Annotated in this window: 59 protein-coding genes (2 of these 59 cut by a window edge); 48 read left to right on the forward strand and 11 right to left on the reverse strand. The window is 72.5% G+C overall.

Annotated features, from left to right (window positions below):
* The 3 genes in view from folP to JT1_RS00295 are tightly spaced (each overlapping or abutting the next) and all read left to right on the forward strand, a layout consistent with a single transcriptional unit that may run on beyond the window.
* Positions 1–253: the 3' end of a dihydropteroate synthase gene (folP, locus tag JT1_RS00285; RefSeq protein WP_255218214.1), read on the forward strand. 602 nt of this gene lie to the left of the window's left edge; the window shows 253 of its 855 coding nt (coding positions 603–855); the start codon falls outside the window, past its left edge; it ends in the stop codon at positions 251–253.
* A complete protein-coding gene (folK, locus tag JT1_RS00290; RefSeq protein WP_068321232.1) occupies positions 250–1,110 on the forward strand; it encodes a 2-amino-4-hydroxy-6-hydroxymethyldihydropteridine diphosphokinase in 861 nt (286 codons plus the stop codon). The genes folP and folK overlap by 4 nt, the downstream gene beginning before the upstream one ends.
* On the forward strand, positions 1,104–1,586 hold the full coding sequence (locus JT1_RS00295; RefSeq protein ID WP_068321235.1) for a DUF3180 domain-containing protein: 483 nt from the start codon (positions 1,104–1,106) through the stop codon (positions 1,584–1,586). Before folK ends, JT1_RS00295 begins: the two co-directional genes overlap by 7 nt.
* Here JT1_RS00295 and JT1_RS00300 read toward each other — a convergent pair.
* The 3 genes from JT1_RS00300 to JT1_RS00310 all read right to left on the reverse strand — a co-directional run bounded on the left by JT1_RS00300 (position 1,579) and on the right by JT1_RS00310 (position 5,003).
* Complete coding sequence (locus JT1_RS00300; RefSeq protein ID WP_068321238.1) at positions 1,579–2,370, reverse strand: class F sortase; 792 nt, start codon at positions 2,368–2,370, stop codon at positions 1,579–1,581. The two genes, JT1_RS00295 and JT1_RS00300, sit on opposite strands and share 8 nt — an antisense overlap.
* 151 nt (positions 2,371–2,521) lie before the next feature.
* Positions 2,522–3,700, reverse strand: a complete 1,179-nt coding sequence (locus tag JT1_RS00305; RefSeq protein WP_068321243.1) for a DUF6801 domain-containing protein — start codon at positions 3,698–3,700, stop codon at positions 2,522–2,524.
* A 130-nt stretch (positions 3,701–3,830) separates the two neighbouring features.
* On the reverse strand, positions 3,831–5,003 hold the full coding sequence (locus JT1_RS00310) for an NADH-quinone oxidoreductase subunit D (protein WP_068321246.1): 1,173 nt from the start codon (positions 5,001–5,003) through the stop codon (positions 3,831–3,833).
* Between the two features lie 55 nt (positions 5,004–5,058).
* On the opposite strand from JT1_RS00310, the gene JT1_RS00315 reads away from it, so the two are divergent.
* Positions 5,059–6,303, forward strand: coding sequence for an SGNH/GDSL hydrolase family protein (locus JT1_RS00315; protein WP_169701778.1), 1,245 nt, complete (start codon positions 5,059–5,061; stop codon positions 6,301–6,303).
* On the opposite strand, the gene JT1_RS00320 is transcribed toward JT1_RS00315, so the two are convergent.
* Positions 6,248–7,225, reverse strand: coding sequence for an SAM-dependent methyltransferase (locus JT1_RS00320; RefSeq protein ID WP_068321252.1), 978 nt, complete (start codon positions 7,223–7,225; stop codon positions 6,248–6,250). The two genes, JT1_RS00315 and JT1_RS00320, sit on opposite strands and share 56 nt — an antisense overlap.
* Before the next feature lie 57 nt (positions 7,226–7,282).
* Here JT1_RS00320 and JT1_RS00325 point away from each other — a divergent pair, with 57 nt between their 5' ends.
* The 4 genes from JT1_RS00325 (at position 7,283) to JT1_RS00340 (ending at position 11,328) form a co-directional block, all read left to right on the forward strand.
* Positions 7,283–8,185, forward strand: a complete 903-nt coding sequence (locus tag JT1_RS00325; protein WP_068321255.1) for a Rossmann-like and DUF2520 domain-containing protein — start codon at positions 7,283–7,285, stop codon at positions 8,183–8,185.
* Positions 8,182–9,066 (forward strand): pantoate--beta-alanine ligase, encoded by an 885-nt coding sequence (panC, locus tag JT1_RS00330; RefSeq protein ID WP_068321259.1) that lies wholly within the window; start codon positions 8,182–8,184, stop codon positions 9,064–9,066. The genes JT1_RS00325 and panC overlap by 4 nt, the downstream gene beginning before the upstream one ends.
* An 83-nt stretch (positions 9,067–9,149) precedes the next feature.
* A complete protein-coding gene (gene panD / locus JT1_RS00335; protein ID WP_068321262.1) occupies positions 9,150–9,596 on the forward strand; it encodes an aspartate 1-decarboxylase in 447 nt (148 codons plus the stop codon).
* Positions 9,589–11,328 (forward strand): L-aspartate oxidase, encoded by a 1,740-nt coding sequence (locus JT1_RS00340; RefSeq protein WP_218005541.1) that lies wholly within the window; start codon positions 9,589–9,591, stop codon positions 11,326–11,328. The genes panD and JT1_RS00340 overlap by 8 nt, the downstream gene beginning before the upstream one ends.
* A 3-nt stretch (positions 11,329–11,331) precedes the next feature.
* Here the strand turns inward: JT1_RS00340 and JT1_RS00345 are convergent, their stop codons facing one another.
* Positions 11,332–12,837, reverse strand: coding sequence for a CYTH and CHAD domain-containing protein (locus tag JT1_RS00345; RefSeq protein WP_068321265.1), 1,506 nt, complete (start codon positions 12,835–12,837; stop codon positions 11,332–11,334).
* Positions 12,838–12,908: 71 nt separating this feature from the next.
* Between JT1_RS00345 and nadC the strand changes: the two genes are divergently transcribed.
* From nadC to JT1_RS00400, 11 genes are all read left to right on the forward strand, one after another.
* Positions 12,909–13,814, forward strand: a complete 906-nt coding sequence (nadC, locus tag JT1_RS00350; protein ID WP_068321267.1) for a carboxylating nicotinate-nucleotide diphosphorylase — start codon at positions 12,909–12,911, stop codon at positions 13,812–13,814.
* The gene (locus JT1_RS00355) at positions 13,814–14,437 is read left to right on the forward strand and encodes an ABC transporter ATP-binding protein (protein ID WP_068321270.1); all 624 of its coding nucleotides are present in this window, start codon (positions 13,814–13,816) and stop codon (positions 14,435–14,437) included. The genes nadC and JT1_RS00355 overlap by 1 nt, the downstream gene beginning before the upstream one ends.
* Entirely contained in the window at positions 14,430–15,764 is a 1,335-nt protein-coding gene (locus tag JT1_RS00360) for a DUF6297 family protein (RefSeq protein ID WP_169701779.1), read from the forward strand. Before JT1_RS00355 ends, JT1_RS00360 begins: the two co-directional genes overlap by 8 nt.
* 96 nt (positions 15,765–15,860) lie before the next feature.
* Positions 15,861–17,315 (forward strand): lysine--tRNA ligase, encoded by a 1,455-nt coding sequence (gene lysS / locus JT1_RS00365; RefSeq protein ID WP_082807410.1) that lies wholly within the window; start codon positions 15,861–15,863, stop codon positions 17,313–17,315.
* A 2-nt stretch (positions 17,316–17,317) separates the two neighbouring features.
* Positions 17,318–17,524, forward strand: coding sequence for a hypothetical protein (locus tag JT1_RS00370; RefSeq protein WP_068321279.1), 207 nt, complete (start codon positions 17,318–17,320; stop codon positions 17,522–17,524).
* A gap of 51 nt (positions 17,525–17,575) precedes the next feature.
* Positions 17,576–17,905, forward strand: coding sequence for a histone-like nucleoid-structuring protein Lsr2 (locus JT1_RS00375; protein WP_068321282.1), 330 nt, complete (start codon positions 17,576–17,578; stop codon positions 17,903–17,905).
* Positions 17,818–18,537 (forward strand): hypothetical protein, encoded by a 720-nt coding sequence (locus tag JT1_RS00380; protein WP_068321285.1) that lies wholly within the window; start codon positions 17,818–17,820, stop codon positions 18,535–18,537. Before JT1_RS00375 ends, JT1_RS00380 begins: the two co-directional genes overlap by 88 nt.
* Positions 18,538–18,737: 200 nt before the next feature.
* Positions 18,738–19,601: an NAD(P)-binding domain-containing protein gene (locus tag JT1_RS00385; RefSeq protein ID WP_068321288.1), complete on the forward strand. Its 864-nt coding sequence runs from the start codon at positions 18,738–18,740 to the stop codon at positions 19,599–19,601.
* A 1-nt stretch (position 19,602) separates the two neighbouring features.
* Positions 19,603–20,388 (forward strand): SDR family oxidoreductase, encoded by a 786-nt coding sequence (locus tag JT1_RS00390; RefSeq protein WP_068321291.1) that lies wholly within the window; start codon positions 19,603–19,605, stop codon positions 20,386–20,388.
* A gap of 25 nt (positions 20,389–20,413) precedes the next feature.
* Positions 20,414–21,340, forward strand: a complete 927-nt coding sequence (locus JT1_RS00395) for a dihydrodipicolinate synthase family protein (protein WP_068321294.1) — start codon at positions 20,414–20,416, stop codon at positions 21,338–21,340.
* Positions 21,341–21,344: 4 nt separating this feature from the next.
* Positions 21,345–21,992, forward strand: a complete 648-nt coding sequence (locus tag JT1_RS00400) for a GntR family transcriptional regulator (protein ID WP_068321298.1) — start codon at positions 21,345–21,347, stop codon at positions 21,990–21,992.
* A gap of 43 nt (positions 21,993–22,035) precedes the next feature.
* Here the strand turns inward: JT1_RS00400 and ligD (JT1_RS00405) are convergent, their stop codons facing one another.
* Positions 22,036–22,914: a non-homologous end-joining DNA ligase gene (gene ligD / locus JT1_RS00405; RefSeq protein ID WP_068321301.1), complete on the reverse strand. Its 879-nt coding sequence runs from the start codon at positions 22,912–22,914 to the stop codon at positions 22,036–22,038.
* Positions 22,907–23,842 carry a non-homologous end-joining DNA ligase gene (gene ligD / locus JT1_RS00410; RefSeq protein WP_068321304.1) on the reverse strand — a complete coding sequence of 312 codons (936 nt, stop codon included), beginning with the start codon at positions 23,840–23,842 and terminating at the stop codon, positions 22,907–22,909. Before ligD (JT1_RS00410) ends, ligD (JT1_RS00405) begins: the two co-directional genes overlap by 8 nt.
* 54 nt (positions 23,843–23,896) lie before the next feature.
* Between ligD (JT1_RS00410) and JT1_RS00415 the strand changes: the two genes are divergently transcribed.
* Positions 23,897–24,862 (forward strand): TAXI family TRAP transporter solute-binding subunit, encoded by a 966-nt coding sequence (locus JT1_RS00415; RefSeq protein WP_169701780.1) that lies wholly within the window; start codon positions 23,897–23,899, stop codon positions 24,860–24,862.
* Here the strand turns inward: JT1_RS00415 and JT1_RS00420 are convergent.
* Positions 24,859–26,217 (reverse strand): sensor histidine kinase, encoded by a 1,359-nt coding sequence (locus JT1_RS00420; protein ID WP_169701781.1) that lies wholly within the window; start codon positions 26,215–26,217, stop codon positions 24,859–24,861. The genes JT1_RS00415 and JT1_RS00420 overlap by 4 nt on opposite strands.
* A 3-nt stretch (positions 26,218–26,220) precedes the next feature.
* Positions 26,221–26,880, reverse strand: a complete 660-nt coding sequence (locus JT1_RS00425; protein ID WP_068321313.1) for a response regulator transcription factor — start codon at positions 26,878–26,880, stop codon at positions 26,221–26,223.
* A 101-nt stretch (positions 26,881–26,981) separates the two neighbouring features.
* On the opposite strand from JT1_RS00425, the gene JT1_RS00430 reads away from it, so the two are divergent.
* The 5 genes from JT1_RS00430 (at position 26,982) to lhgD (ending at position 33,713) form a co-directional block, all read left to right on the forward strand.
* Positions 26,982–29,147 (forward strand): TRAP transporter permease, encoded by a 2,166-nt coding sequence (locus JT1_RS00430; RefSeq protein ID WP_068321316.1) that lies wholly within the window; start codon positions 26,982–26,984, stop codon positions 29,145–29,147.
* Between the two features lie 71 nt (positions 29,148–29,218).
* Complete coding sequence (locus tag JT1_RS00435) at positions 29,219–30,211, forward strand: TAXI family TRAP transporter solute-binding subunit (RefSeq protein WP_068321320.1); 993 nt, start codon at positions 29,219–29,221, stop codon at positions 30,209–30,211.
* Positions 30,208–31,368, forward strand: coding sequence for an acyl-CoA dehydrogenase family protein (locus JT1_RS00440; RefSeq protein WP_068321323.1), 1,161 nt, complete (start codon positions 30,208–30,210; stop codon positions 31,366–31,368). Before JT1_RS00435 ends, JT1_RS00440 begins: the two co-directional genes overlap by 4 nt.
* Entirely contained in the window at positions 31,365–32,486 is a 1,122-nt protein-coding gene (locus JT1_RS00445; RefSeq protein WP_255218215.1) for a CaiB/BaiF CoA transferase family protein, read from the forward strand. Before JT1_RS00440 ends, JT1_RS00445 begins: the two co-directional genes overlap by 4 nt.
* Before the next feature lie 12 nt (positions 32,487–32,498).
* Positions 32,499–33,713, forward strand: a complete 1,215-nt coding sequence (gene lhgD / locus JT1_RS00450) for an L-2-hydroxyglutarate dehydrogenase (RefSeq protein ID WP_068321327.1) — start codon at positions 32,499–32,501, stop codon at positions 33,711–33,713.
* Positions 33,714–33,719: 6 nt separating this feature from the next.
* Here lhgD and JT1_RS00455 read toward each other — a convergent pair whose 3' ends face one another.
* Positions 33,720–34,568, reverse strand: a complete 849-nt coding sequence (locus tag JT1_RS00455; RefSeq protein WP_068321330.1) for a hypothetical protein — start codon at positions 34,566–34,568, stop codon at positions 33,720–33,722.
* Between the two features lie 130 nt (positions 34,569–34,698).
* On the opposite strand from JT1_RS00455, the gene ku reads away from it, so the two are divergent.
* The 23 genes from ku (at position 34,699) to JT1_RS00570 (ending at position 55,446) form a co-directional block, all read left to right on the forward strand.
* Entirely contained in the window at positions 34,699–35,640 is a 942-nt protein-coding gene (gene ku, locus JT1_RS00460; protein WP_068321333.1) for a non-homologous end joining protein Ku, read from the forward strand.
* Positions 35,641–35,652: 12 nt separating this feature from the next.
* Entirely contained in the window at positions 35,653–36,477 is an 825-nt protein-coding gene (locus JT1_RS00465; protein ID WP_068321336.1) for an Fpg/Nei family DNA glycosylase, read from the forward strand.
* Between the two features lie 150 nt (positions 36,478–36,627).
* Complete coding sequence (locus JT1_RS00470) at positions 36,628–37,755, forward strand: FAD-dependent oxidoreductase (RefSeq protein WP_068321339.1); 1,128 nt, start codon at positions 36,628–36,630, stop codon at positions 37,753–37,755.
* A gap of 41 nt (positions 37,756–37,796) precedes the next feature.
* Positions 37,797–38,321: an aromatic-ring-hydroxylating dioxygenase subunit beta gene (locus JT1_RS00475; protein ID WP_068321342.1), complete on the forward strand. Its 525-nt coding sequence runs from the start codon at positions 37,797–37,799 to the stop codon at positions 38,319–38,321.
* 31 nt (positions 38,322–38,352) lie between these two features.
* Entirely contained in the window at positions 38,353–39,756 is a 1,404-nt protein-coding gene (locus tag JT1_RS00480) for an aromatic ring-hydroxylating oxygenase subunit alpha (RefSeq protein ID WP_068321345.1), read from the forward strand.
* A 5-nt stretch (positions 39,757–39,761) separates the two neighbouring features.
* Positions 39,762–40,406, forward strand: a complete 645-nt coding sequence (locus tag JT1_RS00485) for an isochorismatase family protein (RefSeq protein ID WP_068322422.1) — start codon at positions 39,762–39,764, stop codon at positions 40,404–40,406.
* Positions 40,403–41,707 carry an NADH-ubiquinone oxidoreductase-F iron-sulfur binding region domain-containing protein gene (locus JT1_RS00490; protein WP_068321348.1) on the forward strand — a complete coding sequence of 435 codons (1,305 nt, stop codon included), beginning with the start codon at positions 40,403–40,405 and terminating at the stop codon, positions 41,705–41,707. Before JT1_RS00485 ends, JT1_RS00490 begins: the two co-directional genes overlap by 4 nt.
* The gene (locus JT1_RS00495; RefSeq protein ID WP_068321351.1) at positions 41,704–41,898 is read left to right on the forward strand and encodes a ferredoxin; all 195 of its coding nucleotides are present in this window, start codon (positions 41,704–41,706) and stop codon (positions 41,896–41,898) included. Before JT1_RS00490 ends, JT1_RS00495 begins: the two co-directional genes overlap by 4 nt.
* A 76-nt stretch (positions 41,899–41,974) precedes the next feature.
* Positions 41,975–42,748, forward strand: coding sequence for an SDR family oxidoreductase (locus JT1_RS00500; protein ID WP_068321354.1), 774 nt, complete (start codon positions 41,975–41,977; stop codon positions 42,746–42,748).
* Between the two features lie 25 nt (positions 42,749–42,773).
* Positions 42,774–43,778: a 2,5-dihydroxypyridine 5,6-dioxygenase NicX family protein gene (locus tag JT1_RS00505; RefSeq protein ID WP_068321357.1), complete on the forward strand. Its 1,005-nt coding sequence runs from the start codon at positions 42,774–42,776 to the stop codon at positions 43,776–43,778.
* Between the two features lies 1 nt (position 43,779).
* Entirely contained in the window at positions 43,780–44,880 is a 1,101-nt protein-coding gene (locus JT1_RS00510) for a DODA-type extradiol aromatic ring-opening family dioxygenase (protein WP_068321360.1), read from the forward strand.
* On the forward strand, positions 44,877–45,746 hold the full coding sequence (locus JT1_RS00515) for a nitrilase-related carbon-nitrogen hydrolase (RefSeq protein WP_068321363.1): 870 nt from the start codon (positions 44,877–44,879) through the stop codon (positions 45,744–45,746). The genes JT1_RS00510 and JT1_RS00515 overlap by 4 nt, the downstream gene beginning before the upstream one ends.
* Entirely contained in the window at positions 45,743–46,057 is a 315-nt protein-coding gene (locus tag JT1_RS00520) for a hypothetical protein (protein ID WP_068321366.1), read from the forward strand. The genes JT1_RS00515 and JT1_RS00520 overlap by 4 nt, the downstream gene beginning before the upstream one ends.
* Positions 46,050–46,871: a GntR family transcriptional regulator gene (locus JT1_RS00525; RefSeq protein WP_068321369.1), complete on the forward strand. Its 822-nt coding sequence runs from the start codon at positions 46,050–46,052 to the stop codon at positions 46,869–46,871. The genes JT1_RS00520 and JT1_RS00525 overlap by 8 nt, the downstream gene beginning before the upstream one ends.
* 33 nt (positions 46,872–46,904) lie before the next feature.
* Positions 46,905–47,690, forward strand: coding sequence for a maleate cis-trans isomerase family protein (locus JT1_RS00530; RefSeq protein ID WP_068321372.1), 786 nt, complete (start codon positions 46,905–46,907; stop codon positions 47,688–47,690).
* Entirely contained in the window at positions 47,687–48,523 is an 837-nt protein-coding gene (locus JT1_RS00535) for a VOC family protein (RefSeq protein ID WP_068321374.1), read from the forward strand. The genes JT1_RS00530 and JT1_RS00535 overlap by 4 nt, the downstream gene beginning before the upstream one ends.
* Before the next feature lie 16 nt (positions 48,524–48,539).
* Complete coding sequence (locus JT1_RS00540; protein WP_068321377.1) at positions 48,540–49,349, forward strand: SDR family oxidoreductase; 810 nt, start codon at positions 48,540–48,542, stop codon at positions 49,347–49,349.
* Positions 49,346–50,077, forward strand: coding sequence for an SDR family NAD(P)-dependent oxidoreductase (locus JT1_RS00545; protein WP_068321380.1), 732 nt, complete (start codon positions 49,346–49,348; stop codon positions 50,075–50,077). The genes JT1_RS00540 and JT1_RS00545 overlap by 4 nt, the downstream gene beginning before the upstream one ends.
* A gap of 40 nt (positions 50,078–50,117) precedes the next feature.
* A complete protein-coding gene (locus JT1_RS00550) occupies positions 50,118–50,936 on the forward strand; it encodes an SDR family oxidoreductase (RefSeq protein WP_068321384.1) in 819 nt (272 codons plus the stop codon).
* 91 nt (positions 50,937–51,027) lie between these two features.
* A complete protein-coding gene (locus tag JT1_RS00555; protein ID WP_068321387.1) occupies positions 51,028–51,888 on the forward strand; it encodes an FAD binding domain-containing protein in 861 nt (286 codons plus the stop codon).
* Positions 51,885–52,361, forward strand: a complete 477-nt coding sequence (locus tag JT1_RS00560) for a (2Fe-2S)-binding protein (RefSeq protein ID WP_068321390.1) — start codon at positions 51,885–51,887, stop codon at positions 52,359–52,361. The genes JT1_RS00555 and JT1_RS00560 overlap by 4 nt, the downstream gene beginning before the upstream one ends.
* Positions 52,358–54,736: a xanthine dehydrogenase family protein molybdopterin-binding subunit gene (locus JT1_RS00565; protein WP_068321393.1), complete on the forward strand. Its 2,379-nt coding sequence runs from the start codon at positions 52,358–52,360 to the stop codon at positions 54,734–54,736. Before JT1_RS00560 ends, JT1_RS00565 begins: the two co-directional genes overlap by 4 nt.
* Positions 54,737–54,765: 29 nt before the next feature.
* A complete protein-coding gene (locus JT1_RS00570) occupies positions 54,766–55,446 on the forward strand; it encodes an SRPBCC family protein (RefSeq protein ID WP_068321398.1) in 681 nt (226 codons plus the stop codon).
* Positions 55,447–55,540: 94 nt separating this feature from the next.
* On the opposite strand, the gene JT1_RS00575 is transcribed toward JT1_RS00570, so the two are convergent.
* Positions 55,541–55,904, reverse strand: partial view of an ISL3-like element ISTesp2 family transposase gene (locus JT1_RS00575; RefSeq protein ID WP_032491516.1) — the 3' end only. 899 nt of this gene lie beyond the right edge of the window; only the last 364 of its 1,263 coding nucleotides appear in the window; its start codon lies off the right edge, out of view; its stop codon occupies positions 55,541–55,543.

Genomic DNA, 55,904 nt, shown 5'->3' on the forward strand with positions numbered 1-55,904 from the left:
GCAGCTGCTCGCGGGCCTCGAGCGGGTCGTCGACCTCGGCCACCCCGTGCTGCTCGGCACCTCCCGCAAGGGCTTCCTCGGCTCCGTCGGGCGCGCGCCGGGCGATGCGCGTCCCCTCGACGCCCGGGACGTCGTCACCGCCGCCACGAGCGCCCGCGCCGCCCGCGCCGGCGTCTGGTGCGTGCGCGTCCACGACGTCGCGGCCACCGTCGACGCCATCGACGTCGTGACCGCCCTGGGCGAGCTCGCGTGAGCGACCGGATCAGCCTGCTCGGCGTGCGCGCCCGCGGGTTCCACGGCGTGCTCGCCGACGAGAAGCGCGACGGGCAGGAGTTCGTCGTCGACGTCGTGCTCCACGTCGACCTCGCCCCCGCAGGCCGCACCGACGACCTCGCGCTGACGATCAACTACGCGGAGGTCGGCGCCGACGTCGTCGCCCGCATCGAGGGCCCCTCGCTCGACCTCATCGAGAGCCTCGCCGAGCAGATCGCCGGCGACGCCCTCGCCCGCCCCGGCGTCCGCTCCGTGGAGGTCACCGTGCACAAGCCGTCGGCGCCGGTCGGCGTGCCCTTCGGCGACGTCGCGGTGAGCGTGACCCGCACCCGAGCGGTGCCCGTGGTCATCGCCCTCGGCGCCAACCTCGGGGACGCGGCGGCCACGCTGCAGGCCGCGGTCGACGACCTCGGCGACGCCGTGCGCACGGTGCGTCGGGCCCCCTTCGTCACGACGGACCCGGTCGGCGGACCCGACCAGCCGCGCTACACCAACACCGTGCTCGTCGGCACGACGGCGCTCGACCCCCGCACCCTGCTCGAGCGGCTGCACGCGGTCGAGGCCCGCCACGGTCGCGTGCGCGAGGTCCGCTGGGGGGCGCGCACGCTCGACCTCGACCTGGTCCAGTACGGCGACCCGGCGCGCGGTGACGACGTCGTCAGCGACGACCCGACGCTCACGCTGCCGCACCCGCGGGCCCACGAGCGCGGCTTCGTGCTGCAGCCGTGGAGCCGGGTCGACCCGGACGCGGTGCTGAGGGTGGGGGAGCGGGTCGTGCCCGTCACCGAGCTGCTCGCCGGGATCGACACCGCCGACATCCGGGAGACCGGGTGCTGAGCCGTGGCCTGCGCCTCCCGACCGTCCTCGCCGTGGTCGTCGGCACCGGGGTGCTCAGCTGGTCCGTCGGCCGGTGGTGGCTCGCCGACGGCAACGCACCGCTGCGGGTCGGCTGGCTCGCGGGGGTGCTCCTGCTCGGCATGGCCGTGGTGGTCGTCGCGGCCGGGGCGCGCATGTGGCGGATGCGTCACGGACGCACCCACGTCGCGCCCGTGGTCGCCGCGCGGATCCTCGGCCTGGCGCAGGCCAGCTCCCTGACGGGTGCCGTGATGGCCGGCCTCGACCTCGGTCAGGCCCTCGTGCTGCTGCCGGACCGCGACTTCGCCGGACGGGGCGAGCTCGCCCTGTGGTGGGCCCTCGGCGGCGCGGGAGCGCTCGCCCTCGTGGCAGCGGGGCTGCTCGTGCAGTCCTGGTGCCGCATCGGCGGCGACGAGGACGAGCCGCCCGACGGTCGGGAGCGACCGGGCGTCAGCTGACGACCTGCTCGGCCCAGACGACCCAGTTGCCCTCGTAGTGGCCGCCGTTCAGCGGCGTCTCGGGGTCGCAGGTGATCAGGCGCAGCACCGGCTCGGGGTTGTCCCAGTCCCAGATGGAGTCGTCCCGGGGCACGGCCTCCTTGGTCATGGCCTCGGAGCGGGTGATCGAGAACTTCACCGTGCGGCCGTCGCCGTACGTCACCGTGACGATGTCCCCGACCTTGACGCGCGGCAGGTTCCAGAAGACATCGGGCTCGTTGCCGTGGTTGATGTGGCCGGCGAGGATGCTCGCTCCCCGGTGGCCCGGCTTCGGCCAGCCCGGCTCGGCGTACCAGCCGGCGGTGCCGAAGGGGGGAGCCAGCACCTTCTGCGCATCGAGGCGGGTCGCCACGAGGCTGGCGTCGACGATCGAGGTGCCGCCCGAGCGGACCTGCACCCGAGTGGGCTCGCCCGCCGGAGCCGGCGCGGCGGCCGGGACGGTGCCCTCGCTGCGTTGGGCAGCCGAGGGGCTGGGGTCGGGGGTCGAGGACTGCTTGGGGCGGGTCGTGCGTGAGGAGCTCGGCGTGCTGGAGCTCGGCGTGCTCGAGCTCGGCATGATCTCGCTCGGCGGCACGTAGGTCCCCGTCGGCAGCGAGACCCCGGCCTCGTCGTCGCGCTGAGTCCACCAGGCGCCGCCGGCGACGCCCCCGCCGATGACGAGCGCGACCGCGGCGGCCAGGAGCCACGTGCCGCGCTGGTAGCGCTTCTTCTCCCCGCGCTCTCGTCGCGTCGGTGGCGTCGTCACACGATCCTCCTGCCTGGTGGCGGTGTCCCTGAGGGGTGGAACGCCGAGGGGTGCCTGTGAGTTCCCTCGGCGGGCAGGCGGACGGGCCGCCGGACGGGATGGGTCCCGGCCCGACGACCCGTCGGTCACCGACCGTGGTCGGCGTCGTGCCTCAGTGCTGGGCCTTCAGGCGGCGGCGCGCCAGGACGACCGTGCCGGCGCCGGCCCCGGCGAGGAGGGCCCCACCGAGCAGGACGGCGGCGGTGCTGTCGCTGGTCGGGGCCTCGGCGCGGGTGAAGCCGTCGGTCTGGACGACGCCCGGGGTCTCGGGGCCACCGGCCGGGGTCTCACCGTCGTCCGTGGTCGAGGAGTCCGGGTTGGTCCAGGGGGCGTAGTACTCGACGTTGCAACCGCCGGCGACGGACTCGTCGCGACCCTCGGAGTCGACGCAGTCCTGCGAGACGAGGCGGACGTAGTCCGTGCCCTCGGCGAAGGCGAAGTCGCGGGTGTTGCTGCCCCGCGTGACCTCCCACGTGATCGTGCGCAGGACCTGCTTGTCGCCGTCGAGCAGGAGGACCTGGACGGTGCCGGCCTGCTCGGCGGTGCCCGCGACGGTGAAGCGCTTGCCGTCCTCGGTGATGGGCAGGGTGCTGGGCTCGGAGAACCAGTCGTTGGTCTCGGCCGTCGGCTCGGAGGTGCTCGAGGTCGTGGTGCTGGAGGTCGTGCTCGGCGGGGTGGTCGGCTCGTCGGAGACGCTGATGCTGTCGATGACCCGGACGCCGGAGACATAGGTGCAGGTGGAGTCGATCGCCTCGCCCACCTGCACCTGGTCGGCGTCGTAGCCGCGGAAGGTGGCGCTGAAGGTGGTCGGTGCGCTGACCGTGTAGGTGCCTGCCTGGTCGGCGACGACCTCGCCGCCGGTGCCGGTGATCGGCAGGTCCGGGGTGGAGTCCTGGACCCACGAGGTGCCGGTCCAGATGTGCGTGCGGGTGATCGACAGGTCGGTCGTCACGGGCGCCTGGTCGCTGCCGTTGGAGACGGTCGCCTCGATGTCGTCGACGTCGCCCTCGACGTAGTGCCAGCCGAGTGCGCCGGCCATGGCGTTGGAGACGCCCTCGTTGAGGGTCAGCGTGCCGGAGGGGGTCAGCGTGACGGTGTCGCCGACGGTCGCGGTGTCGGTGTCGGTGGCGCTGAGCGAGATGTCAAAGCTCTGCGGGCCGATCGGCGTCGTGCAGCTGTAGACCAGGTCCGTGTCGGCGTGGGCCGGGACGGCAGCGGCGAGGCCGATCATCCCCAGACCCGTGACGAGAGCGGCCCCTGCGGACAGACGTGTGGTGCGGCGCTTGGCCATGTGTGGTTTCCCCTGTGAGTCGTGTCGCGCCCCCCGAGACGACGGCGCCTTCGCCCGCAACTTACCGGCCGCTGGGAGCCCTCACAACCTTTTGTCAGGTTTCCTTACCCGCGGGTCACCTGCCGGCCGGTCACTTGTCGACGTCCCCGACCACGAAGAACATCGAGCCGAGCACCGAGACCATGTCGGCGACGAGGCAGCCGGGCAGCAGCTCCCGGAGCACCTGCACGTTGTTGAAGGACGCGGAGCGCAGCTTCAGCCGCCACGGTGTCTTCTCGCCGCGGGAAACCAGGTGGTAGCCGTTGAGCCCCAACGGGTTCTCCGTGGCGGTGTAGCGCTCGCCCTCGGGGACCTTGAGCACCTTGGGCAGGCGCTGGTTGACCGGGCCCCGGGGCAGGGCCCGCAGCCGTTCGACGCACGCGTCGGCCAGGTCGAGGCTGACGTGGGTCTGCTCGAGCAGCACCTCGAGGCGAGCGAGCGAGTCGCCGGCGGTGCGGGTGACGACCCGGCCGGGACCCCCTTCGCCGAAGAGCTCGCCGTACGCGAGGTACGGCGCATCGCGACGCAGGTCCAGGTCGACGCCGCTGGCCCGGGCGATCGGCCCGGACACGCCGTACGCCTCGGCGAGCGAAGGGGGGAGGACCCCGACGCCCCGCGTCCGGCCCTCGAGGATCTCGTTGCCGGAGATCAGGCTCTCCAGCTGCGGCATGCGGGCGCGCACGGCGGCGACCGCGGCGCCGACCCGGTCGAGCCAGCCGGCGGGCAGGTCCTCCTTGAGGCCGCCGACGCGGTTGAACATGAAGTGCATGCGGCCGCCGGAGATCTCCTCCATGACGGCCTGGATCTCCTCGCGCTCACGGAAGCTGTAGAAGATCGGCGTGATCGCGCCCAGCTCGAGCGGGTAGGAGCCGAGGAACATCAGGTGGTTGAGCACCCGGTTGAGCTCCGCCAGGAGCGTGCGCGCCCACGTCGCCCGCTCGGGGACCTCCATGCCGAGCATGGCCTCCACGCCGAGGACCACGCCGAGCTCGTTGCCGAAGGCCGAGAGCCAGTCGTGCCGGTTGGCGAGCACGGTGATCTGCCGGTAGTCGCGCACCTCGAAGAGCTTTTCGGCGCCCCGGTGCATGTAGCCGACGACCGGGTCCGCGGAGACGATGCGCTCGCCGTCGAGGACGACACGCAGCCGCAGGACGCCGTGGGTCGCGGGGTGCTGGGGGCCGATGTTGAGCACCATGTCCGCGCTCGCGAGCGACCCGTCGCCGACCCCCACGTCGAGGGTCCGGGTCCCCGGGGCGCTCGTCATGCCCGCCAGTATGCGCCAGGGAAGGGGAGTCCCGCCGCTTTGGCACGATGGCCGGGTGAGGCGACCCCGGGGATCGAGGGCCGTGCGCGCCGGGTTGGTGGCCCTCGTGCTCGGCGCCACGAGCCTGTCCGGGTGCACCGACGACGGCGACGAGCCCCGTCCGCACCTCACCGGCACAGCGAGCGTCGGTGACCGCAGCGTGCTCGACCCCTGGTACGAGGCGGCCCGCGGGTCCGACGGCGCCGCGGCCAACCTGGTCGTGCTCGGGGACTCGGTGAGCGAGGGGTACGGGCTCGAGGGTCGGCTCGAGCGCCGGTGGGGCGATCGGGTCCAGTCGCGGCTGCGCCAGCGGGCCGGCGCGCCGGCCTGCCCGAGGACACCAGGCGGCTGGCACGGCACGACGTCGCTCGTCCCCGCGGACTACCGCGCGCCGAGCCTGCCGGACCCGCAGGTGCAGGGCCCGACCCGGCCCGCCGGCGACGTGGGTCCCGGCGGCCGTGCGCTCATCCTCGAGCCGGGCGCGGAGATCTCCTGGCGGGTGGACGCGCACTCCTTCGACGTCGGCTACCGCACGACCGCGGGCGGTGGACCCCTGCAGGTGAGCGTCGACGGCCGGGTGCCGCTCAACGGCGTGGCCGTCTCGACCGACTCCGCCGCGGGGGCTGGGGGCTCGGGTCAGGGGGAGCGCCGCGTGTGGTCCTCGCCCGACCTCGCCCCGGGCACGCACACGGTCACCGTCCGCAACGCGATGCCCGCCGGCAGCGACCTCACCGCGACGGTCACCGACCTCACCCCCTTCCGCGGGGACCGCGGCCGGTGCGTCCACGTGCTCGACGCGTCGCGCTCCGGGGTCTCGGTGCGCACGATCACCCAGAGCCCCGGGTACGTGGCCGACGCGGTCTCGCTCGACCCCGACCTGCTGCTTGTGCCGCTCGGGTTCAACGACCGGCGGGCGGAGATCGCACCGGGGGACTTCGGCCGCAGCCTCGACGAGCTGCTCGGGCAGGTGCGCGATGAGGGGTACGACGGGCCGGTGCTGCTCGTCGGCTGGTTCAACCCCGGGATCGGCAGCGTCGGACCGTCGTGGCCGGACTACCTGGCCCAGATGCGGGCCCGCACCCGGCACGCGGGCGTGAGCTACGTCGACCTGTCCGTCGTCCTGCCACGGGCCGACCCCGCGACGGGCGCCTACATCGACGCGCTGCACCCCTCCGACGTCGGCCACCAGCTGATCGCCGACGCGCTCATCGAGGTGCTGGTGCCGCGGTCGGTGGGGACGTCCGGCGTGCCACCCGGGTGAACGCCCACAGGAAGTCGCCGGGTCCCGCCCCCGTGAGCGCTGCGGCCCGGGAGGCGCGGGCGAGGGCGGCGAGATAACCGGCGGGGTCGGTGCGCGCCAGCTCGAGCGGCGGTCGCGTGCCGTCGACCCCGAGCCCGCGCAGCACCTCGCGCTGGGTCCGGACCTCGTCGGCGCCGAGCGAGTCCATCGCGACGTGCGCGGTGAGGTCGCAGGACCCGTCGGGCACGGGGGCGCAGAGCGCGCCGTCCGCGTAGCCGAGGAGGCTGCCGACCGGCGGTCGCTGCCCGCGCAGGTGCCCGTAGTCGACGGCGACGACGAGGCCCGTGCGCACCTGCGCCACGAGCGAGGCATGGGCCTCGTCGCGGGTGCGCCCGACCTCGACGCGGGTGCCGGGCGGGTGCGGGCCGGGCCACCAGCGCTCGACCCAGTCCGCGTCGGCCGGAGGAAGCGGCCCACCAGTGCTCTCGAGACCCCCGGCATCGACGTGCAGGACCCGCAGCTCACCGCGCTCGTCCGCGCGCGCCACCGGGCACGGGACGACGTCGAGCCACTCGTGCGCGAGGACGAGGGCGTCGCCGGGGCAGCCGAGGTCGGGCAGGTCGGCGCCGCCGGGGGAGACGACCCAGCCGACGCGGCCGGGCAGGTCGGCAGGGCGCGGGACGACGTCGACACCGACGAGGGTGGTCGTCGGGTCGGCCTGTGCCGCAAGGGCGCCCAGCAGCTCGCCCCGGCCGCAGGCGAGGTCGACGATCGTCGTGAGCGACTCGCGTCGCGCCAGCTCGAGCAGCGCCGCGGCGAGGACATCAGCCGCCGGTCCCTGCGCCGACGTGCCGAAGTGCCCCGCCGGGCCCTCGGGGCGACGGTAGAAGCCCCCTTCGCCGTACAGGGCGTGCGCCCACGCCTGCTCCCACGTCCGGTCCATGGGTCAACCCTAGGGACGTGCGAAGGGGGCGACCCGCGCCCGGGTAGCGTCGGGCCGGTGAGCAGTCCCGAGCACCCCCGTGCACCCTCCCGCCCGACCCTGCGGATCGGGGTCGTCGGCGCAGGCCGGGTCGGCGCGGTCCTCGGCGCCGCGCTGCGCGCCGCCGGCCACGAGGTCGTCGCGGTCTCCGCGGTCTCGGAGGAGTCCGTCGAGCGCGCCGAGATGCTGCTCCCCGGCGTCCCCGTCGCCCCCGTGCCCCAGGTCGTCGAGGCCGCCCAGCTGGTGCTGCTCGCCGTGCCCGACGACGCCCTGACCGATCTCGTCGCCGGGCTGCACGCGACCGGCACGTGGCGACCGGGCCAGCTCGTGGCCCACACCTCCGGCCGGCACGGTCTGGCTCCCTTCGCCCCCGTGGCCGCGGACCTGCTGCCGATGGCCATCCACCCGGCCATGACCTTCACCGGGACCAGCCTGGACCTGGCGCGGCTGTCCGAGTGCTGCTTCGGGATCACGACGCCGCAGGCGCTGCGTCCGGTCGCAGAGGCGCTCGTCGTCGAGATGGGCGGAGAGCCCGTGTGGGTCGCCGAGGAGGCCCGAGGGCGGTACCACGCGGCCCTCGCCCACGGCAGCAACCACATGGTCACCCTCGTCGCCCAGGCGATGGAGATCCTGCGCTCGGCCGGCATCGAGCCCGCCGACCGGGTGCTGCGCCCGCTCCTGCAGGCCAGCCTGGACAATGCGCTCTCCTCGGGTGACGCCGCACTCACCGGTCCGGTCGCCCGCGGCGATGCCGGTACGGTGGCCGCGCACCTGGACGAGCTCGCCGGACTCGCGGAGGACCTCCGACCGGCGTACCTCGCGCAGGCGCGCGCCACCGCCCTGCGGGCCGAGCGCGCCGGACGCCTGCGCCCGGACGCCGCCCGCGCCGTCCTGACCGTCCTCGACGAGGAGACCCGATGACCACCGCCCCCGTCGTCGCCCGCAGCCGCGACGAGCTGGCCGCCGCCCGCGCGGAGCTCACCGACGGTGACGTCGCCGTCGTCATGACGATGGGTGCCCTCCACGAGGGCCACGCCCGGCTCATCCGCACCGCCCGCGAGCGCGCCCGCCACGTGCTCGTCACGATCTTCCTCAACCCCTTGCAGTTCGGGCCCAAGGAGGACCTCTCGCGCTACCCGCGGACCTTCGACGACGACCTCGCGATCTGCACACGCGAGGGCGTCGACGTCGTCTTCGCGCCGACGCCCGACGTCGTCTACCCCGACGGCGACCCGGGCGTGCGCATCTCCGCCGGGCCGCTCGGTGACGTCCTCGAGGGGCAGTCGCGCCCGGGCCACTTCGACGGGATGCTCACCGTCGTCGCCAAGCTCATGCACCTGACCGCCGGCGACCTCTTCTACTACGGGCAGAAGGACGCGCAGCAGCTGCTCCTCATCCGTCGCATGGTGCGCGACATCGACTTCCCCGCGCAGGTCGTCGCCGTGCCGACCGTCCGCGAGGAGGACGGGCTCGCGATGAGCAGCCGCAACACCTACCTCTCACCGAGCGACCGGGAGACCGCGCTGACGCTCTCCCGCGCCCTGTGGGCCGGTGCCGCCCGCGCCGCCGAGGGGCCGTCCGCCATCCGGCGCGCTGCCCGCGAGGTGCTCATCGAGGAGCCGCTCGCCCTCGTCGACTACCTCGTGCTCGTCCACCCGACGACGCTCGAGGACGTGCCCGAGTGGTACAAGGGCGAGGCCCTGCTCGCCGTCGCGGCGCGCGTCGGCACGACCCGGCTCATCGACAACACCCCGGTGCTCGTCGGGCCGGGGGGCGGCGCACAGCAGGTCTTCTCGGACTGACCGCGAGCGGCGTCACATCGGGGCGGGGCCAGCGGTCTGAGAGACTGTCCGGCGGTCATCCGCATCGGACGAAGGACATCCTCGTGCAGCGCTTCATGCTCCACAGCAAGATCCACCGGGCCACCGTCACCCAGGCCGACCTGCACTACGTCGGGTCGTTGACGATCGACATGGACCTCATGGACGCCGCGGGCATGCTCCCCGGCCAGCAGGTCGACGTCGTCGACATCGACAACGGCAACCGCCTGACCACCTACGCCATCGAGGGCGAGCGGGGCAGCGGCATCGTCTGCATCAACGGCGCGGCCGCGCGGCTCGTCTCGCCCGGCGACCTCGTCATCATCATCGCCTACGCCGCGATGGACGACGACGAGGCGCGGACCTTCGAGCCCAATGTCGTCTTCGTCGACGGGGACAACCGGATCGTCGAGCAGTACCACGACGCGGGCGACGTGCCCGACGGCTTCGGCCTGAAGACCTCGGCGGTCACCCACCGAGAGCACCCGGGCGGTGGCTCCGTCGGTGCGTGACCCCGCGCCGGTCGTCCTGCCGAGGTTCCTGACCTCCCCGGCGCCCGGGTGGGCCGCCGAGGCAGACGTCCTCGTCGTCGGCTCGGGCATCGCCGGGCTCACCTGCGCCCTGCGGCTGCGCGAGCACGTCGACCGCGTGCTCCTCGTGACCAAGACGCGGCTGTCCGAGGGGTCGACCCAGTGGGCGCAGGGCGGGATCGCCGCCGCACTGGCCCCCGAGGACTCAGCCCAGGAGCACCTCGACGACACCCTCGTCGCGGGCGTCGGCCTCTGCGACGAGACGGCGGTCGAGGTCCTCGTCACCGAGGGTCCCGCCCGGGTGCGTGAGCTCATCGGCCTCGGTGCGCGCTTCGACCGCGGGGCCGACGGCGAGATCACCCTCACTCGCGAAGGGGGCCACCACCGCGACCGCATCGCCCACGCCGGCGGCGACGCCACCGGCGCCGAGATCTCGCGGGCGCTCATCGCGCAGCTCGAGGCGGTGCGCGCCGACCCCGGCATCGAGGTCATCGAGCACGCGCTCGTCGTCGACCTGCTCACCGACGAGGAGGGAACCGTCGGCGGGGCCACCGTGCACGTCATCGGGGAGGGTGAGGACGACGGGGTGGGCGCCGCCCGTGCCCGGGCCGTGGTGCTCGCGACCGGCGGCCTCGGCCAGATCTACTCCGCGACGACCAACCCTCCCGTCGCCACCGGCGACGGCATGGCCGCTGCCCTGCGCGCCGGTGCCGCGCTCGCGGACCTCGAGTTCGTGCAGTTCCACCCGACCGTCATGCACCTGGGCGAGGGGGCGACCGGGCAGCAGCCGCTGGTCTCCGAGGCGGTGCGCGGCGAGGGCGCCGTGCTCGTCGACGAGCAGGGCAAGGCCTTCATGACCGGGCTGCACCCGATGGCCGACCTCGCGCCGCGCGACGTGGTGGCCCGGGCGATCCTCGAGCGCATGGAGGCCACGGGCACCGACCACGTGTACCTCGACGCGCGGCACCTCGGCGCCGGGTTCCTCGAGCAGCGCTTCCCGACGATCGTCGCCCGCTGCCGAGAGCTCGGCATCGACCCCGCTACCCAGCCGATCCCCGTCGCGCCGGCGCAGCACTACGCCTCCGGCGGCATCCGCACGGACCTGCGCGGCCGGACCAACCTGCCGGGCCTCTACGCGTGCGGCGAGGCCTCGTGCACCGGGGTGCACGGAGCCAACCGGCTGGCGAGCAACTCGCTGCTCGAGGGCCTCGTCTTCGCCCACCGCATCGCCGAGGACCTCACCGCGCGCCTCGGCGCCGGCGAGCTCCCGCTCGTCACGACGACGGGTGCGGGCAGCACCGGGATCCTCGACAGCCGCCACCGCCGCGAGCTGCAGCAGGTGATGACGAGGGGAGTCGGGCCGCTGCGCTCCGAGGACTCGACCCGGGCGGCGCTGGCCGAGCTGGCCGAGCTCGCCGGTCGCCCGAGCGAGGAGGCCGAGCCCGGCCCGCGCTCGTGGGAGACGACCAACCTGCTCCATCTCGGGCAGGCGCTCGCGACCGCGGCCCACCTGCGGGAGGAGACCCGCGGCGGGCACGTGCGGCGCGACCACCCGCACCACGACGACGCGCAGTGGGCGGCCCACCTCGTGCACGTCGTCGACCCCGGAGACCCCGACCGCGAGCTCACGACGATCAAGCTCGACGTCGCGCTGGCGTGGCCGCAGGACGAGGACGACCTCGTCGACGACGGGTCGGACGAGGGCGAGCAGTAGGCGTCAGCGCAGGCGGGGCACGGAGCGCGCCCCGTCGAGCGCGTCACCGCCCGCGTCCTGCGCGGCGGCCGCCTCCCGGGCGACCCGCTCCGCGAGGACGTCGAAGGGGGCGACCTCCTCCCCGTCCGCCGCGGCGGCCGAGCGGGTGCGCGCCAACCACGAGGCGGCGGTGACGCCGTCCTGGGTGGAGCCGAGGAGCTCGGTCACCCGCTCCCAGCCCGCGGCCGCCGCGTCGGCGGGTCCGCCCCACGCGGGGACGAGGGCCTCGTGGGCGTAGCGGGCGGCCTTGGCGCGCTTGCGGGTTTCGTGGACGAGCCGCTGCTGGTCGTCCGCGTCGGTGGCCGCCGCGGCCTCGGCAGCCGTCTGCTCGGCCCGTCGCACCGCCTGCCCCGCCAGGCGGGGGAGGACCGCGCGGGCACGGCGCCGGGCACGGCCACGCCAGGGCGGAGTGACGGCGAGGTCGGCGAGCTGCTCGGCCAGCCGGTCGAGGCGCTCGGAGCCGAGGGCCTCGTCGAGCTGCTCGGTCGCACTCTCGTGGGCCTCGTCCAGGGTGCTCTCGATGCGGGCCCGGACCGCCTCCGGTCGTGGTCCGGGCAGGGCCGTGGTCATGGCGCGAAGGTGCTGGCGCACCACGTCGATGTCGCGGACCTCGCCGAGCACGCCGGCGTACCAGCGCATCTCCTCGCGCAGGGGGTCGGTGACCTCCCGGTCGAGCAGCCGTCGGTAGACCCGCAGGGTGCTGCGGAGGCGTCGGAGCGCGACGCGGGTCTTGTGCACGGCGTCGGGGTCGTGGGTGCGCACCCCGCCCTCCCGCGCCTGGACGACGCCGACCTGCACGCGCAGGTAGTCGAGCAGGACCTCGGCGGCGGAGGAGGCGGGGGAGCGGGGCGGTGGCGGGTCGGGCAGCGGGCCGAGGGCCCGGGCGACCTTGGAGGCCCGGGTCGAACGGCTGATGCCGGTGCGGGCGTCGCCGACGAGCGCGGCGACCGCGCGCTCGAGCACTGCCGCGTCGGCGCCGGGGGCCAGCTCGACCTCCAGCTCTCGCCAGCCCTCGCCCGCCGGTGCGGTGAGCACGACGTCGTCGCAGAGCACGGCGACGACCCGACCGGAGTCGTCGAGCAGGTCGGTCTCGGCGCGGCGGGTGAGCAGGGTCGCGACCGGGAGCAGCGGTGCGGCCCCGACGACCTCGGTGACGAGCTCGCGCAGCTCGGGCGGCACCCGGGCGGCGGTGCGGCCGAGGGGCGCATGCCGCTCGGTGCGTGCGCCGTCCTCGCGGGGCAGCTTGAGGTGCCAGCCGGCGTCGTCGCCGCCGGTGCGTCGGCGCAGGGTGGTCCGCGCCCGCTGCAGGGCCAGCCCGGGGGTGTCGAGGTAGGTCGCGGCCAGGTCGTGGACCCGTCGCTCGCCGGTCGTCGCCACACCGGCGAGATCGGGCAGCACCGCGTCGAGCTCCGCCTCGAGCTTCACCTCGCGCTCGACGTGCTCCGCCGGGTCGGGCTGGGGTCCGGTCACTGCGCCCACCTCCTCGTGGTGGTCCCATTGTCCCCCCCTCCCCGCGCGGGCGCTCACGTTAGCCTCGCTCCGTGACCGCCGACCAGCAGCCCGACCGAGAGCTCGTCTTCCCCGACGAGGCCGCCCGCCGCCTCGTCGCCACGGCCCTGGACGAGGACCTCGGGCCGCAGGCGCTCGACGTGACGAGCACCGCGACGATCCCCGCCGACCAGGTGGGTGCGGGTCAGGTGGTCGCCCGCGAGGCGGGTGTGCTCGCCGGGGGCCCGGTCATCGCCCTCGTCCTCGACGAGGTCGCCACGAGGACGGGGGGGACCTCCCCTTCGCTCGACGTGCGGATCGCCGACGGCAGCGCCCTGGCCCGCGGGGACGTCGTCGCGGAGCTGCGCGGCTCGTTGCGCCAGGTCCTCATGGCCGAGCGGACGCTGCTCAACATCATGTCGCGGCTCACCGGGGTGGCGACCCACACGCGGCGCTGGACCGACGCGCTCGAGGGCACCGGGTGCACGGTCCTCGACACCCGCAAGACGACGCCGGGCCTGCGCGCGCTGGAGAAGTACGCGGTCCGATGCGGCGGCGGCACCAACAAGCGCATGGGCCTCTACGACGTCGCGATGGTCAAGGACAACCACGTGCACGCCGCCGGGGGAGTGGCCGCCGCCTACGCCGCGATCCGCGCGCGCTACCCCGAGGTGACGATCGAGGTCGAGGTCGAGAGCACCGAGCAGGCGCTCGAGGCGCTCGAGGCAGGGTCTCGGTTCCTCATGTGCGACAACATGCCCGTCGACCTGCTCCGGGCGACCGTCGACGCCGCCCGCGCGTGGGCCGACGAGCGTGGCGAGCGCGTCGAGATCGAGGCGACCGGAGGTCTGACGCTCGAGGTCGCGGCCGCGTACGGGGCCACCGGAATCGACTGGATGAGCGTGGGTGCCCTCACCCACTCATCGCCGATCGTCGACCTCGCGCTCGACCTGCTCTGATGCTCACGGTGCGCGGCCTGGGCAAGGCCTACGGCGAGCGGATCGTCCTCGACACGCTCGAGCTCGAGGTCGCCGCCGGCGAGGTCGTCGCCCTCGTCGGGCCCAACGGCGTCGGCAAGTCCACCGCCCTGCGGTGCGTGGTGGGCGCGGAGACACCGGACGAGGGGGAGGTCCTCCTCGGCGAGCACCGTCTCGACACCCGCCAGCCGCAGACCCGGCGCGCGCTGTGCGCGGTGCTCGGGGACCTCGGCGTCCTGCCGGACCTCACGGTCGCCGAGCACCTGGACCTGCTGGCACGAGGGCACGGCGTGGACGTCCCCGAGGCCGTGGTCGCCGGCGCGCTCGACGAGGCGCGCATCGAGCACGTCGCCGACCAGCTGCCGGGGACCCTGTCGTCGGGCCAGGCGCAGCGCTTCGCGCTCGCGACGGCGATGGTGCGGCCCTGGGCGCTGCTGCTCGCCGACGAGCCGGAGCAGCGGCTCGACGACGCAGGACGGGCCTGGCTCGGTGACTGGCTCGCCGGCCATGCCGCCGCAGGGCGTGCGGTGCTCGTGGCCTGCCACGACCCGGAGGTGGTGCGGCGCAGCGGTGCCCGCGTCGTGGCCCTCGAGGGCGATGTCTGAGGTGAGCGGCGGCGCCGGCGACCGTGCGGGTGACCGGGTGCTCGCCCGGGAGGTGCTGCGCACGCGTCGCCGCGCCTCCCGCGCACCGAGCCCGCTGCAGGTCGTCCAGGACTGGTACGTCGGGCTCTTCATCGCCGCGACGCTGCTGACGATGCTCTTCGCGGCGACCGGGCCGGCCATCCTGCGCCCCGACTGCGACACCGCCGTGTGCCTCGGCCCGGGTGGCCACGACCTCGTGGCCGTCGGGGCCGCCGCGCTGGCAGTGCTCGCCGCCTGGGCAGGGCTGCGCGCGGTCGGACCGGTCTCCGCCGACCCCGGGCAGGCGACGTGGCTGCTGTCGACACCCGCGGACCGGGGGCTGCTGCTGCGCGGCACCGTGCTGCGGGTGCTCCTCGTCGCGGCGGTGGCGGGGGCCTCGTGGGGCGTGCTCGTCGGGTTCGCGCTCGCGGGCGGGTCCGGGTCGGCTGCGCCGCCGGTCGTCCCGGTCCTCGGGTGCGCCGCCGTCGGGCTGCTCGTGTGCCTGGTGCTCGGGCCGCTCGCCCTGCGCCGCCAGGGCGGGTCCTGGCGGCCCGGCCCGGCCTCGCGGTCCGTCCCCGACGTCGAGCTCGCGAGGGCCGGGCAGGTCGTGCAGGCGGTCACCGCGGCGACGCTGATGCTCGACGGCGTCGCCCTCGAGGTCCTGGCGGCCCGTCGTCGGCTCGCCCGGCGGGGCACCCGTCCGAGCCGCCCCGGGGCCGGCGGGGCGCTGTCCGGCGTCCTCGTCCACGAGCTGCACGCGCTCTCCCGCCGCTCGCGCCAGCTGGTCACCGCACTGCTCGGCTGCGTGGGGGCCCTGGTCGCCGGCCTCCTCCTCGGTCGGCTCGCCGGTGCCGTCCTCGCCGCGCTGGCAGTCTTCGCCGTCGCGCGCACGGCGGCCGGTGGGCTCTCGACGTGGCTCACCACGCCCGGGTTGCGTCGCGCCCTGCCCGCGCACCCTGCCGCGGTGACCGCGGTCCTGGCGGGACCCCCCTTCGTCGCGGCGCTCGTGGGGTCCCTCGTCGCCGTGGGCGCGCTCGGCCTGCCGTGGTGGGCCCCGCCCGCGATCGCGCTCGCGGCGCTCGCCGGGGCGATGCGGGCGTGCGACCCGCCGCCCGGGCTCGGGGTCGCCCTGTCCACCCCCGGCGGGGCGCTGCACGTCGGGCTCGTCCAGCGGCTCGTCCTCGGGACCGACCTGGCGCTCGCGGGGACCGCGCTCGTGCTCATCGGCGACGCGACCGACGCCGGCCCGATCACGCTCGCGGTCTGCGCGGCACTCCTCGCGTGGCAGGTGCTGCGCCCTCGCGACTGACGTGGATTCGGGGCGGGGCAGGGGGCGCGGATATCGTGGTCTCCCGTGAGTGACGCCCCCATCGAGACCCCTGCCGACGACGAGCTGCCGGAGCAGATGCGCATCCGGCGCGACAAGCGCGACCGGCTCCTCGCCGACGGCCGGCAGGCGTACCCGGTGGGCATCGGCCGGACCCACTCCCTCGCCGAGGTCACCGAGGGCTGGGCGTACCTTGAGACCGGCGAGGAGACCCAGGACGTCGTGACCGTCGCCGGCCGGGTGATGTTCGTGCGCAACACCGGCAAGCTCGCCTTCGCCGCGCTCCAGGAGGGCGTCGGCACGCGTCTGCAGGTCATGCTCTCCCTGGCCGAGGTCGGCGAGGACGCGCTCTCGGCGTGGAAGGCCGACGTCGACCTCGGCGACCACGTCGCCGTCACCGGCCGGGTCATCCGCTCCCGTCGCGGCGAGCTGTCGGTCATGGCGACGTCATGGGTCATGGCCTCCAAGGCACTGCGGCCGCTGCCGGTCCTGCACAAGGAGCTGTCCGAGGAGTCGCGGGTGCGTCAGCGCTACGCCGACCTCGTCGTGCGCCAGGAGGCCCGTGACATGGTGCGGCTGCGCGCGGGCATCGTGCGCGCCATCCGCGAGACCCTGCACGCGCGCTCGTTCATCGAGATCGAGACGCCGGTGCTGCAGACCGTGCACGGCGGCGCCGCGGCCCGTCCTTTCAACACGCACATGAATGCCTTCGGTCAGGACATGTCCTTGCGGATCGCGCTCGAGCTGCCGCTCAAGAAGGCGGTCGTCGGTGGCATCGACCGCGTGTACGAAATGGGTCGCCTCTTCCGCAACGAAGGCGTCGACTCGACGCATTCTCCGGAATTCACCTCGCTCGAGGCCTATGAGGCCTGGGGGGACCAGTTCACGATGGCCGAGCTGATCAAGGACCTGCATTTGGCCGCCGCCGATGTGGCCGGGACGCGCGTGGTGCAGACGCCTCGTGGAGAGGTCGACCTCGACGGCGAGTGGCGCTGGCTGCCCTTCTACGAGGCCCTGAGCGAGGCCGTGGGCGAGAGCATCGACGTCAGGACTCCCGCGGAGCGGCTGCGCGAGATCGCGGCGGCGAAGGGGGTCGACCTCGACCCGTCGTGGGAGGACGCCGGCAAGATCGCCATGGAGCTGGTCGCCGAGCTCGTCGAGCCGACGTGCGTGCAGCCGACCTTCATCTGCGACTACCCCGCGATCGCCCAGCCTCTGGCGCGCCCGCACCGCGACGAGCCCGGTCTCATCGAGGCCTGGGACCTCTTCATCGGCGGCGTCGAGCGGGGTACGGCCTTCTCCGAGCTCATCGACCCGGTGATCCAGCGCCGCGTCCTCGAGGACCAGTCGCGGCGGGCCGCGGCCGGCGACGAGGAGGCCATGCAGCTCGACGAGGACTTCCTGCGCGCCCTGGAGTTCGGCGCCCCGCCGATGGGCGGTCTTGGTCTGGGGATCGACCGGCTCATCATGCTCTTCACGGGTGCCGGGATCCGGGAGACCATTCTCTTCCCGCACACCAAGCCCGAGGCCTGATCATGGAATTCATCAACGAGTACTGGCCCTATGCCGCGGCCCTGCTGCCGACCGTCGGGGTCGCATTCCTCTTTTACTGGATCATCCGATACATGCTCGAGGCCGATCGCAGCGAGCGCAAGGCCTTGGCGAAGTGGAATGCGGAGCAGCGCAAGGATGCGCACGAGAAGAAGGACATTTCCGGGGATTCTCCGCAGGGCGGCGAATAGCCTAAGGTGGTGAATGACAGACATTCATTCACCACCTTTACGGAGACTTCCATGGCTCAGCGTGTCCAGATCCTGCTGGAGGACGATCTCGACGGTGGCGAGGCCACCGAGACGGTCACCTTCGCCCTCGACGGCGTGACCTACGAGATCGACCTCAGCGACAAGAATGCCGCCACGTTGCGTGACGCCCTCGCGGGCTACATCGGCGCCGGCCGTCGCGTCTCGGGTCGCCGCAGCAGCGGCGCCCCCTCCGGCTCGCGCAGCAACAGCGGCGAGCTCACCAAGATCCGCGAGTGGGCCCGCGCCAACGGCCACGACGTGTCCGACCGCGGCCGGATCAGCCAGAAGGTCCGCGACGCCTACGCCAAGGCCAACGGCTGAGCGGGTCACCCACGGTCGTCGAGCTGCGCGAGGGCCTCGCGCAGCTCGACCGACACCTCGCCTTCCTCACGGTCCGGGTCGCCGACGTCGGTGACCCGGACCTCGGCGTCCCCCTCGCCGAGGCGCTCCAGATCGCCCCGGCGTGGATCGAGCGCTACGAGCGGCTGACGATCGCGCAGTCCGGGGTCGCGCCGCCCGGCATGCCGGCAGCCTTCGTCCTGCAGTACCTGCTCGACCCGCTCGCGACGGTCGTCGCGACGGCGGCGATGCGCACCCCCTTCGCGCTGTCGGCGGAGACCCGGCTGTGGTCCCTCGACCTGGACCCGGTGTACGCCTACCCGGTGGCGGTGCAGGTGCGTGCCGGCGGTCACCGGCGCATCGCCGACGACCTGGAGCGCCACGAGGCCGCGTGGCAGTCCTACCGCGCCGCCGCGACCGGGCTCGCGACCGGCCTGCCGACCCCGACGAAGATGAGCAGCCGCCAGCGCCTCGGCATGGTCGAGGACATGTGGGAGCAGGCGCTCGCCCGCACCATCGGCCGCACCCCACCGCGCCGGCTCTCGTGCTGCCTGATGTACGCCCTCCCGGGCTGCCTGCCGTGCGCCGGCTGCCCGCGGACCGCCGGGGCCTGACCCGCTGCCCCCCCCGCATTGCCCTAGGGCAATGCGACCTCTTCCGACCGTTCGTCTGCATTGCCCTAGGGCAATGCAGACGAGTGGCCGACGGGCGGGAAGGGGGAGGGGAGACCGCATGGGATACGGTTCGTTGGTCAGCGGGCACGATCAGCGATGATCTCGCTCCGATTGTCTTGATCTTGTATCGAGGAGGAGCCGTGCGCATCGCCGTCGTCGGGTGCGGAGACGTCGGGACGACCTATGCCCGCGCTCTGGTCGACGGGGGCGCCCACGAGCTCGTGCTGTGCGACCCGGCGCCGGGAGCGGCCCTCGCGAAGTGGGCCCGCGAGCACGACGTCCCGCTCCACGAGTCCCTCGGGCCGTGGCTCGCGCAGGTCCAGCGCGCCTGGGTCTGCGTCGCCGGCGAGCTCGCCCACGACGTCGTCCGCGGACTCGTCGACCACCTGCCCGTCGGGGCCGTCGTCGTCGACCTCACGACCGCCTCCCCGGCCGACAAGCGCCGCTCCGCCGACGCGGCGGCGGGCCGGACCGGCTACGTCGATGCCGTCATCATGGGAGCCGTCGGCCTGACCGGCGCCGCGACCCCGCTCCTCGTCGCCGGCCCACCCGCCGGCCTCGAGGGGCTCGAGGACCTCGGCGCGCCCGTGCGGCACCTCCCCGCCGCGGGGCCTGGGGACGCGGCGGCGCTCAAGCTGCTGCGCAGCGTCCTCACCAAGGGGCTCGAGGCCCTCGGTGTCGAGTGCCTCCTCGCGGCCGAGGAGCTCGGGGTCCGCCACGAGCTCGCCTCCGTCTTGGCCGACATCGACGAGGGTGGTCTGACCCCCTTCGTCGAGGCGGTCGTGCGCTCCCACCCGCAGCACGCCGCACGACGTCGCCACGAGGTCGCCCGCGCGGCCCACCAGCTCGCCGACAGCGGTCGTCCGTCACCGCTGCTCCGGGAGGTGGAGGCGCGCTTCGCCGGCACGGCGGAGGCCGCCGCCGGCGACCCACCCACGACCACGAGCCTCGACGACGCACTCGCCTGGCTCGCGACGACCACCCGCACGACCGACAGGAGCTGACATGGATCTCGGGATCACCGGCAGGACCGCACTCGTCCTCGGCGGAGGTGGTGGGCTCGGCGGGGCCATCGCCCGCGAGCTCGCCGCGGAGGGCGCGACCGTCGTCGTCGCGGGCCGCAGCCGCGAGCGCCTCGACGCGACCGTCGCCGACATCACCGCCGCCGGCGGCCGGGCTCATGCGCTCGTCTGGGACCTCGGCGAGCTCGACGTCGTCGACGCCCGCATCGGCTGGATCGAGGAGACCGTCGGCGGTGTCGACATCCTCGTGGGCAACACCGGCGGGCCGCCGCCGGGGGCCGTCACCGCCGCCGACGCGTCGGTGTGGGAGACCCAGTTCCGCTCGATGGTCCTCTCCGTCATCACCATCACCAACCGCGTGCTGCCCGGCATGCGCGAGCGCGGCTGGGGGCGGGTCATCACCTCGACGAGCTCGGGTGTCGTCGCGCCCATCCCCGGGCTCGGGCTGTCCAACGCCCTGCGCAGCACGCTGCTCGGCTGGTCCAAGACCCTCGCCGGCGAGGTCGCCGCCGACGGCATCACGGCCAATGTCGTCGTGCCGGGTCGGATCGCGACCGACCGCGTGGCCTTCCTCGACGCGGCCAAGGCCGAGCGCGAGGGCCGCACTGCCGAGGAGGTCACGGCCGCGAGCCTCGCGACGATCCCCGCCGGCCGCTACGGCGATCCCCGCGAGTACGCCCAGACCGTCGCCTTCCTCGCCGGCGTGCCCGCCGGCTACATCACCGGGTCGGTCGTGCGCGTCGACGGCGGCTACGTCCCGGCGATCTGAACCACCCACCACACCAGGAGCCACGATGACCCTCTCCCGCACCACGGCCGGCGTCTACGCGATCGCGCCGACCCCCTTCGCCCCCGACGGCAGCGTCGACCACGCCTCCCTCGACCGGCTCGTCGACTTCTACGGCGAGGTCGGCGTCGACGGGCTCACCGTCCTCGGCCAGCTCGGCGAGGCGCCCAAGCTCGACCAGGACGAGGCCGTCGAGATCGCGCGCCGGGTCATCGAGCGGGCCGACGTGCCGGTCGTCGTCGGGGTCTCCGCACCCGGCTTCGCCGCGATGCGCTCGCTCACCGCCGCGGTCATGGACGCCGGTGCCGCCGGCGTGATGATCGCCCCGCCCAACACCCTGCGGACCGACGACCAGGTCGTCGGGTACTACGCCGGCGCGGCGGACGCGATCGGGGAGGGGACCCCCTTCGTCATCCAGGACTACCCGCTCACCTTCAGCGTGCAGATGTCGCCGGGCACCATCGCGCGCATCGCCCGCGACAACCCGGGTGCCGTGATGCTCAAGCACGAGGACTGGCCGGGGCTGGAGAAGATCACCGCCCTGCGTGACCTCGAGGCGAAGGGGGAGATGCCGCGCCTGTCCGTCCTGACGGGCAACGGCGGGCTCTTCCTCGACTACGAGATGGAGCGCGGCGCGGACGGCGCGATGACCGGCTACTGCTTCCCCGACCTGCTCGTCGACGTCGTGCGGATGTCGCGGGCGGGGGAGCGGGAGGCGGCGCACGACCTCTTCGACGCGCACCTGCCGCTGATGCGCTACGAGCAGCAGCCGGGCGTCGGTCTCGCGGTGCGCAAGTACGTCCTGCAGCGCCGCGGGGTCCTCGCCTCCGACGCGCAGCGCTCGCCCTCGCGCGGCCTGACGCCGACCGCCCGCGCCGAGGTCGACCACCTGCTGCGGCGGCTCGCGCGGCACGACGCGCGCGCGGCCTTCTGAGCCGGTGGCCCGCGCCGACGGCGTCTACGAGAGCCTGCGCAGCCGGATCCTCTCCGGCGAGCACGCGCCGGGCAGCCGCCTGCCCGAGGAGGCCCTGAGCGAGGCGCTCGGGGTGAGCCGCACCCCCGTGCGCTCGGCACTGCACCGCCTCGCCGACGAGGGGCTGGTGACCCTCGAGCCACGACGGGGCGCCTTCGTCGCGGAGTTCACCCGGGCGGACGTCGACGAGGTCTTCGAGCTGCGGGGGCTGCTCGAGCGCCGCGCGGCCGCCCGGGCGGCGGTGCACCGCAGCGCCGACCACGTCGCGCGGCTGTCCGAGCTCGTCGAGGAGATGAGCGCCCTTGCGGCACAGCATGGCCCGAGTCGGCGCGACGACCTGCACCACAACAACCGGGACTTCCACGAGCTCGTCCTCGCGGCCGCCGAGTCGCCGCGCCAGTTCAGGATCACGACGGCCCTCGCGCGCACCTCGCTCACCCCGGGCAGCTTCTTCGACTACGAAGACGAGGACATCGACCGCAGCGTGCAGTTCCACCGGATGATCTCCCGCGCCGTCGCCGACGGGCAGGCCGAGCTGGCCGGCGACCTCATGGCCGCGCACATCGGCATGGCCCACCGGTCCTTCGTCGAGCGCCGCTTCGCGGCCCCTTGAGACTGCATTGCCCTAGGGGAATGCAGGTTCGGGGGACGGGGCGTCAGGGGAGGAGGGGAGCGAGGAGGTCGCCGTGCTCGGCGAGCCGGTCGAGGACCTGCTCGCCGTCGAGCTGGACGAGTGCGTCCGGGTCCTCGGCGCCGGCCTCGACCTCGTCCCACGTGCGGGGCGCCGCGACCCAGGGGTCGTCACGTCCGCGCATCGAGTAGGGGCAGATCGTCGTCTTGGCGGCGACGTTCTGGCTCCAGTCGAGGAAGACCTTGCCCGGGCGCAGGGTCTTGGTCATCTTCCACAGCACGAGGTCGGGGTGCTTCTTGGTCATCTCCTGGGCGAGCTGCTGCGCGAGGTCGCGGACCTGGTCGCTCGTGAGGTCGCCACCGAGCGCCGCGTAGAGCTGCATCCCCTTGCTGCCCGAGGTGACGGGGTGGAGGTCGAGCCCGAGGGAGCCGAGCCGCTCGCGCAGCAGCAGCGCCACGCGGGCGCACTCGTGCAGGCCGGCCGGCTTGCCGGGGTCGAGGTCGATGACGAGGCGGTCGGGGTTGACCCGCTGCCCGTCGGCGTCCACGCGCCACTGCGGTACGTGCAGCTCGATGCTGTTGAGGTTGACGAGGTAGGTCAGCTGCGCGAGATCCTCCACGAGCGGGTACGTCACGTCGTCGATCGTCACCCTCGGCAGCCACGAGGGCGCGCCCGAGGGCAGGTTCTTCTCGAAGAAGCTCTCCCCGCCCACACCGTGCGGCCACCGCACCCGCGTCACCGGCCGCTCGGCGAGGTGCGCGAGGAGGGTCTCTCCGGCGCGGGCGTAGTAGTCGAGGATCTCCCCCTTCGTCGTCTCGGTCGCGGGGTACATGATCTTGTCCAGCGAGGTCAGGCGCAGGGTGCGCCCCGCGACCTGGACCCGCGTCGCCGAGGTCTCAGGCACCGCTCGTCTCCCTCAGGTCCGCGGCGGTCAGGTCCGACCGCACGCGCAGGTAGGACGGCTGGCGCAGCCGGCCACCGCTGCTGCGGCCCAGGCTCGCCACGTCGATGACGACCTCCGGCTCCACCCACGTGGTCCCGCGCGCGTCCTCGCGCGGCACCTCGGTGACGAAGGGGGACCCCGCTCGCTCCAGCGGACGCAGCCGCGTGAGGAGACTCGCCCCCGCACGTCCAGCGAGCCCGGAGCCGACCCGGCCGGCGAACTCCCACCCGGAGCCGCCGGGCTCGCCGACGAGCACGGACCCCAGGGCGACGCCGCCGGTCTCGGGGCGCCAGCCGCAGACGACGACGGACTCGCTGGCGCGGTGGGGCAGCTTGAGCCAGTCCGTGGAGCGGCGGCCAGGGTGGTAGAGCGAGGTGCGGCGCTTGGAGACGATGCCCTCGAGGCCCTGCTCGGCGGTGGCGGCGAGCAGGCCGGCCCCGTCGTCGTGGACCGGCGGCGTCTGCCAGCGCGTGCCCTCGAGCTCGAGCTGCTCCAGGAGCGCCCGCCGCGCGGTCCACGGCTGCCCCGTGAGGTCCTGGCCGAGCAGGCGCAGGACGTCGAAGACCATGTACGTCACCGGCCGGGCGACCGCCGCCCGCGCGGCCCGGCGCGCGTCGGTCACGTGCATGCGCTCGGCGAGCGCGCCGAAGGAGGGCCGCCCGTCCTCGAGCGCGACGACCTCGCCGTCGAGGACCATGTCGTCGTAGAGGTCGGCGAGGGGGACGAGCTCGGGGAAGGAGACCGTGACGTCCCGGCCGGTGCGGCTCGTCAGCGTGAGGCCGCCGCCCTTCGCCTCGGCGATGACCCGCATCCCGTCCCACTTGACCTCGTGCGCCCAGCCGGGACCCGCGGGGACGGACTCGGTCGCGGTGGCGAGCATCGGGCGCATGGGCTCATCCTGCCGTGGGGATACCCACCCCGGGCGCGTGGGATGCTGGCGCGCATGCCTCCCGCCCGTCGCGCCGTGCTCGGCGCGGGCCTCGCCGCCCCGCTGCTCGGCACGCCCGCGCTCACGGCGTGCGGAGGACGCTCCTGGGACGACCTGCCCGACGCCCGGCTGACGATCGCGACCGGCAACCCCGGCGGGGTCTTCCACCGCTACGGCGAGGCGCTCGCGGAGGTCTTCGCCGAGAGGCTGGGCCTCGGCGTCCGCACCCGAGGGACCAACGCGAGCATCGACAACGTCCGCGAGGTGTCGCAGCGGGTGAGCGACATCGGCTTCACCCTCGCCGACGTCGCGGCCGACGCCCGCCGCGGGCGCGGTGAGTTCCGTGAGCCGGTCGACATCGTCGCGATGGCCCGCGCGTACGACAGCTTCGTCCACCTCGTCGTGCGCGCCGACTCCGGCATCCGCTCGCTCGAGGACCTGCGCGGCCGCCGCGTGAGCCTCGGCGCGACCGGCTCCGGCACGCGCGGCATCGCCTGGCGGGTCGTGCGCGCGGCGGGTCTCGCCGACGAGGACATCGAGCAGATCGCCGAGACCCTGCAGGAGTCCGCGGACGCCATCGCCCAGGACACCCTCGACGCCTTCTTCTTCGTGAGCGGGCTGCCGAACACCGCGGTCCTGCGGCTGTCCGAGCAGGTACCGATCCGCCTCGTCCCGCTCGGCACGATGGCCCCGCGCTTGGCCCGCGACCACGGCGCCGAGTTCTCCCGGTCCTCCATCCCCGCGTCGACCTACGGGCTCGAGCGCGCCGTCGACACGGTGAGCGTGCAGAACCACGTGCTCGTGCGGCCGGACCTCGACGACGACCTCGTCTACGCGCTCACCCGGGTGATGTTCGAGGAGCAGCCGGCGATCGAGGAGCTCGCGCCCGGCCTGCGCCAGCCCAACGTCGGCACGGCGATCTACACCAGCCCGCTGCCGCTGCACCCCGGCGCGCTGCGGTACTACCGCGAGCAGCGCTAGTCGGCGCCGGGCAGGGTGAGGTCCACGGTGAGCCCGCCCCCCGGGGTCTGCGAGACCTCGACGTCACCGCCGCACTCGGTGAGCCGAGCGCGCACGATGGCCAGCCCGAGGCCGGTGCCCTGCACGTTCTGGTGGGCCCGTCCGCGGAAGAACCGCGCCCCCACCCTGGCCAGGTCGTCGGGGTGGAGCCCCGGCCCGTGGTCGACGACCCGCACCCGCACCGGTCCGGCGAAGGGGGATCCCCCCGACTGCGTCACCGTCACCTCGACCGGCGAGCCGGGCGCGAACTTCGCGGCATTGTCGAGCAGCGCGTCGAGGGCGGTGTCGAGGACCTCGACGGTCGCGAGGGCGGGCGCCTCGGGCGGGGCGTGGACCGTGAGCCGGTCGAAGGCCGGTGCCCACATCTCGCAGCGATGGCGCACGACCACGGCGACGTCGACGCGGGTCCGGGTGACGGTCGCGGCACCGACCTGGGAGAGGTGGAGCAGCGACTCGACGGTCGCGCTGAGCCGGTCGGTCTCCTCGAGGACCGGCTCGACGTCGTCCCGGTCGACGCCCTCGGAGGCGAGGTTCTCCACCCGTAGGCGCAGCGCGGTGAGTGGGTTGCCGAGCTGGTGGGCCGCGTCGGCGACGAGCTCGCGCTGCTGGGCCTGGGAGGCCTGCACGCTGTCGGCCATCCCGTTGAAGGAGTGCGCCAGCTCGCGCAGCTCGGCCGGGCCGGTCTCGTTGGCGCGGGCGTCCATGTCCCCGGAGCTCAGCCGCCTGGCGGTGACGTCGAGGGCGTGGACCGGCCGCAGGACCCAGCCGACGGCGGGCACGACGACGCCGTAGGCGGCGAGCAGCACGGTCGCGGCGCCGAGCCCACCGAGCACGACCAGCCGCACGAGGACGTCGGAGCGCACCTCGTCGGTCGGGGCCACGACGACGACCGCTCCGAGCACCTGGGCGTCGCGGCCGACCGGCGAGCCGATGAGCATCTGCTCCTCGTGCCAGGGCCAGGCGGTCTCCGGCGGGTGCGTGGTGGCGCCGGTCAGGGCCCGGGTGATCGCCGCCTCGGTGCGCGGGCCGGCGGGGTCGGTCCCGGCACTCGTCACGACCTCACGGTTGGCGTCGGTGACGACGACCGAGCCGCCGTACACCTCGGTGTAGCGCCGCAGCTCGCTCTCGAGGCCGACGACGTCGTCGTCCTCGATGGCGTCCTCCGCGAGCACGGCGAAGCGGGCGACGTCACCGAGCCGACCGACGAACTGGTCCTGCGTGCGGTCCGCGGCGTAGGCGGCGAGGAGCGGGACCATGAGCGCCATGAGGAGCATCGCCAGGAGGGGCAGGGCGATGGCGAGCATGCGACGGCGCACGGATCAGCCCCCGTCCCGGATCCGGTAGCCGATGCCGCGCACGGTCTCGATGAGGCCCGGCCGGCCGAGCTTGGTGCGTAGGGCGGAGACGTGCACGTCGAGGGTGCGCGAGGCGCCGATCCACGAGGTGTCCCAGATCGACTCCATGAGGGCCTCGCGGGTGATGGCGTCACCGCCGGCCTGCACGAGGGCCGCCAGCAGGTCGAACTCCTTGCGGGTCAACGAGACCTCGACCTCCCCGGCCCACACGCGGCGTGCGCCGTGGTCGAGCCGCACGTCGCCGACCTGCTCGACGGGCACCGGGACGGCATGGCCGGAGCGGCGCATCACCGCGTCGATGCGCGCCATGAGCTCGGCGAGGCGGTAGGGCTTGGTGACGTAGTCGTCGACGCCGGCGCGCAGCGCGGAGACGACGGAGGCCTCGTCCCGGCGGGCGGTCACGGCGATGATCGGCACCCCGGTGAGCTGGCGGATCTGGCGGGCCAGCGCCAGGCCGTCCTGGTCGGGCAGACCCATGTCGAGGAGCACGAGGTCGACGTCCTCGTAGCGGCCGATCGCCTCGGCCGCGGTCGCCGCCCGCGTGACGATCAGCTGGGCCCGGCGCAGCGCGGGTTCCAGGGCCGCGACGACCCGGTCATCGTCCTCGACGAGCAGGACTCGCACGGTCTCCCTCGTGGCAGCTGGGTGTGGGTCGAGCGTCAGATGTATGTAAAGTCCGACGCGATCCGCCCGGATATGAGGTGGATCGCACCTACGTTACCCGCATGCCAACGGACAGCGTCGCCCGTGAGCACAAGCTCACCCCCGAGCCCGTCGACGTCGACAACCTCGTTGCCGACTACGACGAGGAGCGGCCCTCGCGCCAGCTCTCACCGCGCCTCGACCTCTTCGTCGGGGTCTGGTGCTTCCTGGTCGCCCTCTTCGTGCTCCGGCAGGTCTTCGACCCGCTCGAGCTGGGTAGCCAGTACTACCTCGTCTTCTTCCTCGCCACGACCCTCCCGCTCGTCTTCCTCACCTACCGCATGTGGGGGCGAAGGGAGGCAGCCGCCGACATCGACCCCGTCACCGACACCGCCGGTCGTCCCGCGCGATCGGACAACCCGGGGATCATCGACTGGGTCCTCGCGCTCGTCGCGCTCCTCGTCGGCCTCTACCCGGTGCTGCCGGTCCCGCTCAGCGACATCGGTTTCGGCGGCTACGAGGGCTTCCTGGACCGGCAGGGCTCGCTGCTCACGCTCGACGTCGTCGCCGGCCTGGTCCTCATGGTGCTCGTGCTCGAGGCGACCCGGCGCACGACGGGCCTCGTCCTGCCGATCGTCTGCCTGATCTTCTTCGCCTACGCCTACTACGGCGGGTTCCTCCCCGTCGGCTGGTCGATCAGCCACATCGGGCTCAACCTCGAGCAGATCATCAACGCGCTCTACAACGAGGCCTCCGGGTTCTTCGGCGTGCCGCTCGACGTCGCCGCGACGTACATCGTGCTCTTCACGATGTACGGCGCCGTCCTCGACCGGATGGGCGCGGGGCGCTTCTTCGTCGAGTTCAGCTTCTCGCTCTTCCGCAAGTCCGCCTCGGCCCCCGGCCGCACCGCCGCGACCTCGGGCTTCCTGCTCGGCACGGTCTCCGGGTCGGGCACCGCGACCGCGGTGACGCTCGGGTCCTTCGCCTGGCCGATCCTCAAGCGGGCCGGCTACCCCAAGGAGGCCGCCGGTGGCATGCTCGCCGCGGCCGGCATCGGCGCGATCCTCTCCCCGCCGACGATGGGTGCCGCGGCCTTCATCATCGCCGAGTACCTGAGCGTCTCCTACATCGAGGTGCTCATCTGGGCCATCGTCCCGACGCTGCTGTACTACCTCGGCATCTTCCTCGCCGTCGAGATCGACGCCCGGCGCTTCGGTGCCCGCCGCGTCGAGCTGGCCATCGGCAACCCCCTTCGCCTGCTGGCCCGCTCGGGCTACCACTTCATCAGCCTCGGCGTCATCGTCTTCTTCCTCGCGATCGACGTGCCGCCCTTCAAGGCGGTCGTCTACGCCACGGCCACCGCCGCGGTCTTCGGGCTCGCCGAGGCGGTGCTCTCCCGGCGCCGCGTCGTGAGCGGGTTCGACGACCACGACGTCGACCTCGAGCGCATGGAGCTCGGCGACTCGCTCAAGGACTACGGCACGCGCCTGTACTCGGCGCTGAGCTCGGGCATCCGCTCGGCGCTGCCGGTCATCGCGGTCTGCGCCGCGGCCGGCGTCATCACCTCGGTTATCGCCAAGACCGGCCTCGGGCAGATCCTCTCGGACGTGCTCATCCAGGCCGCCGACGCGCTGGCCTTCAACGACGCCTCGCTCATCGTGCTGTCGGCGCTCTTCTCCGCGATCGCGATCCTCATCCTCGGCCTCGCGGTGCCCGTCACCGCGTCCTTCATCCTCAGCTGGGTGATCATCGGGCCGGCGCTCATCGCGCTCGGCGTCGAGGCCCCGCAGGTCGCGATGTTCATCTTCTACTACGCCGTGCTCTCGGAGGTCTCGCCACCGACGGCCCTGGCCGCCGTGGCCTCGGCCGCCATCACCGGCGGCCGGGTCATCCCGACGATGATCCAGGCCTGCAAGTACACGCTGCCGGCCTTCCTCGCGCCGCTCGCCTTCGTCGTCACCGACAACGGTGCGCTGCTCATCGCGGAGGGCTCCTTCCGCGACGTCGCGTGGGCCTTCGTCGTCGCCGGCTTCGCCGTCGGCGCGCTGGCCGTCGCCACCACCGGCTGGATGTTCGGCCCGACCTCCCTGCTCGAGCGGGCGCTCTGCGTCCCGGCCGCGCTCCTGCTCCTCTACCTGGTGCCCACCTCGATCGCCATCGGCTTCGCCGTGCTGGCCGTCGCGGTGGTCCTCCACCTCGTCCGACGCCGGGTTCGCCGCGACGCGACCCCGGTCGAGGCGACCACCTGACCCACCCGAGCTCCACCCCCTTCGCCCGCCCGGGCACCGCACCACCCACACCGCAACCGAAAGGCTCGACGATGCGCCGCACCACAACCATCACCGGACTCTCCCTCGCCGCAGCACTCGCCCTGTCCGCCTGCGGCGGCCAGCAGGACCGCAGCGGAGGCGAGAGCGGGGCCGACGAGAGCAGCTGTGACGCCGGTCAGGGCCGCCTCAACATCGCCACCGGCAACTCCACCGGCGTCTACTACGTCGTCGGCGGAGGCCTCGCCAAGCTCGTCAACGACAAGACCGACCTGCAGGCCACCTCCGCCGAGACCGGCGCGTCCGTGCAGAACATCCAGCAGGTCGTGAGCGGCGACTACGACGCCGGCTTCTCGCTCGCCGACACCGCCTCTGACGCGGTGGCCGGCAAGGGCGACTTCAAGGACAAGAAGGCCGACGTCTCGACCCTCGGCCGGATCTACTCCAACTACACGCACGTCGTCGTCAGCAAGAAGTCCGGGATCAACTCGGTCAAGGACTTCAAGGGCAAGACGATCTCGACCGGTTCGCCGAAGTCCGGCACCGAGGTCATCGCCAACCGCCTCATCGAGACGAGCGGCCTGGACCTCAAGGACGTCAAGCGCCAGCGCCTCGACCTCACCAAGACCGTCGACGGGATGAAGGACGGCTCGATCGACGGGCTCGTGTGGTCCGGCGGCCTGCCGACCCCGGCGATCACCGACCTCTTCACCTCGATGGGTGACGACGTCGAGTTCGTCGACGTCACGCCCCAGCTGGGCAAGATGCAGGAGCTGAACGAGGTCTACGAGGAGTCGACGATCCCCAAGGCCACCTACGACCTCGACGCCGACGTCAAGACCATCGCCGTGCCCAATGTCATCGTCGTCCGCAACGACATGCCCGACAACGTCGCCTGCGCGATCACCAAGCTCATGATCGACGAGAAGGACGCGCTCGCGCAGGTCCACCCGGCGGCCAAGGAGATCGAGCCCGAGACGATGAAGGAGACCGGCCCCATCCCGCTGCACCCCGGCTCGGAGCGGGCCCTGGAGGAGACCAAGTGACGCCGCTCGAGCTCTTCGCGACCGACTCCCTGATCGGGGAGGAGGACCGCGCGATCCGCGACACCGTCCGCAAGTACGTCGAGTCCAAGATCAAGCCCCAGGTCGCCGATTGGTACGAGAGCGGCCAGGTCCCCGCCCGGGAGCTGGCGCGCGAGCTCGGCTCGCTCGGCGTCCTCGGGATGCACCTCGAGGGCTACGGGTGCGCGGGGACGTCGGCGACGGCCTACGGCCTGGCGTGCATGGAGCTGGAGGCCGGTGACTCCGGCCTGCGCTCCCTCGTCAGCGTCCAGGGGTCGCTTGCGATGTTCGCCATCTGGAAGCACGGGTCGGAGGAGCAGAAGCAGCAGTGGCTGCCGCGCATGGCCGCCGGTGAGGCGATCGGCTGCTTCGGGCTGACCGAGCCGGACTTCGGCTCCAACCCGGCGGGCATGCGCACGCGTGCCCGCCGGGACGGCGACGACTGGGTCCTCACCGGCAACAAGATGTGGATCACCAACGGCTCCGTCGCCGACGTGGCCGTCGTGTGGGCGCAGACCGAGGACAAGGTGCGCGGGTTCGTCGTGCCGACCGACACCCCCGGGTTCTCCGCGCCGCTCATCAAGCGCAAGGTCTCGCTGCGCGCCTCCGTGACGAGCGAGCTCGTGCTCGAGGACGTGCGGCTGCCCGCCGACGCCGTGCTGCCCGAGGTCGCGGGCCTCTCCGGCCCGCTGTCCTGCCTCAACGAGGCGCGCTTCGGGATCGTCTTCGGTGCGCTCGGCGCGGCACGCGACTGCCTGGAGACGGCGATCACGTACAGCCGGGAGCGGGAGATCTTCGACAAGCCGCTCGCGGGCTACCAGCTGACGCAGGCCAAGCTCGCTGACATGTCGCTCGAGCTGGGCAAGGGGATGCTGCTCGCGCTGCAGATCTCCCGGCTCAAGGACGAAGGGAGCCTGGTGCCCGAGCAGGTCTCGCTCGGCAAGCTCAACAACGTGCGAGAGGCGATCGCCATCGCGCGCGAGTGCCGCACGATCCTCGGGGCCGCGGGCATTACGCTCGAGTACCCGATCATGCGGCACGCCAACAACCTCGAGTCGGTCCTCACCTACGAGGGCACCAGCGAGGTGCACCAGCTCGTCATCGGGCGGGCGCTCACCGGAGAGGCCGCCTTCCGGTGATCGCCCCCGGTGCCCTCGCGGGCGTGCGGGTCGCGGACTTCAGCCGCGTCCTCGCCGCTCCGTACGCGACCATGCTCATGGCCGACCTCGGCGCGGAGGTGATCAAGGTCGAGCGCCCCGACGGGGGTGACGAGACGCGCGCCTGGGGTCCGCCCTGGTCCGACGACGGGGAGTCGACGTACTTCCTCTCGGTCAACCGCAACAAGGAGTCGCGGGTGCTCGACCTGCGCTCCGAGGTCGACCGGGCGGAGGCGCTCGACCTCGTCGCCGGGTGCGACGTCGTCGTCGAGAACTTCCGCGCCGGGACCATGGAGCGTCTCGGTCTCGGCTGGGAGGAGCTGTCCGCGAGGGACCCGGGGCTCGTCTACTGCTCGATCACGGGGTTCGGCTCGGGGGCCGGCGCCGACCTGCCCGGCTACGACCTCGTCGCGCAGGCCGTCGGCGGGCTCATGTCGGTCACCGGCTCGCCGGAGTCCGGCCCGCTCAAGTCCGGGGTCGCGCTCGTCGACATCATCACCGGCCTGCACGCGACCATCGGCATCCTCGCCGCGCTGCGGCACCGGGAGCGCACCGGCGAGGGGCAGCGGGTCGAGGTCAACCTGCTCTCCTCGCTGCTCTCGGCGCTCGCCAACCAGGCGTCGACCCACGTCGTCACGGGAGCGGTCCCGCAGGCCATGGGCAACCTCCACCCGAGCATCGCGCCCTACGAGGTCTTCGCCACGGCCGACCGCCCCGTGGCGATCGCCGCGGCCAACGACAAGCTCTTCCGGCTCCTCGCCGAGGGCATCGGGCGGCCGGAGCTGGTCGACGACCCGCGCTTCGCGAGCAATGCCGAGCGCGTGGCCCACCGGGCCGTGCTCACGGCGGAGCTCGAGGACGCGCTGGCCGGTCACGGCGCGGACCACTGGTTCGACCTGCTCTCGTCCAAGGGCGTGCCCTGCGGCCCGATCAACGACCTCGACCAGGCCTTCGAGCTGGCCCGTACGCTGGGCCTCGACCCGGTCCACGAGGTGCCGGGGGAGGACGGTCGGGCACCCGTGCCCACCGTGTCCCACCCGATCTCGATGTCGCGGACGCCGGCGACCTACCGCACGGCGCCACCCCCCTTCGTCCCCTGAGGAGACCCGACCATGACCCTGCGCGTGGCCGTCATCGGCGGCGGCATCATCGGTACGGCCGTGGCGCGCCTGCTCGCCCGCGAGCACGGCGCCACGGTGACCCTGCTCGACAAGGAGGGGCACCTCGCAGCCCACCAGACCGGGCACAACAGCGGGGTCGTCCACGCGGGCCTGTACTACGAGCCCGGCAGCCTCAAGGCGACGTTGTGCCGCAGGGGTGTCGGGCTGCTGCGGGAGTTCGTCGACGAGCACGACATCGCCTACGACGAGTGCGGCAAGGTCGTCGTCGCGCTCGACGAGGTCCAGGCCGGGCGCCTCGACGCGCTCCACGCCCGCGCAGTCGCCAACGGCGTGCCCGGGGCGCGGCTCGTCGACGGCGACGGTCTGCGCGAGATCGAGCCCGGCGCCACGGGGGTGCGCGCCCTGCACTCGCCCACGACGGCGATCGTCGACTACCCGGCCGTGACGCGGGCGCTCGGCGCGCAGCTCACGGACGCCGGGGGAGAGGTGCGGCTCGGCCACGAGGTGACCGGCCTCGTCGACCGCGGCACCGGGGTGCGGGTCGAGACGGTGACGAAGGGGGCAGCCGACGGCGCCGAGTACGACCTCGTCATCGCGTGCGGCGGTCTGCAGAGCGACCGGCTCGCCGCGATGCTCGGCGAGTCCCGCAGCCCGCGGATCGTGCCCTTCTACGGGGACTACTTCGTGCTGCCGCGCGAGCAGCGCGCGGCTGTGCGGGGGATGGTCTACCCGGTGCCGGACCCGCGCTACCCCTTCCTCGGCGTGCACGTCACTCCGCGCGTCGACGGTGTGCTGACGCTCGGCCCCAATGCCTTCCTCTCGCTCGGGCGCGAGTCCTACGGGCGGCGCGCGCCGGTGCCCGCGGACGTCCTCGACGTCGTGGGGTTCTCGGGGTTCTGGCGCTTCGCCGCGGCGAACCTGCCTGCGGCAGTGCGGGAGTCGCGCACCGCGCTCAGCTCGCGACAGTTCGTCGCCGAGGCGCGCAAGTACGTGCCCGGGCTCGACACCTCGGGTGCCGTCCGCGGCACGAGGGGTGTGCGTGCGCAGGCGATGGGCGAGGACGGACACCTCGTCGACGACTTCGTCATCACCGGGACCGACCGGGTCGTCCTCGTGCGCAACGCGCCCTCGCCCGGCGCGACCTCGGCGCTCGCGATCGCCGAGCACGTCGTGGCCGAGGCCATGGCCCGTCGCTCGGGGCGCTGAGGACGGTCAGTAGGTCCGGTGGCGCCAGGAGCCGATCCGACCGCCGCTGAACGATGCCCTCGCGTCGGTGCGGTCGGGGTCGTAGTAGCCGTAGACCCCTCCGATCCGCGTCACCCCCAGGTACGCGCCCGCCCGCGGTCGTTCGATGCAGCGCCCTGACGCGAAGGTCACGAAGTTCTGGTAGCCGGTGCGGCGCAGGGTCGTGCGCGTCACCGTCGCCGTGCTGTCCCGGCGGACCTTGACCTGGAGGAGCTCTCCCTTCGTCGTCGTCGCGATGACCGTGTCGGCCCAGGGCGTGCTGCGGTCCAGGCTCATCGTCTTGACGTCGGCGAGGGTCGACCACCTGATGACCCGGCCCCTGACAGGGGCACCTCCGGGAGCGATCTCGTAGCGGACCAGGTGCCGCCCGGCGAGGCGGTAGTAGTACGTCCGGCTCGCGGTGAGGGCACGGGTGCTCGACCAGTCGCCCGGGACCCGTCGCATCGCGTAGCGGCCGGTGTCGTCCTGGTCGCTGAGCCACTGGGTCCACACGAAGACGCGACCTCGGTCGTCGACGGCGAGCTGCTTGGTCGTCGTGCCGTCGCCGGTCCACGTCGCCGAGGACTGCGCGACATGCCGGGGCCAGACGGACAGCGGTCGTTGCTCGATGTCCCACGTGCGCAGGTAGCCGGAGCGCATGACCACCCTGTAGAGGCGTCCGGCGGAGCTGACGGAGTAGGACCTCGCCGCGCAGTTGACCGGGATCCCGTGCGGGGGTTCGGTGGCCGGCGCAGCGGCCCCGGCGAGGGCCGGCCCGGGTCCGAGAGCGGTCGTCGCGATGGCTGCGGCGAGGGTGGCGAGGCGTCGACCGATCATGGTGTCCTCCGTGCACGAGGGGGTGCGCCCGACGAGCGTGTGACGACGCTACTCCCGGCGCCGCGAGACCGCCAGACCCGTCGGCGGTCTCGACCGTGACGTCGTCGACCCGAACGGGCATGCTGGACCCATGCGTGCAATCTGGAAGGGTGCCGTCTCCTTCGGCCTGGTCAACGTCCCGGTCCGCCTGTACTCGGCGACGGAGAACCACGACGTCCAGTTCCGGCAGGTGCACCGCACCGACGGCGGCCGGATCAAGTACAAGCGGTTCTGCACCAAGGACGGCGAAGAGGTCGCCTACGACGACATCGCCAAGGGCTACGAGACCGAGGACGGCGCGATGATCGTCCTCACGGACGAGGACATGGCCGAGCTGCCGACGCGCTCCAGCAAGGAGATCAGCGTCGAGAAGTTCGTCCCCGAGGACCAAATCGACCCGATGCTCCTCGACAAGAGCTACTACCTCGAGCCGGACAAGGCCGCGACCAAGCCCTACGTCCTGCTCCGCGAGGCCCTCGAGGCGCAGGGGCGCATGGCGATCGTCACCGTCTCGATCCGCACGCGCATGACGATGGCGGTGCTGCGCGTGCGCGAGGGTGTCATCGTCATGCAGACGATGCTGTGGCCCGACGAGATCCGGGCGGCGGACTTCGCCGACATCGAGGACCAGGACCTCTCCGAGCGCGAGATGTCGATGGCGCGCATGCTCATCGACGAGCTCGCCGGCGACTACGACCCCGACGAGTACGAGGACGACTACGCGCAGGCCGTCGAGGCCCTCGTCCGCGCCAAGGTCGAAGGGGGAGAGGTCCAGGCGGTCGAGGAGGACGAGGAGGAGTCCGGCGAGGTCGTCGACCTGCTGGCCGCGCTCGCCCGCTCGGTCGAGAAGGCCAAGGCCTCGCGTGGCGAGGCACCCGCCCCGGCGAAGGCGAGCGCGAAGAAGGCCCCGGCCAAGAAGGCGGTGGCGAAGTCCACGACGAAGAAGACGGCGGCCAAGAAGACCGCGGCCAAGCAGGCCGCGGCCACGAAGTCGACCGCGAAGAAGTCTGCCGCGAAGAAGAAGGCGAGTTGAGCCCCCTTCGCCATGCCTGAAGGCCACACGCTCCACCGCATCGCCCGCGACCTGCACGCCACCTTTGCCGGCCAGGTCGTCGAGGTGACCTCCCCGCAGGGCCGGTTCGCCGCGGGCGCAGCGCTGCTCACCGGCCACGAGCTCCTCGAGGCCCGCGCCCACGGCAAGCACCTCTTCGTCGAGCTCGAGGGTGAGCGGGTGCTGCACGTGCACCTGGGGCTCATCGGGACCTTCACCATCGACGCCGCCGCGTACGTCGGCGAGCGCCCGGTCATCGGCCAGGTGCGCTGCCGCATCGCGACCGAAGAGCACGTCGCCGACCTGCGCGGCCCGATGACGTGCGCGGTCATCACCCCGGAGCAGGAGGACGCCGTCCACGCCAAGCTCGGCCCGGACCCTCTGCGGGACACCGACGGTGGGCTCGCCTGGGAGCGGATCCACCGCTCCCGCAAGTCGATCGCCGCGCTCCTGATGGAGCAGGACGTGCTCGCCGGCGTGGGCAACGTCTACCGCTGCGAGGTGCTCTTCCGGCACCGGATCAACCCGATGACGCCGGGGGAGCGACTCAAGCGCGCGTCGTGGGAGCTCGTCTGGGCGGACCTGCGCCGCCTGCTCCCGCTCGGCGTCGCGACGAGCCGCATCGTCACCGTCGACGACCAGGTCGAGGAGGTCGAGTCCGCCCTGGCGAAGGGGGAGGACGTGCACCTGACCGAGCGGACGAGCTATGTCTACAAGCGCACCGACCAGGCGTGCGTCGTGTGCGGGTCGACCGTGCGTGCCAAGGACATCGCGGGCCGCACGCTCTACTGGTGCGGCAACTGCCAGCGGCGCAGCTGATCCACGCGCGCCGGCGAGCCGGAACGGCAAGGGTCGGCTTGGTCCACATCCCGGACCCATTCCTGACCGTCTCTTGACACTTCGTGATCCACGTCGCATCCTCTACCAAAGTGTATGCAAAGGTGCGTGCACATGGAGAAAGGTCCTCAGATGGGTGTTGCCCCCGGGGAGCCGCAGGCCGATGTCCTGCCGCTGTCCGTGCGTCAGCTGGAGCTGTCCGGTTCGGACGACCCACGCGTCATCGACGACCAACGTCACGACGACTACGCCAACCACGTCGTTCCCATCACGATGCGTCTGGGCAAGTGGCAGCTGGCCATGTCCTTCTGGTCGCTGCTCTCCGCCATGGTCTGGCTCTTCTACGGAGCCCTGGCCTCCAGCCTCTTCGGCAGCGTCAACGCGATCATCGCGATGGTGCTCGCCGTGGTCACCTACTCGGTCGGCACCGCGGTCTTCTCCCCGGTGCTCAACGAGGACCGCAGCTTCCCGCTCGAGCTCACCCGGCGACCGCGCGAGGTGGCCGTCGTCGGCGGTGGTGTGGCCGGCATGCGCAGCGCAGCCCTGCTGCACGACCGCGGTCACCGGGTCACGCTCTTCGAGCCCGAGGGCCTCGGGGGCGTCCTGCGCTTCACCCGCCACTGGGAGAGCAAGGTCGACCTGCGGGCGCTTGTCGACCACCTCGAGCACGAGGTGGTCCGTCGGGGCATCCCGGTGGTTACCCAGCGCGCCGGCGTCGACGAGCTCGAGAGCTTCGAGACCGTCGTGCTGGCGACCGGGGCGCAGGACCGGGAGGCCGGTCCGGAGGTCGCGCCGGGGGTCACGACGACGACCCCGGCCAGCGTGCGGCCCGAGGACGTCGGGTCCTCCGTGGTGGTCGTCGGCGGCGGGTTCCAGGGCTGCGAGTGCGCGCTGCGCATCGCCCGCGAGCTGCCAGGTGCGTCGGTGACGCTCGTCGAGCAGGGCGACGCGCTCCAGCAGGGCGACGAGGTCTTCACCGACCTCATGGCGCTGCCCCGACTCCTGGTCGAGGCGGGGGTCGACGTGCGCACCGGCACGCGGGCGACCGTGGTCACGGCCACCGGCGTCGAGCTCGCCGCCGGCAGCACCCTCACCGCTGACACCGTCGTCCTGGCGCTCGGTCGACGACGCGCGGACAACCCCCTTCGTCCCGTCCTCGAGGACCGCGGCCAGCAGGTCGTCGTCGTCGGGTCCGCGGACCGACCCGGCCGCGTCTTCGACGCCATCCACACCGCCTTCTTCGCGGGGAGGCAGCTGTGACCGCCCCCGCCCTGACCTCCCCACCCCGAGAGAGAGCCGAGATGACCACCCGCCCCCTGAGCATCACCAGTCCCGAGCACGCCGCCGCGGTCGACTTCCTCATGTACGAGGCCGAGCTGCTCGATGACCTCCAGGAACGTCGCTGGCTCGTCGAGATGGTCAGCCGTGACGTCGTCTACCAGCTCCCCCTGCGGCAGACCGTCGAGCGGTCGCGCGGCAACGGCGTCGCGGAAGGCATGTACCACCTCAACGAGGACTACGGGTCGCTGGGCTCGAAGGTCAAGCGCAACGAGACCGCCTACGCGTGGGCCGAGGACCCGCCCTCCCGGGTGCGCCACTTCGTGACGAATGTCCGCGTGCGGCCCGGCGAGCGGGACGGTGACCTCGACGTGCGGTCCAACGTCCTCATCTACCGCACCCGCCAGGACCAGACGACCCCACAGCTGCTCGCCGGCGAGCGGCACGACCTCCTGCGGGACGAAGGGGAGGGCCTGCGCCTGCTGAAGCGCTCCACCGTCCTCGACCTGACCGTGATCGGCACCCACAACCTGTCGATCTTCTTCTGACCCGCGCCGGACGAGAGAAAAGAGAACTGTCATGACCCAGGACACCAACGAGCCTGTCCGCGTGCGGCCTCCGCTCACGAACCGGGCCACCGAGCTCCTCGACCAGCTCGACGCCAACCTGCCCGAGGGCTACGTGCCCGCGTCGATCTTCGGCGACCCGGGGATCTATCAGGCGGAGCTGCGCCGGATCTTCGGCCGCGCCTGGGTCTTCCTGGCACACGAGTCCGAGATCGCCGCGAACGGTGACTACGTCGTCCGTGCCATCGGTGAGGACAACTTCATCGTCTCGCGCGACGAGCAGGGCGAGATCAACGTGCTGCTCGACGCCTGCCGGCACCGCGGGGTGCAGGTCTGCCGCTCCGACGCGGGCAACTCGAGCCACTTCCGGTGCCCGTACCACGGTTGGACCTACGCCTCCGACGGCAAGCTCATCGGTGCGCCGCTGTGGAAGCACGCGCTCGAGGGCATGGACAAGGAGGCCAACGGACTGCTCAAGGCACCCAAGGTCGAGAGCTTCCTCGGTCTCGTCTTCGCCAGCCTCGACGACACCGCGCCACCACTGAAGGAGTACCTCGGCGGCATGGGCTGGTACCTGTCGCTCCTCTTCGGTCTGGACGAGGACGGGGTCGAGGTGCTCGGCCCGCCGCAGCGGTTCGTCGTCGAGGCCAACTGGAAGTCCGGCGCGGACAACTTCTCCGGCGACGACTACCACCTCGGCACCCTCCACCGCTCGGTGTGGGACATCGGCGCCTTCCCGGTGGCCTTCCAGGACAACATGATGGGGTACCACGTCCAGGCGGCGCCCGGTCACTCCCTGTCCTTCTCGATGGCCGAGGACCCGGACGAGCCCGGACCCAACTTCTTCGGGTTCCCCGAGTCGCTGGCCGAGCACTTCGACACGACCAACATCTCCGAGCACCAGCTGGAGATCGCTCGGCGAGCGCGGGTCTTCGTCGGCAACGTCTTCCCGAACTTCTCCGTGCTGGCCCTGCCGATGAGCGAGGACGGCGAGAAGCACGCGCCCACCGGCATCCTCACGATGCGCACCTGGCAGCCGAAGGGGCCGGGCAAGATCGAGATCTGGAACTGGTTCCTCGCCTACAAGAACCTCAGCGACGAGCAGAAGGAGCGCACGTACAAGGCGGGCCTGGGCACCTTCTCCGTCGGTGGTTCCTTCGAGATGGACGACACCGAGCCGTGGATCACCGTGGGTCGCACGGGCCGCTCGGTGGCCGCGGAGCTCATGGACCTGCAGCTCAACTACAAGATGGGCCTGCCTGGCGTCGGCATCGCCCGCGAGGTCGACGACTGGCCCGGGCCCGGCAAGGCCTACTGGTCGCGCTACGAGGAGGGCGTCCAGCGCAACCTCTACCGCTACTACTCCGCGCTGATGCGTGCCGAGGACGGGGAGTGGCCCGTCACCCCGCTGGAGTGATGACGATGACCACTCCCACCTCCACCGACCACGTCTCGGTCCTCGACCGGTATGCCGAAGGGGGGCTGGCCGGCGCCCTCGAGCCCGGCGGCCGCCCGGCGCTGCTCGTCGTCGACCTGCAGCGCGGGTTCACGGACCCGGCGTGCGGCCCCGGCTTCGAGATGCCGGACGTCGTCGCCGAGACCGCCCGACTCGTCGACGCGGCGCACGCCGCCGGAGTGCCGGTCGTCTTCACGACGATCGCCTTCGCGGCCGACGAGGAGCCCGTGTGGCTGACGAAGATGCCGGCGATGCTCGAGCTGCGCGAGGGCTCGACCTGGGTCGAGATCGACCCGGCGTCGGGGATCGTCGACGCCGACCACGTCGTCGTCAAGCAGGCCGCCTCCGCCTTCAGCGGGACCGACCTCGGCGAGCGGTTGGCGGCCGACGGCATCGACACCGTCGTCGTCTGCGGCGCGACGACCTCAGGGTGCGTCCGCGCGAGTGTCGTGGACGCCATCTCGCTCGGGCTGCGTCCCTTCGTCGTCGCCTCGGCCGTCGGTGACCGTGAGCGGTCACCGCACGACGCCGCCCTCGTCGACATCCAGGCCAAGTACGGAGAGGTCGTGTCGCTCGACACGGCCCTGTCCATCATCGAGGAGCACCGATGACCACTCAGTTCCCCCTCCTGCGCAGCGTCCCCGATGAGCTGCCGACGGCTCGGGTGGCTCCGTGCATGGAGCCACGACTCGTGCAGACGCGCGACGACGGCTCACCCCTCGGGCTCGTCGGCGAGCAGCAGCTGGGCCACCTGCAGGTGGCACCGAGCACGGACTCGACCTCCGGCCTCATCGACGTGCTCACCCGGGCCCGGCTGCAGGGGCGCGGCGGCGCAGGCTTCCCAGCCCACGTCAAGTGGCGCTCGGTCGCCGCGGCGGACGGTGATCGCGTCGTCGTGGCGAACGGCCACGAGGGCGAACCGGCATCGGGGAAGGACCGCTGGTTGCTGCTCAACCGGCCACACCTCGTCCTCGAGGGCCTGCTCCTGGCCGGGAGAGCCCTTCGCGCTGCCCGCACCATCGTGTGCGTGAGCCGGGAGGACACCCGGGCCTCCGTGGAGGCGGCGATCGCCGACCTCGTGGACGCGGCGCTCGTCCCCGAGGGCGTGAGCATCGAGGTCGTCGTCCTCGACCACCGGTACGTCACGGGGGAGGAGAGCGCGCTCGTCCAGGGGATCAACGGCAAGGTCGCACTCCCGACCTTCAAGCCGCCCCGTCCCTTCGAGGAGGGCGTCGGTGGGCAGCCGACCCTGATCCAGAACGTCGAGACCCTCGCGCACGTCGCGTGGATCCACCACCACGGTCCGGCGGCGTTCGGCGAGCTCGGGACGCACACCTCGCCGGGCAGCGCCCTCTTCACGATCATGGGCGGCCCGGAGGGCTGCGCGGTCATCGAGGCGCCGCTCGGCATCGAGATCCACGAGCTGCTGTCCTTCGTGGGCGTGCAACCGGAGGACGTCTCCCGGCTGCTGCTCGGGGGGTGGTTCGGAGGCGTCCACGCCTCCGAGGTGCTCGGGCTCGAGTGCGACTACACGACGCTGCGGGTCGCGGGGACCGGTCTCGGCTGCGCCTCGCTCACCGTCATCGGGCCCGACGAGGACGTCGCCGCCATCGTGGGGCAGCTCGGAGCCTGGTACGCCTCCGAGAGTGCCCAGCAGTGCGGTGTCTGCCGCAACGGCACGCGGGCGATCGGCAAGGTACTGGCCAAGAATGCCGCCGGCCTGGCCGACGAGGACGACCTCGCCGACCTCTCTCGGTGGGGCGTGACCCTGCCGGGACGTGGCGCGTGCGGCTTCCTCGACGGCGCCGCCACCCTTGCGCGCACGACGGTGTCGGTGATCAGTGCCAAGGAGTTCGTCAGCGCCAAGGCCGTCCGGGCCGGCGCCCCCACCCCCTCCCAGGAGCAGTCATGAAGGCACGCATCGACGCCATCAAGTGCCAGGGCTACGGCACCTGTGTCGACCGGTGTCCGGAGCTCTTCGAGCTCGACGAATGGGGCTTCGCCGCCGTCATCGGCGACGGCGACGTCCCCGAGGCCCTCGAGGAGGCAGCACGGTCCGCCCAGCGGGCCTGCCCCGAGGACGCCGTGCACCTCGCAACCTGACCCACAGCGTGGGCCACGCTGTGGCGACCAGAGAAATGTATGCAAAGATGAATGCAAAACGACTGAGGGGATTGACGTGGATCTGGCACTGAACGGCAAGGTCGCGCTCGTGACCGCCGCCTCCCGCGGGATCGGCCGCGCCACGGCCGAGCGGCTCGCGAGCGAGGGCGCGACCGTGATCGCGGCCGCCCGGACCGAGGGGCGCGAGGTCGAGGAGCTCGGCACCGGTCGCATCGTCCCGCTGACGGTGGACCTCGGTGAGGCGGGAGCCGCGGCGGACCTCGTGGAGCGGGTGCGTGCCGAGCACGGGTCGGTCGACGTCCTCGTCGCCAACACCCCGGGCCCGAAGCTGTCGCCGGCCCTCGAGCTCACCTGGCAGGACTGGTCCGCGGCGCACGACGCCCTGCTGCGCCCGGTCGTCGAGATGATGACCGCCGCCGGCAAGGTCATGGTCGAGCAGGGCCGTGGCTCGATGGTGCTCGTCTCCTCGTCCTGGGTCCGCCAGCCGTCGCCCGCCGGGGTGCTCTCCGCCGCCTACCGCTCGGCGCAGTCCTCCTTCGTCAAGTCGCTCGCGGCCGAGATCGCTCCGCGTGGGGTCCGCGTCAACCAGGTCCTCGTGGGCGCCACCGGCACCGAGCGGATGGAGAAGATCCTGCGCGGCAAGGCCGAGGTCAACGGTACGGACCGTCAGACCGAGCTCGACCGCGTCGTCGCCGACATCCCGCTCGGCCGCTGGGGCGAGGCGCACGAGATCGGCGACCTCATCGCCTTCCTCGCGTCCGACCTGCCCGGCTTCTCCACCGGGTCCTCCTTCGTCATCGACGGCGGCGCGATCCGCGCTGCCCACTGAACCCCACCGATAAGGAACAACAACCATGTCCCGATCGCTCACCGAGAACTTCGTCAAGCAGTTCGAGCTGTGCAAGGTCACCTCTGGCGAGGTCGTCGCCGTCATCGCCGAGCTGGGCGAGAAGGAGGCGTACGTCGCGGCGTCCGTCGCTGCCGCCCGACAGCTGGGTGCGAGCGCCCTCGTGCTGCACGCCTCGAGCCTGTCCAGCCCGATGCTGCCGCCCTACGAGGCCGATGGTCGCGAGGTCGCTGCCCTGCTCGCCGCCGCGGGGGAGGCCGACTTCGTCGTCGACTGCACCGTGGGTGGGCTCATCCACTCCGACGTGCGCACGCGCATCACGGGCAACGGCAAACGGATGCTCTTCGTCGCCGAGCCCAACGACGTCCTCGAGCGCCTCATGGGCGGCGAGGAGCTCAAGGCCAGCGTCTCCGCGGCCGGTGACGTCCTGCGCGACGGCCGCACCCTGCACGTGGTGAGCGACGCCGGTACCGACCTCACCGCCGACGTGTCGGGTGAGGACCTGCCGATCACCATGCAGTGGGGCTACGTCGACGTGCCCGGCCGCTGGGACCACTGGCCGAGCGGTTTCGCCGCCTGCTTCCCCAAGGACCGCAGCGCCCAGGGTCGGATCGTCCTGCAGCCGGGCGACGCGCTCATCCCGTGGCAGCGCTACGTGCGCGACGAGGTGACGATCGAGGTCAAGGACGGCTTCATCACCTCGATCACCGGTGGTGCGGACGCCCACCTGCTCAACGACTACTTCGAGTCGTGGGAGGACCCTGAGGTGTGGGCGCTCAGCCACATGGGCTGGGGCCTGCTGCCGCAGGCCCGCTGGTCCGCCTTCGACGTCTACGACCCGCGCAGCCTCTACGGCCAGGAGCTGCGCTCGACGGCCGGCAACTTCATGTGGTCGACCGGGTCCAACCGGTTCGCCGACCGGGAGACCCCCGCCCACCTCGACGTGCCGATGCGGAGCTGCACGGTGAGCGTCGACGAGCAGGTCGTCGTGCGCGACGGGAAGCTGGTCTGACATGAGTGACGGCTCCCTCGAGCAGGCCATCCTCGCCATGGCCCGGGACGGCGCGCTCCTCGAGCGGGTCCGGCAGGACCCGGAGGGAGGGGCCGCCGAGCTCGGGATCACCCAGGCCTGGGTCGAGACGATCATCCGCGGCGACCGGGACCGGCTGCGGTCGGCCGGGGTCAACGACGGTGTGACGATCCTCGTCAGCCGGTGGTTCCAGGACGACATCGCGGACAGCCAGAGCCAGGGCAAGCTCCACGTCGACACGGAGACCCCGCTGCCGCCCAAGGACCTGCCGAGCGGACTCGTCTTCGCCGGCGGCGCCTCGCACGTGCCGGACCTGCTCGCCCGCCCCGAGATCGACCCTGACGACGGGGTCCAGCGCCTGCTGGCGGGCTACGAGCGGATGGCGACCGACCTGCGGGCGGCCGACCCCGACGTCATCCTCGTGACGGCCGACTGCCACTTCCAGAGCTTCGAGACCCACCACTACGTCGTCGGTACCGCTGCGACGCACGGGGGCTCGATGGAGTTCTTCAAGCGGCCGGACCTGGACCTGCAGCTCACCGGCAGCCCCGAGATGGCCAAGCACATCACCGACGCCGTGCGACTGGCCGGGCTCGAGGTCGAGGAGGCCCCGCGGGTCGACCTCGACCACGGGCTCATCGTCCCCCTTCGCCTCATGCTGCCGCGGCCGGACGTCCCCGTCGTGCCGATCATCACCCAGCCCCACCGCAGCTTCTCGCCCTACGGCGCTCGGGCCTTCGGCGCCGCGATGCGCTCGGCGGTCGAGCGCTCGGGGCTCAAGGTCGCGATGGTCGCCACCGGGGGCCTGAGTCACTGGCTCGACCCCGGCAAGTTCGGCAGCGTGGACGTCGAGTTCGACACCTACCTGCTGGAGATGCTCCAGGCCGGGCGCGGCACGGACATCGCCAACCTCGAGCCGTACCCGCTGCTCGACCACGGGCAGTACGAGTTCCCCAACTGGCTGATCATGCTGGGCCTGGTCGGTCCCGGGGTGCGCGGCGAGGTGTACGCCTACGAGCCCATGGACGCCTCCGGCGGCGGCTGGACCGTCGTGCGGATGGACCTCGAGGAGGAGCCGGCATGAGCGAGCGCACCCTGCGGGTCGGCCTGACCCAGTGGCATGCCACGCGGGACGTCGCGGCCAACGTCGAGCTGGCGCTGCGCGCCATCCGCGGCTGCGCGGCGGAGGAGGCCGACCTCGTCGTCCTCCCCGAGAACGGCCTGATGCTCGGGACCAACGTCGAGATGCGGGAGGCGGCCTTCAGCGAAGGGGGCGACCCCCACCTCGAGCGCATCGCAGAGGCCGCACGGGAAAACGACGTCGTAGTGGTCGTCGGCGGGTTGAAGAACCGGACCGACGAGGGCACCTTCAACTCCGCCCTCGTCTACGACCGCGCGGGCGAGCTCGTGGGTCGCTACGACAAGATCCACCTCTTCGATGCGCGCATCGGTGGGCAGTCCTTCGAGGCCAGCTCGGTCGAGCAGGCCGGAGCGGCCCCCGTCATCGTCGACGTCGACGGCGTCGCCGTGGGGATCACCGTCTGCTACGACGTCCGCTTCCCCGAGCTGTACCGGACCCTGGCCCTCGAAGGGGCCGAGGTGATCCTCGTCCCGGCGGCGTTCACCCGGGTCACCGGCGCCGCCCACTGGGAGGTGCTCCTGCGCTCCCGGGCGATCGAGTCCGCCGCCTTCGTCATCGCCAGCGCCACGGTCCACGGTGACGGCGAGGTGCCCGACGCCTTCGAGACGTGGGGCCACGCGCTCGCGGTCGGTCCGTGGGGCGAGGTGCTGGCCGACCTCGGCGAGGAGCCCTTCGCGACGACCGTGCTCGACCTCGACCTGGGTGAGGTCTCGGCCGCGCGGGACAGGCTCCCGGTGCTGCGCGGGGTCCGCCCCGACGCCTACCGTGCTGAGACCCGACGATTCACGACGACAGGAGTGACGACATGAGCGACAAGATCCACCCCGACCTGGGCGACGCGCAGCCCGGCCCGGACGTCAAGGACGAGCCGGACCCGGTGCCCGGTGTCATCAGCACGGAGGAGTGGCAGGGGATCGGCAACGAGTTCACCGGCGTGCTCTTCCGCAAGGTGCGCACCAACAACGGCGAACGGCTCCAGCTCTTCGTCCCCCGTCGGGGGCACAGCGTCACCCTCGACCCGATGCAGCTCGAGATCGTCGCGGCGCAGGACCCGGCGTTCTTCAGCCACCTGCACGCGAAGGAGCTCGGCGCGGTGTCGCAGGACGCGCCCGATGCCTGAGCAGGAGAGCAGCGTGGGGCGGGCGGGCAATGTCGTCGAGGAGGTCGCGGAGGCATTGCGGGAGCAGATCGTCTCCGGGGCCCTGCCGCCGGGCATGCGCCTGAGCCAGGCCGACGTGGCGCGGCAGCTCGACGTGTCGCGGACCCCCCTTCGCGAGGCCCTGCACAAGCTGCAGGCCGAGGGGCTCGTGGTCACCCAGGCCAACCGGGGCATGTCGGTCGCGCCGGCACCGCTCCACCAGGTGGAGGACGCCTACGCCCTGCGCCTGCTCACGGAGCCCCCCATGGTGCGGGCCATTGTCTCGACGATCGAGGACGACGCGCTCGCGGACATGGCCGACCGGCTGGCGGTCATGGAGCAGGACCACCCGAGCACGCGGGACTTCCAGGACGCCCACTTCGCCTTCCACGACGTCATCACCCGGCGCTACCCCAAGGCCGTCTCCCGCCTCGTCGATGCGCAGATCATGCTGATCCAGCGTCACCAGCGGCTCTACTTCGCGCGGCCCCGGGCGTTGAGCAACTTCACCGACGTCGACCGCGGCTTCCTCCACGCCGTGACGACCCGTGAAGGTGCGGCCGCCGCTCGGATGATGGAGTTCCACCTCCTCGACGCGGCGATCGGCATGATCCACGAGGTCGACCCGGACTACGTCTTCGACGCGCTGCTCGTGACCTGCGACGCCCTGGACATCGACCTCGCCGAGCGACCCGACGGCCGCTTCGACGTCACCTGGCGGCACCACTTCTACGACATCGAGGTCGCCGAGACCTCCAACCTCGTCCCCCAGAGGGGCCCCGGCCAGACCGGCTGACGAGGCCCACCCTTCCCCCACAGGAGCACACCCATGCACACCCCCATCCGCGTCGGCCTCATCGTGCCCAGCAGCAACGTGACGATGGAGACCGAGATCCCGGCCATGCTGCGCGCTCGGGAGCAGGTCGCGCCGGAGCGTTTCACCTTCCACTCCGCGCGCATGCGGATGAAGCAGGTGACGCCCGAGGAGCTGGCCGCGATGGACGCGGACTCCGAGCGGGCCGCCGCCGAGCTGGCCGACGCCCGGGTCGACGTCATGGGGTACGCCTGCCTCGTCGCGATCATGTCCCAGGGGCACGGCTACCACCGGACCTCCGAGGAGCGTCTGGGTCGCGTGGCGCGCGAGGAGACGGGTGGCGACCTGCCGGTCGTGTCCTCGGCCGGTGCGCTCGTCGAGGCGCTCGAGCACCTCGGCGCCAGCAAGGTCGCGGTGCTGACCCCGTACATGAAGCCGCTCACCGCCACCGTGTGCAGCTACATCGAGAACGAGGACATCGAGGTCGTCGACTCCATCAGCCGCGAGGAGCCCGACAACCTCAAGGTCGGACAGCTCGACCAGGACGAGCTCATCCGCCTCGCGGGCGAGGTGGACACCACCGGCGCGGATGCACTCGTCATCAGCGCCTGCGTGCAGATGCCCTCCCTCCGGGCGCTCGCCGAGGTCCAGCGGCGCTCGCCGATCCCCGTCGTCAGCGCCGCGTCCGCCACCGTGTGGAAGATGCTGCGCGAGCTCGACCTCGACCCGGTGGTGCCCGAGGCCGGGGCGCTCCTCGGCCAGCCACTCGGGCAGGCCGTCGCCCAGGCGGTCTCCCGATGAAGGTCCACGGACTGGCCTGGCTCGGGTCGAGCAGCCCGGCCCTCGAGGAGATGACGGCGTTCATCCGCGACGGGCTGGGCCTCGAGGTCCAGCAGGAGCAGGACGACGCGCGGGTCTTCGGGTTCCCCGACGGCAGCGCCTTCGAGATCTTCAAGCCGAGCGACGACGCGCACGACTTCTTCGAGCACCCCGTCGCGGGCTTCCTCGTCGACGACGTGGCGGAGGTCCGGGCGCACCTGGAGTCCCGGGGCGTCGAGTTCGTCGGGGAGATCCATGAGGGGGTCGAGGACTCGTGGTCGCCACGCTGGACCCACTTCCGCGGACCGGACGGCTACCTCTACGGGCTGGTCACCAGCTGGCCGCAGCAGCGGGTCTCGCGTGACCGCGGCTTCGACGAGCTGCGTTTCTGCCTGCGCGTCGACGACTTCGACACCGCCCTGGCCCAGTACCGCGACGGGCTCGGGATGCAGGTCGTCGACGAGTGGACCCACCCGGACGGGCAGCGGGGTGCACTCTTCGGCGTCGTGCCCGCGGCCCTGGAGATCTTCGACGGGCCGCAGGCGGACCTCGTCGACACCGTGGAGGCGGGGGAGCCGCTCCGGCGTGACCACGGGTTGCGCGTCGAGGTCGCCGACCTCCCCGCCCTGGAACGGCTCGCAGCCGTGCTGGAAGCGGCTGGTGCCACGCGTCGCCCCGCCGGCGTCGTCCAGACCCCGTGGGAGCAGACCTGCCTGCGGCTCGACCTGCCCGACGGTGAGCAGATGACCATCTCCATCCTCCCGGCGCAAGAGCGCGCGGACCGTGCCGTCGCACGTGCCCGGATCAACTTCTGACGAAGGAGTCAGCACCATGACCACAGCCACCGCCCGTCTCGACGGCAGGGTCGTCGTCTTCACCGGAGCAGGTGGCGGGATCGGCCTGTCCGCCGTGCGCAGGTTCGTGGGGGAGGGCGCGCGCGTCGTCGCCGTCGACATCTCCGATCGGGTCGCGGAGGCCACTGCCGATCTCGGTGACGCCGTGATCCCGGTCGTCGCCGATGTCTCGACGTGGGAGGGCAACTGCGCCGCGGTGGACGCCGCGGTAGACGCGTGGGGTCGCCTCGACGTCTTCGTCGGGAACGCCGGGATCACTGATGGGGCGCGCCCGCTGGAGGACATCCCCGGGGAGGACCTCGCCCGCGCCTTCCACGAGCTGTTCGACGTGAACGTCCTCGCGCTCCTGCTGGGCGCCCGGGCCGCGCTGCCTGCCCTGCTGGAGAGCCGGGGATCGATCATCCTCACCGGGTCCTTCGCGAGCTCGCACGCGGCCGGGGGAGGGGCGCTCTACACCGCGTCCAAGCACGCGGTGCTCGGCGTCGTGCGCCAGCTGGCGTACGAGCTCGCCCCGGACGTCCGCGTCAACGGGATCGCGCCCGGTGTCGCCCCGACCCGCCTGAAGGGCCTGTCCACCTTGGGCCAGGAGGCGACCGACTCCGTGCTCGACGGCACCGCCGCGATCCTGCCGCTCCAGCGGGTGCCCGAGCTCAGCGACTTCGACGGGGCGTTCGTCATGCTGGCCTCGGACGACGCAGCGATCATGACCGGCGCGATGGTCACCATCGACAGCGGGCTGTCCGTGCGCGGACTGAGCCGACCGGGCGGCCGCGTCGGGGCGTCGTGACCTCCCCTTCGTCCCGCGTCGCCCTCGTGACCGGTGCGCGAAGGGGGATCGGCGCCGCGACCGTCGCCGCGCTCGCCGACGCGGGGCTGCGGGTCGTCGCAGCCGTCCGTGCTCCGACGGAGGTGCCCGGCGCCGAGCTGACGGTCATCGGCGACGTCACCCGGCCGGGGGATGTCCAGCGCATGCTCGCCGAGGTGCGCGACCACGTCGGGGAGATCGAGGTCCTCGTCAACAACGCGGGTGGCTTCCTGCGGGCCGGGACGACGCTCGACACACCGGTCGAGGAGTGGGAGGAGCAGCTCGCGCTCAACCTCACGGCGCCTTTCCTCCTGACGCAGGCCGTGCTGCCGGGGATGCTCGCACGCGGGTGGGGCCGCATCGTCACGATCGGCTCCGTCGTCGCGCACGCACCCGCTCGCGGTAATGCCGCGGCCTACGTCGCGGCCAAGGCGGGTGTCGTCGGGTGGACGCGGCAGCTCGCGTTGGAGACGGCGGGGACCGGGGTGACGGCCAACGTCGTGAACCCCGGGACGACCGGCACGGAGCACCTCGATGACTACCTGCGCGCCAGCGACCAGGTGGCCACCGACCTGGCGTCCGGCATCCCGATGGGTCGCCTCGGCCGCCCGGCCGAGCTCGCGGCAGCCGTGCGCTACCTCGTCGGCGACGACGCAGGTTTCACCACCGGGATCTCCATCGACGTCAACGGCGGCGTCGCCATGATCTGACCCCGGGCACCGTGCCCGGGGCGTGAAAGGGAAGTACCTGATGTTCTCCATGAACGGCAAGATCGCGCTCGTCACCGGTGGTGCCGGTGGCATCGGCGAGGCCGTGGTACGTGCCTACGTCGAGGCCGGAGCGCGGGTGGGCATCCTCGACCGGGATGCCGAACGCCTCGAGGCCGTGACCAGGGACCTGGCCGACGCAGTCGTCGGGATCCACGGCAGCGTCGAACGGATGGCTGACAACGTGCGCGCCGTGCGCGAGACGGTCGACGCCTTCGGCGGGCTGACAACCTTCGTCGGCAACGCCGGGGTGGGCGCCGGGAATCTCACGCTCGCCCAGATGCCCGTCGACCGGCTCGAGGAGGCGATCGACGAGATCTTCGCGATCAACGTCCGCGGCTACCTCCTCGGCGCGCGCGCCGCACTCCCGGAGGTGCTGCGCGCTCACGGGTCGATGATCTTCTCCACCTCGATCGCCGGCTACCGGGCCGTCGACGACGGAGTGCTGTACGTCGCGAGCAAGCACGCCGACGTGGGCATCGTGCGCCAGCTCGCCTGGGAGTTCGCGCCCCGCGTGCGGGTCAACGGTGTCGCGATCGGGGTCGCGAAGACCAACATGGAGGGCCTGGAGTGCCTCGACCAGCCGACCGTTGACGCCGTGCTGCCCGGTGCGGAGGAGGTCATCCCGCTCGAGGTGATCCCTGAGGCCGCGGACCACGCCGGCGCCTTCGTCTACCTCGCCTCCGACCGGGCGTCGGTCGCGACGGGCGAGTGCATCTGGACCGACAGCGGCTTCGGCATCCGCGGGATCGGCTCGCCCCGTGGCGGCAGCGACCTCGACCCCGACGCGCTCGCCCTCTGACGGTCCCACACCCCCTTGACGGACCACCGCCCATCGGTAGGATGCATAACTGCATGCAAAGCGGCATGCAAAAACGTGAGACGAGGAGCAGATGAAGCCTCCCCCCTTCGACTACGAAGCGCCGGTGACCCTCGATGAGGTCCTGGAGCTGCTCCGGACGCACGAGGACGGCGCGGTCGTCCTGGCGGGCGGGCAGAGCCTCGTCCCCCTGCTCAACATGCGATTCGCCCGACCTGACGTGGTCGTGGACCTCAACCGGGTGACAGGGCTGGACGACATCGTCGTCACACCCGACGCCGTGACGCTGGGCGCCATGGTCCGTCTCACGACGATCGAGCGCGACGAGCAGCTGGCACAGGCACTCCCCGTCCTGGCCGAGGCAGCCTCCTGGGTGGCCCATCCGCAGATCCGTTGCCGCACGACGGTGGGCGGGACCCTGTGCCACGCCGACCCGTCGGCCGAGATGCCGACCGTCGCCGTGGCGCTCGGGGCCACGATGCACCTGCGGTCGGCGGATGCCTCGCGCGAGGTGCCTGCCGAGGACTTCTTCGACACCGTCTTCACGACGACCAAGGCGCCCGATGAGCTGCTCGTGTCGGTGGTCCTGCCGCGCCGCGCGGGCTGGTCCTTCCACTACGACGAGATCGCCCAGCGGCACGGGGACTTCCCGTACGCCGGGCTGTGCCTCGGGGTGGACCTGCGGGACGGCGTCATCGTCGATGTCCGCGCAGCCGCTGCCGGGGTCTCCGACACGCCGCAACGACTGCACGCCCTAGAGGACACCCTTCGCGGGCAGGCCGTCGGGTCGGGAGCCGAGGCCGCTGCGGAGGCCGCAGCCGGCGAGGTGGACCCGCCGGACGACGCGATGGGGTCGTCGGCCTTCCGCCGCAGTCTCCTGCGCACCCTGGTGCGCCGCCAGCTCTCCCGTCTCGAGGAAGTGGACGCAGCATGAACGAGGCAACCCGTGACATCCACGCCACCGTCAACGGCGTCACCTACGAGCGGAGCGTGCCCGTACGCATGCTCCTCAGCGACTTCGTGCGCCACGAGCTGCAGCAGACCGGAACTCACGTCGGCTGCGAGCAGGGCGTCTGCGGCGCGTGCACGATCCTCGTCGACGGCGAAGCCGTGCGGTCCTGCCTCATGCTCGCGGTCCAGGCCGACGGCCGGACCGTCGAGACCGTGGAGTCCTTGGCCGACGAGGACAGCCTGTCGGCCTTCCAGCAGGCGATGCAGGACCAGCACGGCCTGCAGTGCGGCTTCTGCACCCCCGGGATCCTCATGAGCGTCAGTGCGGCCCGCCGCTGCGGACGCACCGCGGACGAGGCCGAGACAGAGGTGCTCGGCGGCCACGTGTGCCGATGCACCGGTTACACCTCGATCAGGGCCGCCATCCGCCAGGCCTGGGAAGAAGGCACCGCATGAGCACCGAGACCCACCCCCAGGCGCCGGCCGCTCACGAGCAGGGTGACCTCATCGGTCAGAGCATCCCGCGGGTCCAGGACGACCGCATGCTCCGGGGACGCGGCTGGTACGTCGACGACGTGCCCGAGGCCGGCGTGCTCCACGCGGCACTCCTGCGCAGTCCGGTCGCGGCCGGCCGGATCGCGGACTTCGACGCCGCCGATGCCCAGGCAGCACCCGGGGTGCACCTCGTCCTTGGTCCTGACGACCTCGAGGACGCGCTGCAGACGATTCCGTCGCCGTGGCTGCTCCCCGGGCAGCAGGAGGTGGACATCGCGCTGTACAGCAGGCAGGTGCGGTTCGTGGGGCAGCCGCTCGCCGTCGTGGTCGCGGACAGCCGTGCCCTCGCGGAGGACGCGCTCGAGCTCATCGACATCGACATCGACGAGCAGCCGGCGGTCGCGTCCCTCGAGGCGGCACGTGCACCGGGCAGCCCCCTGGTCCGGCCGGAGTATGGCTCCAACCAGGTCGGTCAGATCCACTTCGGAGACCCCGTCGACGACCTCGAGGCCGTCTTCGCCTCGGCCGATCTGGTCGTCGAGCGCTGGTTCACCAGCCCGCGCATCGGCCACAACTCGATGGAACCCCGTGGTGTCGTGGCCGAGTGGAACCCCCGGACGCAGCGGATGGACGTGCACTCGTCGACGCAGGTACCGCACCTCGTGCGGCAGGAGCTCGCCCGGGTCCTCGGCCTGAGGGCCGACCAGGTCCGGGTCGCCGCGACGGACGTGGGCGGGGCCTTCGGGCTCAAGACGCTGCTCTTCCCCGACGAGGCACTCGTCTGCCTGGCCGCCCAGCGGCTGGGTCGCAAGGTCAAGTGGATCGAGGACCGCTCCGAGGCGCTCGTGGCCAGTCACCACGGTCGCGGCCAGGAGAGCCGCGCCCGGCTCGCGCTGGATGCGGACGGGACCTTCCTGGCCCTGCACGTGGAGATGCACGGCGACATGGGGGCGCATGCCACGAGCGGCACGAGCGGCAGCGGCCCGGTCCAGGTGGCCGGTCTCATGGTCGAGGGCCCGTACCGGTACAGCCGGGCTGCGGGTGCGACGGTGACCGGATGGTACACCAACCGTGTCCCGACCGGTGCCTTCCGTGGCTACGGCATGCCGGAAGCGACCTTCATCCGGGAGCGCCTCGTCGACGAGGCGGCACGGCTCGCGGGGCACGACCCGGTGGAGCTGCGCCTGCACAACATGTACCAGGCGGACCAGCTGCCCGCGGTCAGCCGCCTGATGATGCCCTACGACAACGGTGACTACCCCGCAGCACTGAGGCAGGCGGTGGCGCGCGGCAGCGAGCTCGACCGCACGAGCACCTCGCGCGTGCGACGGGGCGTCGGCTATGCGTCGACGACCGAGATCACCGGTTTCGCCCCGAGTGGTCTCGCCCAGATGTTCCAGATCCACTGGAGCACCTGGGACTCGGCCAAGGTGCGGATCAACGAGGACGGCTCCGTCACCGTCTTCTCCGGCGTGACGACCGTCGGGCAGGGCATCGAGACCTCGCTCAGCCAGATCGCGGCCCAGACGCTCGGAGTCCCGCTGGACCGAGTCTCCGTGCAGCTCGGCGACACGGATGTCTCGGGCTACTCGATCATGGCCTCGCAGGCCAGCCGCGCCCTGACCATCGCGGGCGCGGCCCTGCTCGGGGCAGCCACCCGGCTGCGCGAGCGCATGGACACGTTGGCCGGGAGCGCCCTCGAGGTGCCGGCGGAGGAGGTCGTCCTCGACGGGGACCACTTCACGACGTCCGACGGTGCCCGCCGTGTCTCCTGGGCCGAGGTGGCCCACCGGGGCTGGATGGGGTGGGGCCGCGGGCCGGACGACCCCATCGCGCTCGAAGAGGTCGGTGAGTACGACCCGAGCAGCATCACGTATGCGTACGCGACCCACGCGGCGCTCGTCGCCGTGGACCTCGACACCGGCAAGGTCGACCTGGAGGCCTACTGGCTCGCGCACGACGCCGGCGTCCTCGTGAACCCGATGATCGTCGACGGGCAGATGATCGGGGGAGCAGCGCAGGGGATCGGAGCCGCGCTGATGGAGGAGGCGACCTTCTCCCCGGACGGGCAGCCCACGACCACGACCTACCTCGACTACACGCTCCCGGTGTCCGAGGACATCCCGGACATCAAGATCGACCACCTCGTCACCCCGAGTGCCATCACCCCGGGCGGGTTCAAGGGTGTGGGCGAGGGTGGGACCATCCCCGCCACGGCCGCCGTGGCCAATGCGGTGGCCGCCGCGGTCCCGGAGATCGCCGAGCACGTGACGTCGATCCCCCTGACCCCCGGGCGGGTGTGGACCCTGCTCGACGACTCCGGCCTCACCCGCTGACCTGCGACTAACCCACCAAAGGAAAGACCATGATTCTTGAGCACGCCTTCACCGTCCCGACCGGTCCCGACGAGACCTGGCGGACCCTCCTCGACGTCGAGCGGGTCGCTCCGTGCATGCCGGGAGCGAGCCTGGACTCGGTCGAAGGTGACGACTTCACGGGACGGATCAGGGTCAAGCTCGGCGCGATCCAGATGGCCTACAAGATGAAGGGTCGCTTCGCGGAGAAGGACGAGTCCGCGCGGCGGGTGGTCATCGAGGGTTCGGGCAAGGAGAGTCGGGGTGGCGGGACGGTCAAGTCCACGATCACCCTGCAGCTCCTGCCCGCCGGGGAGTCCACAGAGGTCAAGGTGCTGACGGACCTCGCGATCACCGGCAAGCCTGCGCAGTTCGGTCGCGGTGCGCTCGACGACATCGGGGCCAGGATCCTGGGCCAGTTCGCCGACAACCTGGCCGCGATGGTCTCCGAGGACCCGTCGCAGGAGCAGGCGGCCACGATCAGCGCTGCGCCGACCGAGCCGGGGTCGCCTGACGCCGCTGGGGTGGTCGCCCCTGCACGGACCGAGCGTCCCGCGGCCGTCGAGGCGGAGCCGCTCGACCTGATGGGTGTCATCGCTCCGAGCCCGGACCGGATCATCGCTGTCGTCAGCTCGGTGACCGCACTCGTGCTCGCGCTCATCCTGCTCGGTCGGTCGCGCGCCCACGGCTGACGGCTCTCAGGTGGCCGTGCTGTCAGCTGGTGTGACTGGCGCGGCAACTGCCAGCGACGCAGCTGATTTGCGGCTCTCCTGACTGATCCGTGGGTCATTTCCGGCCTGGGAGGACGGGTCGGTGGCCGCCGAGGTTGAGCATGGCGAGGGCGATGAGGGCTTCGGGGGACTTGAAGCCGAAGGCGACGCGGGTGATGAGTCGGATCTTGGTGTTCACGGATTCGATGCGTCCGTTGGACAGGCCGTGCTCGATGGCGGCGAGGATCGAGGCCTTGTGCTTGACGATGCGGCGTTGGAGCTCGACGAAGGCGGGGATGCGGCAGCGTCGGGCCCAGCCGATCCAGCGTTCCAGGGCCGTCTCGGCCTCGTCGGCGGGTAGCTGGAAGACCAGGCGCAGTCCTTCCTTGAGCAGGTAGGCCCGGTGCAGGCGCGGGTCGGTCTTGGCGACCCAGGCGAGC

This window comes from Janibacter terrae NBRC 107853 (genome assembly GCF_001591405.1).
GTDB classification, from domain to species: Bacteria; Actinomycetota; Actinomycetes; order Actinomycetales; family Dermatophilaceae; genus Janibacter; species Janibacter terrae.

Bases quoted from the DNA above. Each gene is read 5' to 3' on its own strand.
- JT1_RS00305 (WP_068321243.1), bottom strand. From the start codon at position 3,700: ATGGCCAAGCGCCGCACCACACGTCTGTCCGCAGGGGCCGCTCTCGTC.
- JT1_RS00310 (WP_068321246.1), bottom strand. From the start codon at position 5,003: ATGACGAGCGCCCCGGGGACCCGGACCCTCGACGTGGGGGTCGGCGAC.
- JT1_RS00320 (WP_068321252.1), bottom strand. From the start codon at position 7,225: ATGGACCGGACGTGGGAGCAGGCGTGGGCGCACGCCCTGTACGGCGAA.
- panC (WP_068321259.1), top strand. From the start codon at position 8,182: ATGACCACCGCCCCCGTCGTCGCCCGCAGCCGCGACGAGCTGGCCGCC.
- JT1_RS00355 (WP_068321270.1), top strand. From the start codon at position 13,814: ATGCTCACGGTGCGCGGCCTGGGCAAGGCCTACGGCGAGCGGATCGTC.
- JT1_RS00360 (WP_169701779.1), top strand. From the start codon at position 14,430: ATGTCTGAGGTGAGCGGCGGCGCCGGCGACCGTGCGGGTGACCGGGTG.
- lysS (WP_082807410.1), top strand. From the start codon at position 15,861: ATGCGCATCCGGCGCGACAAGCGCGACCGGCTCCTCGCCGACGGCCGG.
- JT1_RS00370 (WP_068321279.1), top strand. From the start codon at position 17,318: ATGGAATTCATCAACGAGTACTGGCCCTATGCCGCGGCCCTGCTGCCG.
- JT1_RS00375 (WP_068321282.1), top strand. From the start codon at position 17,576: ATGGCTCAGCGTGTCCAGATCCTGCTGGAGGACGATCTCGACGGTGGC.
- JT1_RS00390 (WP_068321291.1), top strand. From the start codon at position 19,603: ATGGATCTCGGGATCACCGGCAGGACCGCACTCGTCCTCGGCGGAGGT.
- JT1_RS00395 (WP_068321294.1), top strand. From the start codon at position 20,414: ATGACCCTCTCCCGCACCACGGCCGGCGTCTACGCGATCGCGCCGACC.
- ligD (WP_068321304.1), bottom strand. From the start codon at position 23,842: ATGCGCCCGATGCTCGCCACCGCGACCGAGTCCGTCCCCGCGGGTCCC.
- JT1_RS00415 (WP_169701780.1), top strand. From the start codon at position 23,897: ATGCCTCCCGCCCGTCGCGCCGTGCTCGGCGCGGGCCTCGCCGCCCCG.
- JT1_RS00430 (WP_068321316.1), top strand. From the start codon at position 26,982: ATGCCAACGGACAGCGTCGCCCGTGAGCACAAGCTCACCCCCGAGCCC.
- JT1_RS00435 (WP_068321320.1), top strand. From the start codon at position 29,219: ATGCGCCGCACCACAACCATCACCGGACTCTCCCTCGCCGCAGCACTC.
- lhgD (WP_068321327.1), top strand. From the start codon at position 32,499: ATGACCCTGCGCGTGGCCGTCATCGGCGGCGGCATCATCGGTACGGCC.
- JT1_RS00455 (WP_068321330.1), bottom strand. From the start codon at position 34,568: ATGATCGGTCGACGCCTCGCCACCCTCGCCGCAGCCATCGCGACGACC.
- ku (WP_068321333.1), top strand. From the start codon at position 34,699: ATGCGTGCAATCTGGAAGGGTGCCGTCTCCTTCGGCCTGGTCAACGTC.
- JT1_RS00465 (WP_068321336.1), top strand. From the start codon at position 35,653: ATGCCTGAAGGCCACACGCTCCACCGCATCGCCCGCGACCTGCACGCC.
- JT1_RS00470 (WP_068321339.1), top strand. From the start codon at position 36,628: ATGGGTGTTGCCCCCGGGGAGCCGCAGGCCGATGTCCTGCCGCTGTCC.
- JT1_RS00475 (WP_068321342.1), top strand. From the start codon at position 37,797: ATGACCACCCGCCCCCTGAGCATCACCAGTCCCGAGCACGCCGCCGCG.
- JT1_RS00480 (WP_068321345.1), top strand. From the start codon at position 38,353: ATGACCCAGGACACCAACGAGCCTGTCCGCGTGCGGCCTCCGCTCACG.
- JT1_RS00485 (WP_068322422.1), top strand. From the start codon at position 39,762: ATGACCACTCCCACCTCCACCGACCACGTCTCGGTCCTCGACCGGTAT.
- JT1_RS00490 (WP_068321348.1), top strand. From the start codon at position 40,403: ATGACCACTCAGTTCCCCCTCCTGCGCAGCGTCCCCGATGAGCTGCCG.
- JT1_RS00495 (WP_068321351.1), top strand. From the start codon at position 41,704: ATGAAGGCACGCATCGACGCCATCAAGTGCCAGGGCTACGGCACCTGT.
- JT1_RS00505 (WP_068321357.1), top strand. From the start codon at position 42,774: ATGTCCCGATCGCTCACCGAGAACTTCGTCAAGCAGTTCGAGCTGTGC.
- JT1_RS00510 (WP_068321360.1), top strand. From the start codon at position 43,780: ATGAGTGACGGCTCCCTCGAGCAGGCCATCCTCGCCATGGCCCGGGAC.
- JT1_RS00515 (WP_068321363.1), top strand. From the start codon at position 44,877: ATGAGCGAGCGCACCCTGCGGGTCGGCCTGACCCAGTGGCATGCCACG.
- JT1_RS00520 (WP_068321366.1), top strand. From the start codon at position 45,743: ATGAGCGACAAGATCCACCCCGACCTGGGCGACGCGCAGCCCGGCCCG.
- JT1_RS00525 (WP_068321369.1), top strand. From the start codon at position 46,050: ATGCCTGAGCAGGAGAGCAGCGTGGGGCGGGCGGGCAATGTCGTCGAG.
- JT1_RS00530 (WP_068321372.1), top strand. From the start codon at position 46,905: ATGCACACCCCCATCCGCGTCGGCCTCATCGTGCCCAGCAGCAACGTG.
- JT1_RS00535 (WP_068321374.1), top strand. From the start codon at position 47,687: ATGAAGGTCCACGGACTGGCCTGGCTCGGGTCGAGCAGCCCGGCCCTC.
- JT1_RS00540 (WP_068321377.1), top strand. From the start codon at position 48,540: ATGACCACAGCCACCGCCCGTCTCGACGGCAGGGTCGTCGTCTTCACC.
- JT1_RS00550 (WP_068321384.1), top strand. From the start codon at position 50,118: ATGTTCTCCATGAACGGCAAGATCGCGCTCGTCACCGGTGGTGCCGGT.
- JT1_RS00555 (WP_068321387.1), top strand. From the start codon at position 51,028: ATGAAGCCTCCCCCCTTCGACTACGAAGCGCCGGTGACCCTCGATGAG.
- JT1_RS00560 (WP_068321390.1), top strand. From the start codon at position 51,885: ATGAACGAGGCAACCCGTGACATCCACGCCACCGTCAACGGCGTCACC.
- JT1_RS00565 (WP_068321393.1), top strand. From the start codon at position 52,358: ATGAGCACCGAGACCCACCCCCAGGCGCCGGCCGCTCACGAGCAGGGT.
- JT1_RS00570 (WP_068321398.1), top strand. From the start codon at position 54,766: ATGATTCTTGAGCACGCCTTCACCGTCCCGACCGGTCCCGACGAGACC.